This is a genomic window from Streptomyces kronopolitis (assembly GCF_014646275.1).
Taxonomy (GTDB): domain Bacteria; phylum Actinomycetota; class Actinomycetes; order Streptomycetales; family Streptomycetaceae; genus Streptomyces; species Streptomyces kronopolitis.
Genome location: NZ_BMND01000027.1, coordinates 1 through 57,671 on the forward strand (window position 1 = coordinate 1; position 57,671 = coordinate 57,671).

General features: G+C 71.8%; 39 protein-coding genes (1 of these 39 running past the window's edge). 22 read left to right on the forward strand and 17 right to left on the reverse strand.

The window, feature by feature from the left end; translation table 11 throughout:
• The first annotated feature begins 1,913 nt into the window (after positions 1 to 1,913).
• The 5 genes from IEY78_RS24925 (at position 1,914) to IEY78_RS24945 (ending at position 8,357) form a co-directional block, all read left to right on the forward strand.
• The gene (locus IEY78_RS24925) at positions 1,914 to 2,066 is read left to right on the forward strand and encodes a hypothetical protein (protein ID WP_189101868.1); all 153 of its coding nucleotides are present in this window, start codon (positions 1,914 to 1,916) and stop codon (positions 2,064 to 2,066) included.
• 310 nt (positions 2,067 to 2,376) lie between these two features.
• On the forward strand, positions 2,377 to 3,222 hold the full coding sequence (locus IEY78_RS24930; protein ID WP_189101870.1) for a TnsA-like heteromeric transposase endonuclease subunit: 846 nt from the start codon (positions 2,377 to 2,379) through the stop codon (positions 3,220 to 3,222).
• A complete protein-coding gene (locus tag IEY78_RS24935; RefSeq protein ID WP_229700156.1) occupies positions 3,215 to 5,254 on the forward strand; it encodes a transposase in 2,040 nt (679 codons plus the stop codon). Before IEY78_RS24930 ends, IEY78_RS24935 begins: the two co-directional genes overlap by 8 nt.
• Positions 5,251 to 6,507 (forward strand): TniB family NTP-binding protein, encoded by a 1,257-nt coding sequence (locus IEY78_RS24940; RefSeq protein WP_189101872.1) that lies wholly within the window; start codon positions 5,251 to 5,253, stop codon positions 6,505 to 6,507. Before IEY78_RS24935 ends, IEY78_RS24940 begins: the two co-directional genes overlap by 4 nt.
• Positions 6,504 to 8,357, forward strand: a complete 1,854-nt coding sequence (locus tag IEY78_RS24945) for a TniQ family protein (protein ID WP_189101874.1) — start codon at positions 6,504 to 6,506, stop codon at positions 8,355 to 8,357. Before IEY78_RS24940 ends, IEY78_RS24945 begins: the two co-directional genes overlap by 4 nt.
• A 47-nt stretch (positions 8,358 to 8,404) precedes the next feature.
• Here the strand turns inward: IEY78_RS24945 and tpg are convergent, their stop codons facing one another.
• From tpg to IEY78_RS24970, 5 genes are all read right to left on the reverse strand, one after another.
• Complete coding sequence (gene tpg / locus IEY78_RS24950) at positions 8,405 to 8,962, reverse strand: telomere-protecting terminal protein Tpg (protein ID WP_189101876.1); 558 nt, start codon at positions 8,960 to 8,962, stop codon at positions 8,405 to 8,407.
• 9 nt (positions 8,963 to 8,971) lie between these two features.
• On the reverse strand, positions 8,972 to 11,194 hold the full coding sequence (gene tap / locus IEY78_RS24955) for a telomere-associated protein Tap (RefSeq protein ID WP_189101878.1): 2,223 nt from the start codon (positions 11,192 to 11,194) through the stop codon (positions 8,972 to 8,974).
• A 203-nt stretch (positions 11,195 to 11,397) separates the two neighbouring features.
• Positions 11,398 to 12,216 (reverse strand): tyrosinase MelC2, encoded by an 819-nt coding sequence (gene melC2 / locus IEY78_RS24960; RefSeq protein WP_189101880.1) that lies wholly within the window; start codon positions 12,214 to 12,216, stop codon positions 11,398 to 11,400.
• Positions 12,217 to 12,255: 39 nt separating this feature from the next.
• Entirely contained in the window at positions 12,256 to 12,783 is a 528-nt protein-coding gene (gene melC1 / locus IEY78_RS24965; protein ID WP_189101882.1) for an apotyrosinase chaperone MelC1, read from the reverse strand.
• A 433-nt stretch (positions 12,784 to 13,216) separates the two neighbouring features.
• Positions 13,217 to 13,714 carry a hypothetical protein gene (locus IEY78_RS24970; RefSeq protein ID WP_189101884.1) on the reverse strand — a complete coding sequence of 166 codons (498 nt, stop codon included), beginning with the start codon at positions 13,712 to 13,714 and terminating at the stop codon, positions 13,217 to 13,219.
• 626 nt (positions 13,715 to 14,340) lie between these two features.
• Here IEY78_RS24970 and IEY78_RS24975 point away from each other — a divergent pair.
• The 4 genes from IEY78_RS24975 (at position 14,341) to IEY78_RS24990 (ending at position 20,219) form a co-directional block, all read left to right on the forward strand.
• Complete coding sequence (locus IEY78_RS24975) at positions 14,341 to 15,636, forward strand: AMP-binding protein (RefSeq protein WP_189101886.1); 1,296 nt, start codon at positions 14,341 to 14,343, stop codon at positions 15,634 to 15,636.
• A 55-nt stretch (positions 15,637 to 15,691) separates the two neighbouring features.
• Positions 15,692 to 17,281: an acyl-CoA carboxylase subunit beta gene (locus IEY78_RS24980; protein ID WP_189101944.1), complete on the forward strand. Its 1,590-nt coding sequence runs from the start codon at positions 15,692 to 15,694 to the stop codon at positions 17,279 to 17,281.
• Positions 17,282 to 17,813: 532 nt separating this feature from the next.
• On the forward strand, positions 17,814 to 19,031 hold the full coding sequence (locus IEY78_RS24985) for a cytochrome P450 (RefSeq protein ID WP_189101888.1): 1,218 nt from the start codon (positions 17,814 to 17,816) through the stop codon (positions 19,029 to 19,031).
• 108 nt (positions 19,032 to 19,139) lie between these two features.
• Positions 19,140 to 20,219 (forward strand): Gfo/Idh/MocA family protein, encoded by a 1,080-nt coding sequence (locus IEY78_RS24990; protein WP_229700157.1) that lies wholly within the window; start codon positions 19,140 to 19,142, stop codon positions 20,217 to 20,219.
• A gap of 143 nt (positions 20,220 to 20,362) precedes the next feature.
• Here IEY78_RS24990 and IEY78_RS24995 read toward each other — a convergent pair whose 3' ends face one another.
• The gene (locus tag IEY78_RS24995) at positions 20,363 to 20,809 is read right to left on the reverse strand and encodes an anthrone oxygenase family protein (protein WP_189101890.1); all 447 of its coding nucleotides are present in this window, start codon (positions 20,807 to 20,809) and stop codon (positions 20,363 to 20,365) included.
• A 94-nt stretch (positions 20,810 to 20,903) separates the two neighbouring features.
• On the opposite strand from IEY78_RS24995, the gene IEY78_RS25000 reads away from it, so the two are divergent.
• A complete protein-coding gene (locus tag IEY78_RS25000; protein WP_189101891.1) occupies positions 20,904 to 21,476 on the forward strand; it encodes a TetR/AcrR family transcriptional regulator in 573 nt (190 codons plus the stop codon).
• A 51-nt stretch (positions 21,477 to 21,527) separates the two neighbouring features.
• On the opposite strand, the gene IEY78_RS25005 is transcribed toward IEY78_RS25000, so the two are convergent.
• Positions 21,528 to 22,406 carry a 1,4-dihydroxy-6-naphtoate synthase gene (locus IEY78_RS25005; protein WP_189101893.1) on the reverse strand — a complete coding sequence of 293 codons (879 nt, stop codon included), beginning with the start codon at positions 22,404 to 22,406 and terminating at the stop codon, positions 21,528 to 21,530.
• A gap of 243 nt (positions 22,407 to 22,649) precedes the next feature.
• On the opposite strand from IEY78_RS25005, the gene IEY78_RS25010 reads away from it, so the two are divergent.
• The 3 genes from IEY78_RS25010 to IEY78_RS25020 all read left to right on the forward strand — a co-directional run bounded on the left by IEY78_RS25010 (position 22,650) and on the right by IEY78_RS25020 (position 25,327).
• Positions 22,650 to 23,732 carry an arylcarboxylate reductase gene (locus IEY78_RS25010; protein WP_189101895.1) on the forward strand — a complete coding sequence of 361 codons (1,083 nt, stop codon included), beginning with the start codon at positions 22,650 to 22,652 and terminating at the stop codon, positions 23,730 to 23,732.
• 65 nt (positions 23,733 to 23,797) lie between these two features.
• A complete protein-coding gene (gene mqnE / locus IEY78_RS25015; RefSeq protein ID WP_189101897.1) occupies positions 23,798 to 24,961 on the forward strand; it encodes an aminofutalosine synthase MqnE in 1,164 nt (387 codons plus the stop codon).
• Positions 24,962 to 25,021: 60 nt separating this feature from the next.
• The gene (locus IEY78_RS25020) at positions 25,022 to 25,327 is read left to right on the forward strand and encodes a ferredoxin (protein ID WP_189101899.1); all 306 of its coding nucleotides are present in this window, start codon (positions 25,022 to 25,024) and stop codon (positions 25,325 to 25,327) included.
• 257 nt (positions 25,328 to 25,584) lie between these two features.
• Here IEY78_RS25020 and mqnC read toward each other — a convergent pair whose 3' ends face one another.
• Genes mqnC through IEY78_RS25035 form a run of 3 tightly spaced genes read right to left on the reverse strand, consistent with a single transcriptional unit; the run spans position 25,585 to position 28,578 of the window.
• Positions 25,585 to 26,808: a cyclic dehypoxanthinyl futalosine synthase gene (gene mqnC / locus IEY78_RS25025; protein ID WP_189101948.1), complete on the reverse strand. Its 1,224-nt coding sequence runs from the start codon at positions 26,806 to 26,808 to the stop codon at positions 25,585 to 25,587.
• Between the two features lie 46 nt (positions 26,809 to 26,854).
• Positions 26,855 to 27,760, reverse strand: a complete 906-nt coding sequence (locus IEY78_RS25030) for a menaquinone biosynthetic enzyme MqnA/MqnD family protein (protein ID WP_189101901.1) — start codon at positions 27,758 to 27,760, stop codon at positions 26,855 to 26,857.
• Between the two features lie 47 nt (positions 27,761 to 27,807).
• On the reverse strand, positions 27,808 to 28,578 hold the full coding sequence (locus tag IEY78_RS25035) for a thioesterase II family protein (RefSeq protein WP_189101903.1): 771 nt from the start codon (positions 28,576 to 28,578) through the stop codon (positions 27,808 to 27,810).
• Positions 28,579 to 28,900: 322 nt separating this feature from the next.
• Between IEY78_RS25035 and IEY78_RS25040 the strand changes: the two genes are divergently transcribed.
• The 4 genes from IEY78_RS25040 (at position 28,901) to IEY78_RS25055 (ending at position 43,531) form a co-directional block, all read left to right on the forward strand.
• Positions 28,901 to 29,302, forward strand: coding sequence for a DUF6069 family protein (locus tag IEY78_RS25040; RefSeq protein ID WP_189101905.1), 402 nt, complete (start codon positions 28,901 to 28,903; stop codon positions 29,300 to 29,302).
• A complete protein-coding gene (locus IEY78_RS25045) occupies positions 29,299 to 30,282 on the forward strand; it encodes an ACP S-malonyltransferase (protein ID WP_189101907.1) in 984 nt (327 codons plus the stop codon). Before IEY78_RS25040 ends, IEY78_RS25045 begins: the two co-directional genes overlap by 4 nt.
• 425 nt (positions 30,283 to 30,707) lie before the next feature.
• Complete coding sequence (locus IEY78_RS25050) at positions 30,708 to 40,205, forward strand: Ig-like domain repeat protein (RefSeq protein ID WP_189101909.1); 9,498 nt, start codon at positions 30,708 to 30,710, stop codon at positions 40,203 to 40,205.
• A 203-nt stretch (positions 40,206 to 40,408) separates the two neighbouring features.
• Positions 40,409 to 43,531: a non-ribosomal peptide synthetase gene (locus IEY78_RS25055; RefSeq protein ID WP_189101911.1), complete on the forward strand. Its 3,123-nt coding sequence runs from the start codon at positions 40,409 to 40,411 to the stop codon at positions 43,529 to 43,531.
• Here IEY78_RS25055 and IEY78_RS25060 read toward each other — a convergent pair.
• The 4 genes from IEY78_RS25060 to IEY78_RS25075 all read right to left on the reverse strand — a co-directional run bounded on the left by IEY78_RS25060 (position 43,515) and on the right by IEY78_RS25075 (position 47,567).
• Entirely contained in the window at positions 43,515 to 44,561 is a 1,047-nt protein-coding gene (locus IEY78_RS25060; protein ID WP_189101913.1) for a S66 family peptidase, read from the reverse strand. The genes IEY78_RS25055 and IEY78_RS25060 overlap by 17 nt on opposite strands.
• A gap of 110 nt (positions 44,562 to 44,671) precedes the next feature.
• Positions 44,672 to 45,283, reverse strand: a complete 612-nt coding sequence (locus tag IEY78_RS25065) for an adenylyl-sulfate kinase (RefSeq protein WP_189101915.1) — start codon at positions 45,281 to 45,283, stop codon at positions 44,672 to 44,674.
• A gap of 1 nt (position 45,284) precedes the next feature.
• Entirely contained in the window at positions 45,285 to 46,481 is a 1,197-nt protein-coding gene (locus tag IEY78_RS25070; RefSeq protein ID WP_189101917.1) for a sulfotransferase family protein, read from the reverse strand.
• A 354-nt stretch (positions 46,482 to 46,835) separates the two neighbouring features.
• A complete protein-coding gene (locus tag IEY78_RS25075; RefSeq protein ID WP_189101918.1) occupies positions 46,836 to 47,567 on the reverse strand; it encodes a VC0807 family protein in 732 nt (243 codons plus the stop codon).
• A gap of 436 nt (positions 47,568 to 48,003) precedes the next feature.
• On the opposite strand from IEY78_RS25075, the gene IEY78_RS25080 reads away from it, so the two are divergent.
• The 5 genes from IEY78_RS25080 (at position 48,004) to IEY78_RS25100 (ending at position 52,979) form a co-directional block, all read left to right on the forward strand.
• Positions 48,004 to 49,236: a class I SAM-dependent methyltransferase gene (locus IEY78_RS25080; protein ID WP_189101920.1), complete on the forward strand. Its 1,233-nt coding sequence runs from the start codon at positions 48,004 to 48,006 to the stop codon at positions 49,234 to 49,236.
• A 304-nt stretch (positions 49,237 to 49,540) separates the two neighbouring features.
• Positions 49,541 to 50,161, forward strand: a complete 621-nt coding sequence (locus tag IEY78_RS25085; RefSeq protein WP_189101922.1) for a dTDP-4-dehydrorhamnose 3,5-epimerase family protein — start codon at positions 49,541 to 49,543, stop codon at positions 50,159 to 50,161.
• A gap of 13 nt (positions 50,162 to 50,174) precedes the next feature.
• On the forward strand, positions 50,175 to 51,134 hold the full coding sequence (locus IEY78_RS25090) for an NAD-dependent epimerase/dehydratase family protein (RefSeq protein WP_189101924.1): 960 nt from the start codon (positions 50,175 to 50,177) through the stop codon (positions 51,132 to 51,134).
• 184 nt (positions 51,135 to 51,318) lie between these two features.
• Positions 51,319 to 52,101 carry an ABC transporter ATP-binding protein gene (locus IEY78_RS25095; RefSeq protein ID WP_189101926.1) on the forward strand — a complete coding sequence of 261 codons (783 nt, stop codon included), beginning with the start codon at positions 51,319 to 51,321 and terminating at the stop codon, positions 52,099 to 52,101.
• 122 nt (positions 52,102 to 52,223) lie between these two features.
• Positions 52,224 to 52,979, forward strand: coding sequence for an ABC transporter permease (locus IEY78_RS25100; RefSeq protein WP_189101950.1), 756 nt, complete (start codon positions 52,224 to 52,226; stop codon positions 52,977 to 52,979).
• A 141-nt stretch (positions 52,980 to 53,120) separates the two neighbouring features.
• Here IEY78_RS25100 and IEY78_RS25105 read toward each other — a convergent pair whose 3' ends face one another.
• The 3 genes from IEY78_RS25105 to IEY78_RS25115 form a co-directional block, all read right to left on the reverse strand.
• The gene (locus IEY78_RS25105) at positions 53,121 to 53,558 is read right to left on the reverse strand and encodes a cold-shock protein (protein ID WP_189101927.1); all 438 of its coding nucleotides are present in this window, start codon (positions 53,556 to 53,558) and stop codon (positions 53,121 to 53,123) included.
• 189 nt (positions 53,559 to 53,747) lie between these two features.
• Positions 53,748 to 54,779, reverse strand: a complete 1,032-nt coding sequence (locus IEY78_RS25110) for a ketoacyl-ACP synthase III family protein (protein ID WP_229700158.1) — start codon at positions 54,777 to 54,779, stop codon at positions 53,748 to 53,750.
• Between the two features lie 34 nt (positions 54,780 to 54,813).
• Positions 54,814 to 57,671 carry the end of a type I polyketide synthase gene (locus IEY78_RS25115; RefSeq protein WP_189101951.1) on the reverse strand. The gene runs 4,339 nt beyond the window's last position, so only the last 2,858 of its 7,197 coding nucleotides appear in the window; the start codon falls outside the window, past its right edge; its stop codon occupies positions 54,814 to 54,816.

A 57,671-nucleotide genomic window follows, 5' to 3' on the forward strand; every position in this document is an offset into this window, starting at 1 on the left:
CCCGCGGAGCGGGTATCACATCGCTGCGCGATGTGCAAGCGAACACCCGCGCTGCGCGCGGGTGTTCGCGCGCCCGCTCCGCGGGCGCGCTGGCGGGTGGCTACGCCACCCGCACACCCTGCTTGCTGCGCAAGCAGGGTGACGGTCCGTCCGCTGCGCTCCCGGACCGGTGGGACCCTGTCCCACTAGCAGGCCTTCGCTTCGCTCCAGCCTGGCCGGCGGGTCCGCTGCGCTCCCCCGCCTCACGGTCCTTCCGGCTGCGCCTCCAGAACCGTTGGGCCCGCTGGCGCGGGCCGGGCTGGCTACGAGGGGGTGGAGGTTGTTCGTATGGTTCCAGTGTGGTGAGTGCATCAGATTGATGCAGCATGTTCAGTTGGCGGAAATGCGGGACATCCCCCAACCACCTGGGCGGGGAGCTCCTTTGATAGAGGGTCAGCTCCGGCATTCCACTAATCCCAGCGGAAAATGACGAATTGGGAAGCTGCGAACCCGAGCCGCAGGACGGGACATCAGAAAGTGTGAATTCCGGGGTGGGGAATTACCCAAGCTACCCGGTCGTCGGGGCCGGGTAGTGGAACTGACTGCCGGCGCCCTGCGTTTCGGCCTGGGGTTGAAGCCGCTGGTTGGTGGTCGACTCCTTGGCTGATGCCAAGTTGCCTCGAGTCGACTTCCCGTTTGGCAGGATGCCGCCGAGGGGGTGTCCATGGTCAAGGGGCCGTACAGCCATGGGAAGACGCGGGAGGAAGTGGCCCGGGAGGTAAGAGTCCATATGACTCGGATCAACCGGCGCCGCCAGCGTTTCCGATCTGCTGACCAGCATGCCTTGCGCGATGTGCGGAGGCGGGTTGCTGAGGCTGTTGCAGCAGGTGTCAGCTCAGAGGAAGCTGCGGCTGTGACCGGCTACAAGCTGCAGACGGTTGCGCGGTGGTTGGTCAAGAGGAGGAATCCGGTTCGAGCGGTGTCGGTCGAGAGGGCTCGTGAGCAGCTTGATCGGATACAAGAGCGGCGGCGCCGGACTGCTCGAGAGGAGCTGAAGATCTCCGCGAGGGCGAGGGGGCTCGTACGGAGAGCGATGGAAGTGGGCATCGAGGTCGAGGAGTTCGCCGAGATCACTGGTTACTCAGTTAAGACCGTTACAAGGTGGTTTGCCTCGGTTCGTCATTCTTTGGAGCAGGCTCAACGGCAGCGAGAGGTCGCGTCTGCTCGCCGAGGCAGGAGACGTCGGCCTCCTCAGCATCTGTCGCCTGCTGAGCGTGATCGGTGGCTCGCCGAAGCGGAGAGGAGGCGCATGTGGGTTTTGAAGAGGCACGGGTTGCGGTCGGGGCAGAGGCAGGGGGCGAAGGGCGGTCAGCGTCAGGTGCCTGCGACGTCTGCTCGTCGGCTGAAGAAGCCATCGATCGGCGGGGCCAATCAACGCCGGAAGCGCCGCCAGAAGTGATCCCCGCCACACGCGCGTACTCGCGCGCGTGGACGTGCGCACGCGTAGCGGAAAGACTATTTGCTACTGGCTGGTAAGTGGGCTGTTTTCCAGGCGCAAGTGACGGGTCGTACGGGACTACTGTCGATGCACTCCCGGGGGCTGAATGCCCGGATGGTCGTGTCAGTCGCCGGGAGGTTCGCCTGGCGAGCGTGACCTTGTCACGGCTTCGGTGGCGGAGCCGTTGCGAGACAGCAGTACACCCTCGGCACGACCGGCTGAGGAATGAGTCGGGGCCTGCCCGTCGGAATCTTTGGCGGATCGTGGCGAGCAGGCCCCCCAGAACCCGGAAGGGCCCATGTCCATGACGGTACACAGCGAAGGACAGCCCATGCCTGCCGCCGGCGGTGCGTTGGCGCACACTGCGAGCGCCTCAAGCCCCGCACCCCAGACTCAGGCCACGACGGTGAGGGTCCTTGCAGTACTACTGGCGGTGATGACGGGCCTTGCCGCGGCCCTGGCCGCCTACATCACCGGCGCCCACTTGACCAAGGACGCGGCCGAACCCATCGTCTGGGCAGCCACCACCTTCGTGGCGACCACCGGCCTGGTCATCCTCCTGGAAGAGAAGACCGGCCTCATCAGGTAGCTGCCCAGACATCCGGCGTCGCGGGCAAGAAGCTCTGTGCGGCGATCTGACGGCCGGACAGGCATGCCTTTGAGAAAAGGGTCCGCTTGCGGGATGAAAGTCCTTGAGAGCGCCGTACGGCGTACTCGGCGGCGACCCTGCGGCTGGCTGCGGGCATGGGCCATGCGGACACAGAAGCTCCTGGGCGGCAGCTGCTTGTGACTGAGCGTTTGATTTGGCGAGTTGAGCAGGGTACCGGTGCGGCCCTGCTGGCGAGGCAGGTTTGGGCCTTCTCGCGCGTACGGCTCGTGCCGTGCGGTGTGCTCTGGTCATGGGTGACGTACAGGTCGTCGATGTTCCGGTAGGTCCGGTGTGGTCGCACGCCTGCCGTTTGGAGGACCTCGCGCTGCCGTACGCGCTTCCCGAGCACGCCACCGAGTGCCTGGATCTTGGGCCGGGGTGGGCACGTAGGTGGACGGTGACGTGGAAGGTCGGGAAGTCCGACGTCATCGTCCCGGTGAAGGATCTGTCGGCCGGGCCGGCGATGGTGTCGGTGCCGGTGAGGCGGTTTTCCTGGCGGACTGGTCAGCGTCACCGGCCCGGGCTGGAGTGTCTGGTCTCGACGGGCCGGCAGCACGGTTTCGAGAGTCTGGCCGAGCGCTGGCTGCTGCTGGTCCTGGACTTCGTCGGCGGGTTCGACGAGGTGCTGTCGCAGCCGTTCCGTCTGCGGCTCTCCTCCGTGGAGGGGAAGGGCTCGCACATTCCGGACTTCCTCGTGCTCGCGGCGGGGGCCTCGTGGCTCGTGGACGTGCGTCCGGGGGGCTTGATCGGTGAGGAGGACGAGGTGCGGTTCGCGGCGGCCGCGCAGGTGGCAGCCGCCGCGGGCTGGCGCTACATGGTGGTGACCGGCTGGCGTCGGCAGGTGCTGGCGGCGATCGACGCGTTGTCGGTGCGGCGCCGTCCGATGGCTGACCCTCTGGGGCTCGAGCGGCAGCTGCTGGCTGCGGTCGGCCGGCGTCCGTGGCCGTTCGGGGAGCTCGTGGGCCAGACGCAGGTGGAGGCGGTGGCCCGCACGCACGCGGTTCGTCTGCTCTGGCTCCGGCGGATGGCCGTCGACCTGGCTCTGCCGTTCGGGGACGAGAGCTGGGTCTATCCAGCGGGAGGGTTCGATGGATGACAAGCGGCAGTCGGTGCGGTTCGAGGACCTGAAGGACGATGACCAGAAGCGGTTGCGGCTGCGGGTGGCTCACTTCCTGGAGGCCGAGAGCGGCTATCGCAGCGGCAGCCGGCACTGGGCCCAGGAGGATGAGCCCAGGCCCGAGTACGACCCGGAGCGGACCACGTTGACCGAGCGCCGGCTCGCCAAGGTGGCCGAGCTGAAGGCCCTGCACCCGGATGACGCCCACCAGCTCGGTCTGGGGCAGATCAGCGAGCGCACGCTGCAACGCTGGTCCGCCGCCTGGCCTGATCAGGGAGTCATGGGGCTGGCGGACGGCCGTCTCACCCCGGTACTGCGGGGGCACCGCAAGGTCACACCGCAGGTCGGGGAGGCGATCCACGCGGTCCACGCGGAGTGCCTGCACCGCTCCCGGGTCGGGATGAAGACCAAGGAACGGATGATCCACCAGTTCGTGCGGGAGAAGTTCGGCACGGAGGCGGAGACGAAGGTCCCGCACTACACGACGCTGTTGAAGGTCTGGAAAGAGTGGTTCGGGCCCGAGGGGGGACGCCAGCGCTACCTCCGCTCAGCTGCGGCGGTCGACACCGGCGGCTCCACGGTGACGATCACCCGTCCCGGCCAGGTGGTCGTGCTGGACACCACACCGTTCGCGGTGAAGCTGCGCGACGACGTGTTCGGTGAGCCGGTCTCTGTCGATCTCACCCTCGCACTGGACGCGTTCACGCACTCCCTGGTCGCCTTCCGGCTCACCCCGGAATCGGACTCCTCCATCGAGGTGGCCATGCTGCTGCGGGACGTGATGCTGCCACTGCCCATGCGGCCGGACTGGACACCGGACATGGAATGGCACTACCCCGGCGTTCCGTCCGCGCTGATCACCGAGTTCGCCGGCTATCCGGTCGCCGGACGGCCGTTCTTCGCCCCGGAGACGGTGACCAGCGATCACGGGAGCGTCTACAAGAACCACCACCTGGTGCAGGTTGCCCGCACGCTGGGGACGGTGGTGCTGCCGGCGAGGGTGATGCGAGCGCAGGACAAGGCGGCTTGCGAACGCGCGTTCTCAGGGATCCAGTCGCTGCTGCTGGAGCTGTTGCTGGGCTATCGCGGACGGGATGTCGCGGACCGGGGCGCCGATCCGGAGGAGGACGCGGTCTGGACCGTGAATGAGGCAGAACATCTGCTGGCCACCTGGATCGTGGGGATCTGGCAGAACCGCAGGCTGGACCAGTACGCGCCCGCCTGGGACCCCGGTGGGCGGCACAGCCCGAACACGCTGTTCGCGACGGCGGCCGCCCGCGACGGGATCGCTCTGCAGATCCCGGAAGCGAGCCTCTACCACCGCCTTCTGCCCGCTCACTTCGTGAAGGTCCACGGCCGTCGCGGGGTCAAGATCGGCGGACTTTGGTATGGCGGTGACCACCCCGTCCTGGCCGGGCTCGGCTCGCTTCCCTCTCCACGCAGCGGGCGGCACCGGGGCAAGTGGGTCGTGCACCGCGATCCCCGTGACTGCCGGCAGGTGTTCATCGAGCTCGCCGGAGAGTGGCATCCCCTGCCCTGGAACGGGCTGCCCAGGGGCGAGGACGTCCTCGCGTTCTCCGACGCGCGAGTGCAGCAGGTCCTGCGCGAGGCCGCCCGGGCCGGGCTGAAGCCCCGCGATGACACCGAACTCCTGCCCGTCCTACTCGACTTGATCGGCGCTCGCTCTCCGGTCGGATCCTGGCCGAGCCAGATGACCAAGACCGAGCGGAGCGAGCGGGCCCGGGAAGTCGCCCGCGCCCGGGCCGCCGAACGCGACCGGGAGGCCGCGGGTTTGACGTCGCTGCCCGTCGCGCCGCGGCCGGCCGAGCTCGTGCGCCAGAACCAGCAGGCTGTCGACGCGGAACGGCGCCGCCGGCGCGAAGCCGCGGTCGACGCCCCGCTCGCCCTACCGCCCCGGCTCGGCGACGGCCTGCGTCAGCGCTCGCTGTTCATGCTGCCCGACGCCGACGACGAGCCCGACTCCCCACCAGCGCAGGAAGGACCGAAGTGACCGGCGAGAAGGAGACGCTGCCGTTCGTCCTGACCGGCCCCGCGCCGGCCCGCGACACAGCGGCCGGCTGGCAGCACTGGTGCCGCACCCGAAAGCTGTTCGTCCCGGCGCCGGTGATGGACCGCGCGGCCTTCGGCCTGCTGAGCCGGCGCAAGAAGATGCTGCACAACCTGCACCGCACGGCCACCCACGCGAACCTGCAGCTGCTGGACACCCCGATGAGCCGGACGGTGGAGAAACTCCTCAACGGCCGCATCGAGACCAACGCGCTGAAGATCAAGCCCACCACCCGGGCCGGGGTGATGGTCTCCGGCGGCGGCTACCAGGGCAAGACCGAATGCGTCTGCGAGATCGCCGCCGCCTTCGAGGAGCGGTGGCTCGCCCTGCACGACTACCTCAACCCCGACGCCCGCCCGGGCAGCCGCGACCTGCACATCCCGGTCGCCTACGTCCAGACCCCGGTGACCGCGAAACCGAAGAGCACCTGCAAAGCGATCCTGAACTTCTTCGACGCGCCGATCGACACACGCCCGGACCTGCCCGACCTTATCCGCCAGGTCACAGCCTCCCTGCGGGACCACGGCACCAAGGTCCTGATCCTGGACGACATCACGAGGCTTCGCATGCACCGGGCCGACGACCAGGACACCCTCGACCTGATCCGCGCGTTCATGAGCATGAACGTCACCCTGGTCCTGGTCGGCGTCGACATCCCCGGCTCCGGTCTGCTGCGCGAAGGACGCCACGACCCCGCCACCGGACAGTGGCGCCTGCCCCCGCCCCGGCATGCCAAGGCTCATGGGCTGGAGGCCACCCAGACCGAACGGCGCTTCGACCTCATCGAACTGGACCGCTTCCACTACAGCACCGCACCGCAGATCTCCGCCTGGGTCCAGCACCTGAACGGACTCCAGAGCGGCCTGCGGCTCCTGGACGCGGGCCCAGGCATGCTCACCGAAGGCACGATGCCCGAGTACCTCTACCACCGCACCAACGGTGTCGTCGGACTCCTGGAACGGCTCATCGAAGACGGCTGCCGCGAGGCCATCGACTCCGGCCGCGAACACCTGGACGAAGAAATCCTGGAGCACATCGCCATCGACCTGCGCGACAGCGACCAACGCGACGCCGACGCCGGCGAAGTCCCCAACGTCCCCGAAAAGCCCGCCCCACGCCAGCGCTCCCGCCGCGGCCGCAACACCGTCTACGACGACCGCGGCCCCCTCGGCACAGCTCAGAAGGGCGCCCGGTGATCACACCTCTGCCCCGGAGCCTGGACCCGCTGGCCGGAGAACTCCTGGCCGGCTACGTGATGCGACTCGCCCACCGCCTCGACGTCGCCCCGGACACCGTCCTACGCCACACCGGCCTGGCCGACTTCCAGCCCAACACCCAAGCCATCACCCGCACCGCCCTCTCCCTCGAGCTGCCGGCCCAACGGATGAACGACTTCCGGACGGCCACCCGGCTCACCGAGGCCGAAGCCACGGCTCTGACCTTACTGCCGCTCGCACCCCGCTACCCGCCCATCGTCCACAGCCTCGACGTCGTCCGCACCGGCAAGCGCATCCCCGCACTGGACTGGCTCTTCCCCGCAGCCGCCCGCTACTGCCCCGACTGCCTCGCCGGCGACGGAACCTCCCTGCAAACGGACCACGGAGGCCCATGGAAGACCGACTGGAGACTGCCCGTCGTCTTCGCCTGTTCACACCATCGGCGCTTCCTCGAGCATGCCTGCCCTGACTGCCGGCAATCCATCGCCGGCCGACACGGAGTGCTGATTCCCCGGCCGACCATCGCCGGTCTGCACCCGGCCCAGTGCAGAGCGCCCCTCGCCCACGGATTGTCCCGAGCACGGCGGGCAGCCCAACTCTGCGGAGCCCGCCTGGACCGGCCGCAGTCCGAACCGGGTGGCCCCTTGCCCAACGAACTCGCCGCACTGCAGATGAAGATCACCGCCATGCTCAGCCCGGGCACTCCGGCGGCCACTGCCAGCGAGTACTTCACCGACCTCCAGATGGTCAGCGGGCTCGTCACGATCACCTGGCCGAAGGCCCGCCCATCCGCACCGGGCGTCGACACCCACCGCACCGATCTGGTGCTGGCGGGCCGCCAGGACCCTTCGCACTCTCTCCACGCCAGTGCACCGCCCCAGGATGCCCGCGCTTGCGCAAGCATCCTCCTCGCTGCCGATGCCATCCTGGCGGCCGCCGACCTGCGAACCGCGCTGGCTCCCCTCGCGCCGGTCGAGAACCGCACCCGCAGCGGCATCGAACCCAAGCGTCATCGGAGCTGGGACACCACATTCCGCCGCTACCAGGACGAGTGCTCCCAGAGATTCCGAGACGCCGCTGAATACCTGGTCTCCACCCACCGCAGAAGCGGCAGGGGCGGAAGCCGACTGCCCCAGCGCGGTCTCGGCTACGCACCCCAGCACGTTCCGGCGTTCCTCCCCCTGGAGTGGGCCGAACGCCACCTCGGCGCCTTCACCGTCGCCTTCAGCATGCCGGTCCTGCGGCGCACAACCTCAGCCTTCCTCGTCCGACGAGCCCTCGGAAAGACCATCGTCGACGCCGCTGAATTCCTCGGACTCGGCATCGACGGAAAGGGCCTGGGCTCCCCCATCACCAGTTGGACCCGCCGCCAGGGCACCCCGGAAGCATACGAGCGGGCACTGGACGCCATCGCCGCAGAGCTCACCTCCGCTCCGCTGATCAACTACCGGCATCGCCGCGAACACCTCGCAGACTGGACACTGCCACCCGACTCATGGCACCAGATCGCGGCCCGACTGGAGCGCCGACGCAGTCCCCGCTACGTCGCCGACGACCGAGCCCGCCTCGCCGTGACGGCCTACATCTGGACCCGAGTCACCCACGGCGAGACCCAATTCGCCCCATGCCCTCCGGAAGCTCGGCACGACCCCAAGCATGAAGCGGCATGGAGCCGGGACCGCTACGACATCGCCCACTGGCTCAAGCAGAACAAGCAGCCCTACTACCAGCAGATGAAGCCCTTCCTCGACGCTTACGCGGACCAGCTCATCCACGCCATCGACACCGAGCACTCCGGTCGCCAACTCACGTGCCCACTCGCCAAATGAAGCGCTCAGTCACAGGTCCCGTTGCGCCCGCCCGTCCGGCGGAGTGGCTAATAGTCGAGTTCCACATAGTCGATGTCGGTGAACTCGACCTGGAGGCCGTCGGCGCGGCGGCCCCGGTCCTTGAAGTAGATCTCCTGGAGGCCCTCGGCGGCGATGTTCTGGAGGTCCTGCTCGGCGGCGCCGGCGGCCTGGGCGTCGAAGAGCCGGGCCGCGTAGGCGGGGGGCAGGGCCTGGGTGATGAGGCGGATGCGGCCGTCGTCGGTGGAGCCGGGGGCGGCGGTGAAGCCGAAGCGGGCCCGGGTCTCGATGACGATGCCGTCGGTGGTCGCCGCCCGCTTCTTCGCCCGTTCGCGGACCCGCGGCTGCCAGCGCTTGCGGACCTCCCGTTCCATGCGTGCGGCGAGGTCGCTGCGGGGGCGCTTGAGCTGCGCCTTGACGTAGCGCTCGACGGTGCGCTGCGAGATGCCGAGCAGCTCGGCGACGGCCCTCGTGGAGCCCTTCTCCGCCTTGACCAGGAACCGCATCTGCGCTGGTCCCGACTTCGGGATGGGGCGGGTGGTGGTGTGTTCCGCTGCCTTGTCGAGGCTGTCCTGGATGATGCCCATGGCGCTGGTCTACTCCCCGTCGGCGGCGGCGTCGGTGCCCTTGATGTGCCGGGCGGGATTGAGCTGCTCGTCCTCGATCATCGACGCCAGCCACAGGAAGTCCTGGGTGCCCTCGTGCTTGACCATGCCGGGCGACACCCCGAGGCGGAACCCGCCCGGCACCGGCTTGCCCTCCGGGGTGTACGGCAGGAAGTCGAGCGGCGACGGGCCGTGGGAGAGGTACACGGCGCAGTCGGACAGCACCGCCACGGGGAACAGGCCGAAGGCGGCGAGCCTGGTCATCTTGCGGTGCATGTTGGTGCGGGCCTTGCCGATCAACTCCGCCCGGATGTGCGGGCTCCACGTCGGGCGTTCCAGGGCCGGCCAGCGCTCGCCGTGCTTGTGCCGCGCGCTCTGCGGGCGTTCGCGGAGCTTGCCGATGCCGCCCTTGACGCTGGACTTGATGGCGGAGAGGACCGCGGCCCGACCCGGATCGACGCGCTTGTGGTGTGCCATGGCGGCGAGGAAGTCCTCGTCGGTCATGCCGGTGGTGACGCCGAGGTCGGCCATGGTGGCCATGTAGGCGTCGCGCAGCCTGGTGTACCAGGGGTCGAGGTAGGCGCCGCTGTCGTGGCGGACGTAGGCCTCCGTCGGCTGTACGCGGGCGCCGAGTTCCACGGCGTAGGCAACGGTGGAGGTCGAGTACCAGGCCGGTCCGTCCGGGCGGACGCCCTTGGGGGTGAAAGGGGACGGGAGGCGGGGGTCGAGGTCGACGTGGGAGAGGTCCACGAGCCACGAGCCGGGCAGCTTCGGGTCGAAGTCGGGGTGCTTCTCCTGGGTGGCGGGGCCGAGGCCGACGAGGAGGCGGTTGGCGGCCGCGGCGAACGCCATGTTGACGTCGAGGCCGACCGCGTGGGTGTAGCCCGCGGTGCACTCCTCGTCGGTGAGGGGGCGGAACCAGTCGTAGGCCTCTTCGTCGACGACCTGGTCGGGGGTGCGCTCGTGGAAACGGGGGTAGCGGGCGGCGACGACGGGGTGTTCCATCGGGGCCTCGGGCGGCGCCGGATCCACCGCTTCCGTGAGCGAGCCCGGTACCGGGCCGGACACCCAGGATCCGGACTCGTCCCGGACGGCGCGGGTCGGCGGGCGCAGCGCGGTCATCAGCTCCAGGCCGCACACCGCGGTCGAACCGCGCGGTGTGATGACGCGCTGGGCGTAGGAACCGAGTACGGCGGCGACGTCGGCCGGCGGCAGCTGCCCCGTGGCACCCCAGGAACGCTCGTCGAGCGCGCCCCAGGGCAGGACGGCCAGCTGCACGCACTGGCGCCTGCCGCCCTCCGCGGGACGGTAGATGCGTGCCCAGGGACCGAAGCCGCGCCGGGTCAACTGCCAGTCCTCATGCGCCAGTTGCTTGATCACCGGGTGATCGTCGGGCAGGCGCAGTCCGCGCCGGTCCTCCAGCTCCGCCGGCAGGCCGAGGAGTTCGGCGGACGCGGCGGTCAGCACGAGCAGCGGGTCGGCATCCTTGCCGGAGCGGTGCAGCCGCGGCGCGCCGAGCTTCGCCTCGGTCAGCGTCCAGGCGACCAGCTCCGGGAGGGTCTTGGCCGGGCAGTCGAGAACCAGACCGCCGACGCAGTACAGCGACCCGTCGTCGTCGAGCACTCCCAGCGGCCCGTGGGCGAAGCGGGGGTCGGTCTCGGACGGGGCGTCGGCCGGCTTCCTCGACGCGGCCTGCTTCGTGGCTTGCTTCGTGACCTGCTTCGGTGCGAGGTTCTTCGGCTCGGGGTGCTTCGGCGGAGAGCTTTTCGGCGGCGAAGTTTGTGGGTGCGCGTTCGTCGGGGTGGCCGGGGATGCCGGGGGCGGCACCTGCGCCGGGGTGGCGTGGACCGTCATCGGTACGCCGGGGGTGGCGGTCTGCGGCGCGGTCGGTGCGGAGGCGTCCGGCGACGTCGGTGCGGGGAGGTCGGCCGTCCCCCGGGCCTCAGTGGGCTCTGCGGGGTAGCGGTCGGCCAGGCCCTCCAACAGCCGGGCGTACGCGGCGCGTTTGGGCGGCCGCGGCTCGGTCCGGCCGGCCTCCCAGCTCGTCACGGTCTCCCGGCGCACCGACAACGCACGCGCCACCTGATCCTGGCTCAGACCGCCCGCCTCACGCAGCCGCCGCCGCTCCGCCGGCTCCGGCAGCGCGTCCTGGTCCGCCACGTGGTCCAGCAGCGCGTCGACCGAGGCGAACAGCTTGTCCTGCTCGTTGGCCACAGGATCACCTCCGGCACACACCCTAGCCGAAACACACCCGGCGTCGCGGTGAAGCGCACGTGGGACGTTGAGTGGCGCACCGGCACCGGCATGGCCACCACGCAGCGCGTTGCGTGGTGGCCATGCCGTGCCCGCAGGGGCCGGGCCGCGGTCAGAAGCCCGCGAGGGGATCGGATGCAGCCGACTCGGATGTCATGGACCTGTCATGCATAAGTGTAGAACTTGGTGTGGTCCAGCAGGTCGGCCGGCGTGATGTCGTTCCACGGCTTCATCGTGTCGTGGAGGTCGACGACGTCGGGTGTGTCTCCGTTCGGCACATAGGGCGAGGTGGGGTGCATCCGCCGCCAGTCGGCCCAGAGCTTGTCGATGAAGCAGTGGTGCAGCCAGAAGACCGGGTCGTTGGGTGAGGCGCCGGTGGTCATCTGACCGCCGACCCAGACGTGCACCCGGTTGTGCAGGTTCGGGCCGCGCCAGCCCTCGATGTTGTTGCGGAAGCCGTCGGAGGAGCTGTTCCAGGGGGCGGCGTCGTAGACGCTCATGGCGAGCACCCGGTCGACCTCGGCCCGGGTCGGCAGATCGCGGACTCCGGTGCCGAGGGAGCGGCGCAGGAACGTCCGGCCGTCCACCCGTATGTTCATCGGCCACTTCCCGCTGCCGAAGGCGAACGGTCCCGAGGTCACCCGGCCGTCGCCGGTGCGCCCGTCGCCGCCGAGGAAGTCGTCGGCCCACAGGGAGCTGCGGGGTGAGCGGTCCACGGTCCAGTCCCAGTAGGGGAGCATGACCGATGGCGTGACGCTCTGCAGGGCCTGCTCGAACTGGAGCAGGAACCGCCGGTGCCAGGGCAGGAACGACGGCGAACGGTGGCCGGTGCGCTCACCTTCGTCGGTGTCACCGATGATGAAGGCGTTGTGGGTGCTGATGAACTCGTCGTAGCGGCCGCTGCGCTTGAGCTCCAGCACCGCGTCGACGAAGTTCCGCTTTTCGGTGGCGGTGAGGTCCGCCTGATTCTTCCGGACTGCCATGTCGAGGACTCCTCGGTGGGGGGACGGTCTGGTCGGGCCTCAGCCGGTGATGACGGGCACCAGGTCAGCGCCCTGGAGTTCACGGACGGCGGCGCGCGCCAGGGCTTGCGGCGTGCTGAACGTCTGGTAGTGGTTCACCAGGCTGATCCAGGTGCCGTCCGCGTTCCGCATCACATGGAGGTCGTCGTTGTCGATGCGGACGACGAAGTCCATGCCGTCGTGCATGCCGCCGTGGTCGGCGGAGTGCTCCGCGTGGGCTCCGCCGCTCCCGTGACGTGCGTGTGCCTTGCGTGACTTGGCCTTCTGCGCGCTGCCCTTCCGTATGCCTTCTTCGTCGGCCGGCCAGCCCTCTATGTGGCGGCCCTGGTACATCTCGTCGAAGGGCTCCGGCATGTCGTGGCCGGAGTGCCCGTCAGGCGCCGGGTGGCCGTCTTCCGCCGGGTGGCCGTGGCCCTCGGCGGGACGGGCAGCGGCGGTGCCGGCGAGGGCGATCGGTGCGGTGAGTGCGGCGCCGGTCAGGGCCGCGGCGCTGCCGTACAGCACCTGGCGCCGGGTGGGACGCGACATGGTCCACTCCTCTGTTCGTCTCGGCTCCCCCTCCGGGGCCGGGCCGCGGAGGGCTGGAGCGGCGGGCCGAAGGTCGGCCCGCGCCGCCACATGCTGGCAGGGACGAACGGATCATCAAGTCGCACCGGCGAATCAAGCCAGGAACGAGACAACACCTGCATGGAGGTGCAGGATTCAACGGCGGTGATCGTACTCATGCCCCGGCGCACTTCTCCGCGGAACCGGATATTCCGCGATGAGGGCAGTCCTCGGCCGCAGATCCTTTTCCGACGTGGCCGGAATCGTGAGCCCCCGCACGGCCGGAACTCGGCGTGAATGCACGGGGCTGTGGAGGCACCGGGTTTGAAGCGGAATCCGGCGCCGACGCCGGTTTCGTGGAGCCCGTCCGAGGCCCCCTACCTCACCGCAAGGTGGACTTTTGCGACGACGGCCCCTAGGGAGCCCAGCGTGTGCACCGGGTGACACCGCCGTGGTGGCCGCAGGCGCGGAACTGGCGGTAGCTGCTGCCGTTCTGTACGTACGCGGCCGCCACGGTGTGCTGGTCGGAACCGGAGTGGACGGTGGCGGAGCACCGGTGCCGGCGGCCGCCCGGGCCGGGGTCCGACCAGTCGAGGCGCACGGTGTCGCCGCGGCGTGCACCGGTGATCCGGGCCCAGAGGTAGAGGTGGCCGCCGCGCCGGCCGTCGCGCAGGGACACCGTGGCGCGGCCGATGCGGGTGGAGGTGATGGTCTCGGGGTGGGTGAGGGCGTTGGGGTTGACGTCGGTCCCGCAGGTGAGGGCGGCCGTCGCGGGTGCGTACGCGCCGACCGGCGCACCGGACGCGGGGGTCGCTGGCGCAAAGGGGGCCGGGCTCAGCAACAGCAGTGTGCCGACCGCGGCTCCTGCCGTGATACGCCCGAGCGTCGTCGTCCTGAGCATGAGTGAGGTCACCGCGTCCTCCCGTACCGCTTCGTCAAGTGCCCGATGCAGCAGGCTAGTTGAGCTTGGGCAGATGCTCTACGGCGTGCGGGTGGGCTGCCGGGGCGTTCGGGCCACGCCCCGGGCGTGCGGCTCCGGACGGGTCGCGTCGAGCTGCGGTCCGTCCGCCTCCCGTGCGAGGTGGGCGCGGGCCGCGTGCGGCGGTGGGACAGGAAGGCGTCGAGCCGGTCCATGAGGTCGGCGGGCGTCCGCAGGAGCCCTCGCGGCGGTCGGCGTCATCGGTCCGGCGGCCGCCCGTCGCTCTCTCGCTTACCACCTCCGGACAACCAGCAATTCTCCTAGTTCCCCGCACATGGCCTTGTCCGCACGCAAAACGTACGGCGAAGCTGTCGATCGGCCGATGGTTCGCCTGGTGGGAGTGGCCGCCGCTGAGGTAGCGCCGCTGCCGCGAGGTGCGGAAGGGCGGTGTGGCCGGGGCTGCGCCGGCCCGTCCGGTGGTGCCGCGGCCGATAAAGCTCCTTTCCCGGCCTGGGCTGTGCGGGCAGGGCGCCGGTTCGAGCCACGACTGCGCACCGGGCATGCGGCGCGCACGTCACTCGGACGTTCTTTTGTGGTCGCCGGCACGAAAGGGGGACGAAGTGGTCGCTCAGCAGACACTGTCCGACGGCGGCAGGCTCGGGCAGATGGAGCACCGGCCCTACCGGCGGCGGCTGCCGCAGACCCTGCCGCTGACCCTGGACGGCATGTTCAGCAGCATCGCCCGCAGGTTCCCGATGGCCAGGGCCGTCCAGGAGGGGCAGCACCACCTGTCCTACGGGGAGGCCGAGGCGCGGGCCGGGCAGCTGGCGTCGGAGCTGGTGCGCGGCGGGGTGCAGCTGGGCGACCCGGTGGTCGTCCACTGCGACGACCACCGGCAGGCGGTCGTGGGCCAGCTCGCGGTGCTGAAGGCCGGCGGGGTGTGCGTTCCCGTTCCCGCGGCCTCCCGTGGTGCGCGGCTCGACCGGATCACCGCGGTCAGCGGGGCCCGGGCGGTGCTGTGCAGCACCTCGACGCGGCCGGTGTGGAGCTACCGCTGCATGTCGTGGGTGCTGGACGATCCGGCCACCTGGACGAAGATCGCCGCCCAGCCGCCGGACCCCGCGCTGCCGCGCTCCGGGCACACCGAGGCCGCCTATCTGCTGGTCTCCGACCGGGACTGCCAGGGGGTCGGCGGCTATCTGACCGACCACCGCGCCTGGCAGCTGGCGCTGTCCGCCAGGATCCGGCGGGCCGGCAGCGCGCACGACGGGGTGATCGTGCACCATCCGCCCGTCCGCCCGACGACGCTGCCCGCGATGTGGTGGGCGTTCGCCTGCGGGGGCACGCTGCATGCGCCGGCCCGCTTCGGCGGTTTCACCTGCTCGCCGGCGCCCAGGCGCAGGGCCGCCGCGGTCTTCGGCCCAGAGGAGTACGCGCGGCTGCTGCAGCCGCTCTCGCTGGCCTCCCATCCGGTGTCCCCGCGGCTGACGGTGCTGATCGGCGGCGCCTGTCCGCGCACCGTGATCGACCGGCATTTCGAGGTGCTGCCGCGGGCGCCGCTGTGGGTGGAGTTCGCCGCGGCGGACGGCACCCTGCCGTGGACGGTCCGGGAGTTCAGCCCCGACAACCCCTGGCCGGAGCATCCGGGGGCCAGTCGCCCGGTGCCCGGCGTCCATGTGCAGGTGGTGGACCCGGCCGGCAGCCCCGTGCCGAACGGGCAGACCGGTGAAGTCCACGCCACGGGGCCCGCGTTGCCCTACGGCAGCATCCGCAGCTCCGACGGGGCCTGCCTGGCGGAGGACACCGCGCCGGTGCTGGCGTCGGGCCGGCTCGGCCGCTGGAGACGGGACGGCACGCTGGAGTTCCGCGGCCCGGCCTCGGTGCCGCCACCCGCCGCAGCGCCGCGGAACCCGTAGCCGCGTCCGGGGACATGCGGGCAAGCGCCGATGTGGAGAGGTGGATTCGCTGCCGATGACCTACCGCGAGAAGAGCCCCGCCGAGCATGCGCCGCACGATGCCCGGGGGCGGGTGGCCGAACTCCACGCCCTGCACGAGCAGGCCCGGAGCGGGCCCGGCGAGCGTGCGACGCGGGTGCAGCACGACAAGGGCAAGCTGACCGCCCGGGAGCGGATCGCGCTGTTGCTGGACGAGGGTTCCTTCACCGAGGTCGAGCCGCTGCGCCGGCACCGTGCCAGCGGGTTCGGTCTGGAGGCCCGCCGGCCGTACACCGACGGGGTCGTCACCGGGTGGGGGCGGGTGCACGGGCGGACGGTGTTCGTCTACGCGCACGACTTCCGGATCTTCGGCGGCGCGCTGGGTGAGTCCCATGCCGCCAAGATCCACAAGATCATGGACATGGCGCTGGCGGCCGGTGCCCCGCTGGTCTCGCTCAACGACGGCGCCGGCGCCCGTATCCAGGAGGGTGTCGTGGCGCTGGCCGGCTACGGCGGCATCTTCCACCGCAACACCCGCGCCTCGGGCGTCATCCCGCAGATCTCGGTGATGCTGGGCCCGTGCGCGGGAGGCGCCGCCTACTCCCCCGCGCTCACCGACTTCGTCTTCATGGTCCGGGACACCTCGCAGATGTTCATCACCGGTCCCGATGTGGTCCGGGCGGTGACCGGCGAGAAGATCACCCAGAACGGGCTCGGCGGCGCCGATGTGCACTCCGAGATCTCCGGTGTCGCCCACTTCGCGTACGACGACGAGCCCAGCTGCCTGGACGACGTGCGCTATCTGCTGTCGCTGCTGCCCGGCAACAACCGGGAGCGACCGCCCGCCGAGCCCACCACCGACCCGGCCGACCGCCGCTGCGACCGCCTGCTGGACATCGTGCCGACGGACGGCAGGAAGCCGTACGACGTGTGCGAGGTCATCGAGGAGATCGCCGACGACGGCGAGTTCCTGGAGGTCCAGGAGCGCTGGGCGACGAATGTGGTGTGTGCGCTGGCCCGGCTCGGCGGGGAGGTCGTCGGCGTCGTCGCGAACCAGCCGCGGTCGCTCGCCGGTGTGCTGGACGTGCATGCCTCGGAAAAGGCGGCCCGCTTCGTCCAGCACTGCGACGCGTTCAACATTCCGCTGCTGACGCTGCTGGATGTGCCCGGTTTCCTGCCCGGCGTCGGCCAGGAGCACGGCGGCATCATCCGGCACGGCGCCAAGCTGCTGTACGCGTACTGCAACGCCACCGTTCCCCGTATCCAGCTCATTCTGCGGAAGGCCTACGGCGGCGCGTACATCGTCATGGACTCCCGCTCGGTGGGGGCGGATCTGTCCTTCGCCTGGCCGACGAACGAGATCGCGGTGATGGGTGCCGAGGGGGCCGCCAATGTCATCTTCCGCAAGGAGATCGCGGAGGCCGACGATCCCGAGGCGATGCGCTCGCGGATGGTCAAGGAGTACAAGTCCGAGCTGATGCACCCGTATTACGCCGCCGAGCGCGGGCTGGTCGACGATGTCATCGACCCGGCCGAGACGCGGGCGGTGCTGATCCGCTCCTTCGCGATGCTGCAGACCAAGCAGGCCGAGCTGCCGCCGCGCAAGCACGGGAATCCTCCGCAGTAGGGCCGGTGGGGCTTTCGCGCGCGGGACGGCGGGACCGGGGTCGTACGGCACCTCGTGGTGGCCCTGCGGCGCCTCGTCACGGCTGTGCGGTCCCCCGCCGGGAGGTCCTCGTCCGGGCTGCCGGCACCCGCCCGCCGAACCCGCCCGGAGGGCGCTCGCACGGTGCCCTCGCGCGCGCCGTCCCTGACTGGCAATTCCCTAGAGTTCCCCCACCGGACTGGCTCCCTGTGACCGGTCCGTGCTGGGCTGTGGCTGTCATCGGGCTCGGGCCACACCGAAAGGGGAGTCGCCATGGGATCCACCACGGCCCCGGGGCGCCGCCCGCGCACCGTGTAGTGCGGACCTGCCCTCGACCGCACGCTCGACCGGCCGCCGCCCGCCCCGTGGTGCACGGCAGCGAGCTGTCCCGCTTCCCGAACCGGACCACTGTCTTCGGTCTGCGACGGCCGCCCGTCGTACCCGGTGCGGCCGCACGCCGCACACGGGCTCCGAACGCGGCGCCCCAGTGGCCACCAACAGCAACGGAGGAGTCATGGTTTACGAGCCGAAAGAGCCGGTGATCCCGTACAAGCGCACCTGCCCTTTCGATCCGGCAGCCGAGTACGCGCAGCTGCGCGAGGAGGACCCGATCAGCCCGGTGGCCTTCGAGCTGTCGCCGCGCGAGAAGGACGGCTGGCTGATCACCCGGCATGACCACATCCGCCAGATCATGACCGACGCCCGCTTCAGCCACCGCAGCGAGCTGCTGGCGCTGGTGCACTCGCCGCCGTTCCCCGTCGAGGAGTACGCCCCCGAGCCGTCCGCGCCGGGCAACTTCGTGCGGATGGACGCCCCGGAGCACACCCGCTACCGGCGGCTGCTGACCGGGTTCTTCACCGTGCGCAAGATCCAGCAGTACGAGCCCACGCTGGAGCGGATCATCGACGGCGTGCTCGACGAGATGGCCGAGATGGAGCCTCCGGTGGACCTGGTGAAGGTCTTCGCGGAGAAGATCCCCGCCAGGTCGACCTGCTCCATCATGGGGGTCTCCGAGAGCGATCTGATTGCCCTGGCGGAGCACTTCTCGGTCATCATGCGGATCGACTACACGCTTGAGGAGTTCATCCACCACAACACCGAGCTGAACGCGACGCTCGAGCGGATGATGGCCGAGCGTTTCGCGGGCGAGCCGGGGGACGACCTGCTCGGCCAGCTCATCGCGACCGGCGAGCTGACCGAACAGGAGATGTTCAACATCGCCTGGATCGCGATCGGCGGGGCGCTCGACACCACTCCCAACATGTTCGCGCTGGGCACCTTCGCGCTGCTGGAGCACCCCGAGCAGCTGGCGAAGGTGCGCGAGCGGCCGGAGCTGATGGAGAACACCGTCGAGGAGTTGCTGCGCTATCTGACGATCTCTCACTTCGGAGCGAGCCGGGTGGCGCTGGAGGACGTCGAGGTCGGCGGCCGGACCATCAAGGCCGGGCAGACGGTGGTGCTCTCGCTGCCGTCGGCCAACCGTGATCCGCGGTACTTCGAGAACGCCGACGAGTTCGACATCGACCGCCCCTCGCGCCGGCATCTGGCGTTCGGCTTCGGGATCCACCAGTGCCTCGGCCAGCACCTCGCGCGGGCGTCGCTGCGCATCGGCTTCCAGAAGCTGTTCGACCGCTTCCCGGACCTGCGGCTCGCGGTGCCCGCGGAGCAGGTGCCGCTGCGGGAGACCGCGATGCACTACGGCGTGTTCGAACTGCCGGTGACCTGGGGCTGACCCCCCGCTGCCCGGCCGCCGCGGCAGGCCCGGCACTCCGTGGCCGATGGGCCGCCCCCTGCTCACCGGGGTGGGCAGACGTCCCGCCTCCGCCCCCGAGGACCTCTCTTGGATGACTCCGTGCCAGCTCAGCGCACCACTCCCCCACAGCAGCTGTCCGCGCCCGCCGGGCCGGCCCCCGACTCCGGCGGCGCGGGGCCGGTGCGCTTCGGCGCACTGGGTACCTCGTCCTTCGGAGGGCGGCGGGTGCTCCCGGCGATGGCCGACTGCCCGCAGACCTCGCTTGTCGCGGTGGCCGGCCGCAGTCCGGAGCGGGCCCGGCGGTTCGCCGACCGGTTCGGCTGCGACGCGGCCACCATGGAAGGGCTCCTGGAGCGCGCGGACATCGACGCCGTCTACATCTCCCTGCCGCCATCGCTGCACGGCGAGTGGGCGGCCCGGGCGCTGCACGCGGGCAAGCACGTCCTGGTCGAGAAGCCGATCGCCACGACCGCGGCCGAGGCCCGCACCGTCGTGGAGCTGGCGGCGGACCGTGACCTGGTGCTGCGGGAGAACTTCATGTTCCTGCACCATCCGCAGCACGAGGCGGTCGCGGCGATGATCGCCCAGGGGCGGCTCGGGGAGCTGCGCGCGTTCCGCGGCGCGTTCTGCTTCCCGCCGCTGCCCGAGCAGGACATCCGGTACGTGCCCGAACTCGGCGGCGGTGCGCTGCTGGACGCGGGGGTGTATCCGCTGCGGGCCGCCGCGATGCTGCTGGGTCCCGGGCTGCGGGTGGCGGGCGCCACGGCGCGGGTGCGGCGGTCCGACGGGCTGGACCTGTCGGGCCAGGCGCTGCTGGTGTCGCCGTCCGGGGTGCTGGCGAGCGTCGAGTTCGGCTTCGAGCACACCTACGGGTCGTCCTACTCCCTGTGGGGCGCGGGGGCGCGGGTCACCGTGGACCGGGCGTTCACCCCGCCGGCCGGCTACCGCCCTGAGGTGGTGCTGGAGGAACAGGACCACGTCGAGAAGTTCACGCTCCCGGCGGCCGATCAGCTGGACCGGTCCCTGACGGGGTTCGCGCAGGCCGTGGCCGCCGGCGGCGCCGCGGCCTCCCCCGGGGAGACCCGGTGGCGGCAGGACGCGGTCGCCATGATGGAACTGGTCGACGCGGTCCGCACCCAGGCCGTCCGGGTCACCGTCGACGGATAGCGGCACGCAAGGGTGGGAGGCGGTCCCGTACCGGCAGGGCCAGGGCCGACGGTACGGGACCGCGCCCCAGCTCCCGAAGCGTCGGCCCTGGAAGCGTTGACCCTCGAAGCCGTTGATCCTCGATGCGTTGGCCCTCGACGCGTTCAGACGAGTGCGACGGTGAACAGCGCGAAGGCGCACACGATGATGCCCACGCGCACGTAGTGGAGCCGGTCCCACCGCCCCACCTGCTGCTTCCAGTCCGCGGGCACGCCCTCCTGCGACCAGGTCGCCACCCGCTTGTTGATCGGTACCAGCAGCAGGACCGACATCACCACGCTCAGGACGAGCAGCGCCGTTCCCGCGGCGACGAGCGGGGCACCGGCGCCGCCCCGGCTCACCGCGGCCCAGACCGACCCGAGCACGACGGAACCGATGTACCAGAACGGCATGATCCGGCCGAGGACGCGCGCGCCGTCACTGCGGGCCTGGACTCCCCCGTCGTTCGGCAGCCGGTCGAGGATCGGGTTGACGAACACCGCCACCGCGAACTCCACGCCCACCATCAGCCCGACCACGACGACCGCGATGACTCCCAGTGCGTTGTGCATGTGCCCTCCCAAGGACCGGACCTAGCGTCGCTAGGTATTGAGTCAATGCTAGGCATGCCATCGCTCGATTGTCTAGCGGTGCTAGGATTGCCGCATGTCGGTACGTGAACGCAAGGAACGCGAGCGGGCCAACCGCCACCAGCTGATCGTCTGCACCGCCCGCGAACTCGCCGAGAGCGACGGCTGGGACGCGGTCACCACCCGCCGGCTGGCCGAACGGATCGAGTACAGCCAGCCCGTGCTGTACAGCCACTTCCGGGGGAAGAGGGAGATCCTGGGAGCGGTCGCGCTGGAAGGGTTCGCCGAGCTGACGGGCGCGCTGCGCGCCGCGGCGAAGGGGCCCGCCGGCCGTGGGACGGTGGCCGCGCTGGCGCGCACCTACATCGGCTTCGCCACGGACAATCCCGCGCTGTACGACGCGATGTTCAGCCTCGACAACGGCCTCCCCTTCGCCGAGGAGAGCACGCCGGCGCCGCTGCAGGAGGCGTTCGGGGTGCTGCGGGACCATCTCGCCGACTATGCGCACCCCGATGAACCCGGGCTGTTCGTCGAGGCGTTCTGGGCGGCGCTGCACGGCCTGGTCACCCTCACCCGCGCCGGCCGGCTGCCCGCCGAGCGACTGCCCGACCGCCTCACCCTCCTGGTGGACCGCTTCGTTTCCCGCTAGGCGGGCGGCCCTTGCCCCCGTATCGATCCTGACGGGGGCATGGCTCCGCGACTACGGCGTCTGGCCGGCGCCCGGGAAGTCCAGCGCGCCGGGCGCCACGGGCGGGACGAGGCCCTCGGTGGCGGCGCGGTCGAGCAGTTCCCGTACGGCCGCGTAGCCGTCCGTGCCGAGGGCTTCGGTGTAGTCGTTCACATACAGCCCGATGTGCTGCTCGATCACGTCCGGGGCCATCTCCTGGGCGTGTTCCAGGACGTAGGGGCGGGACGCGGTGGGGTCCTGCCAGGCGAGGCGGACGGAGTCGGCGGCGGCGCGGGCCACCGCTCGCAGCTGCTCCTCCCCCAGGTCCCGACGGGCGACGATCGCCCCGAGCGGGATCGGGCGGCCGCTGTCGGCCTCCCACTCCTCGCCCATGTCGGCGAGGCGGTGCAGCCCGTAGCGCTGGTAGGTGAAGCGGGCCTCGTGGATGACCAGGCCCGCGTCGACCACGCCGTCCCGGACCGCGGGCATGATCTCGTGGAAGGGCATCACCACGATGTCGCCCACGCCGCCCGGCACGGCCCGCGCCGCCCACAGGCGGAACAGCAGATACGCGGTCGAGCGCACGCCGGGCACCGCGACGCGGCGGCCGGCCAGCCGCTCCGGTCCGGCCGGGCCGTCCTCGGGCCGGGTGAGCACCAGCGGCCCGCACCCGTGGCCCAGCGCGCCGCCGCAGGGCAGCAGCGCGTACTCGTCGAGCACGTACGGCAGGGCCGCGTAGGAGATCTTCAGCAGGTCCCCGGCGCCGCGTTCGGCGAGGCCGTTGGTGACGTCGATGTCCGCGAGGGTCACCGTGAGTCCGGGCGCCCCCGGAAGCAGGCCGTGCGACCAGGCATGGAAGGTGAAGGTGTCATTCGGGCACGGTGAGTGGGCGAGCGTCAGCCGCTGGGCCATGGGTCCCCTCCGCCGGGGTTCGTTCGGGCTGCCGGCCCGGAGCTCCGGCGCCGTCCCTCCCAGGAAAGCCGCTGTGGGTATGGGGAATTCCCCAGAGTGGCCTCGGCGAGTATGAGAGGGGCCGCCGGTGTTGCCGCACCGGACCGCCACCCGGTGCCGGTCCGGCCGCACGGCGCGGGCGGCAGCCCGGCTCCCGCACGATCCGCGCGCGACTGCGGCCTTCCCGGCAGGAAAGGAACGGCGATGCTGCCGACCACCGCACCACTGGACACCTCCGCCATGGGGCGCTGGCTGTCCATGGATCTCGACGCGTGGACCCGGCATGTCGTACGCCGCCACTTCGCTCCGGAGACCGGGAGCCCCTACTGGCTCAAGCGCCGTGACACGCTGCCCTTTGACCCGTTCGACATCACGCGCTACGCGGAGCTGTCGGCGTTCGGCCACTTCACCCTGGCCGAGCTGCGGGACCTCGACCCGGTCGACCTGGTCCCGCAGGCCGTGCCGCGCCCGCTGTCGGGCCGGGTCTTCGACTCGGGCGGCACCACCGGCCGGCCGTGCCATGTCTTCTACACCGGGCCGATGCTCGACCACCATTCCCTCTGGCGCCGGTTCGGCCTGGTCACGGCCGGTTTCCAGCCGGGCCGCAGCTGGGTGTACGCCACTCCCGGCGGGCCGCACGTCGTGGGCGAGGGCGCCGCGCAGATCGCCCATCTGTACGCGTCGGTGGTCTACGGCGTCGACCTCGACCCGCGCTGGATCAAGCAGCTCATCCGGGGCTGCCGGCTGGCCGAGGTCAACCACTATGTCGACCATGTCGTCGACCAGATCACGGACCTCATGAGCAGCCGCCGGATCGACTACCTGGAGACGACGCCCGCGTTGTTCCAGGCGCTGGTGCGACGGCATCCGGAACTGGTCGGGCGGCTCGACGGCGTCGGACTCGGCGGCACACAGATCGTGCCGGCGATGTACCGGGAGTTCGCCGGGGCGCTGGGCGGCGGCCGGATCGGGACGGCCTACGGCAACACCTTCGGGTGCGCCATGGGCCTGCCCGCGGAGCAGAACGGCGACGTCCTTCCGTACGTCCCGCACTACCCGCAGGTCACCATGGCCGTCGTCGACAGGAACGACCCGGCGCGGACGGTGGGCTACGGGGAGGTGGGCCAGGTCAGACTCACCGTGCTGCACGAGGATCTCTTCCTGCCCCACATCCTCGAACGCGACCAGGCCGTGCGGTACCGCACCTCGGCCGACTGGCCCTGCGACGGGGTGGCGAACGTCCAGCCGCTGCAGGTCTCCCGAGCCGCACCCGAAGGGATCTACTGACGGCGATGCCCGCATCGACCACGCGCACTCTTTGCCAAGTCAAGCACTCAGGAAGGTAGTTGGGGATGGACGCAGGACTCAAGCGTGAGCTGGAGGAGAAGGTCTATGCGGGAGAGCGGCTGTCCCGCGAGGACGGGATCGCGCTCTACGGGTGTGACGACCTGGCCTGGCTGGGCGGACTGGCCCACGAGGTGCGCACGCGCAAGAACGGCGATGTCGTCCACTTCAATGTGAACCGCCATCTGAACATGACGAATGTGTGCACCGCCTCGTGCGCCTACTGCTCCTTCCAGCGCAAGCCGGGTGAACAGGACGCGTACACGATGCGGATCGAGGAGGCCGTCCGCCTCGCCAAGGCGATGGAGCGTGAGAACCTGACCGAGCTGCACATCGTCAACGGTCTGCACCCCACGCTGCCGTGGCGCTACTACCCGCGGTCGCTCAAGGCTCTCAAGGAAGCCCTCCCGCAGGTCTCCCTCAAAGCCTTCACCGCCACCGAGATCCACCACTTCGAGACCATCTCGGGGCTGAGCGCCTCGGAGATCCTCGACGAGCTGATCGAGGCCGGCCTGGAGTCGCTGACCGGCGGCGGCGCGGAGATCTTCGACTGGGAGGTGCGACAGCACATCGTCGACCACCGCACCCACTGGGAGGACTGGTCGCGCATCCACCGCCTCGCCCACGAGAAGGGCCTGAAGACCCCGTCGACGATGCTCTACGGGCACATCGAGGAACCCCGCCACCGCGTCGACCACGTGCTGCGGCTGCGTGAGCTCCAGGACGAGACCGGCGGCTTCCAGGTCTTCATCCCGCTGCGCTACCAGCACGACTTCGTCGACATGCAGGACGGCAAGGTCCGCAACAAGCTCCAGGCCAGGACCACCATGGCGTCGGGCGCGGAGGCCCTGAAGACCTTCGCGGTCTCCCGCCTGCTGTTCGACAACGTCCCGCACGTCAAGGTCTTCTGGGTCATGCACGGGGTCTCGACCGCGCAACTGGCCCTGAACCACGGCGCGGACGACATGGACGGCTCGGTCGTCGAGTACAAGATCACGCACGACGCGGACAACTACGGCACACCGGACAAGCTGACCCGTGAGGACATCCTCGACCTGATCCGGGACGCGGGCTTCCGCCCCGTCGAGCGCAACACCCGGTATGAGACGATCCGCGAGTACCCCGGACCGGACCCCGAGCGCCGTGAGGCGCCGCAGCCCATGCGGGTCTGAGGCCAGCCGGCCCGAGCGCCCGAAACCACAGACCAAGACCACGATCGGCAGGCAGGCGGTATGTCCACCAACGTGAACGTGAACGACGACGAACTCGAGGTCTGGATCGACCAGGACCTGTGCACCGGAGACGGCATCTGCGTGGAGTACGCGCCGGAGGTCTTCGAGCTGGACATCGACGGCCTCGCCTATGTGAAGGGTGAGGACGACGAGCTGCGCCAGGCGCCCCGGGCGACCGTGCCGCTGCCGCTGGATCTGATCCGGGATGTCGCGGACTCGGCCAAGGAGTGCCCCGGCGAGTGCATCCACGTGCGGCGCGTCAAGGACGCGGTGGAGGTCTACGGGCCGGAGGCCGAGTCGGCCTGACCCGGGTCTACGGGCCGCGGCAGACGCAGCGCACGGGCCGGTTCCCGAGGATCTCTCCTCGGGAACCGGCCCGTCGGCGTGCGCCGGTCCGCAGTCCCGGCGGGCGGGTCCGCCGGGACGGCCCCGCGGTCACTCCCCCGCGCCGTGCGCCCGGCCCGGCACAGCACAACACAGCACAGCGCAGCACAACGGTGACCGGATCAGCACTCTGATCCGGTCACCGTGCGGGAAGGGCCGCGGCCCGCGTCAGGGGGTCGTCAGCTCGCCCCGATCACCTTCAGCTCGGGGTGGCTGCGCGCCTGGTCCGGGCCGTCGAGGGCGGTGGAGGACAGATGGGAGACGACATGGTCGTCGACCGGGTCGTTGGCCGGGTCGTCGTGCACGAGGAGGTGCTCGTAGGTCGTGGCGCGCTGGGCCGGCACCCGGTCGGCCGACCGGATCAGCTGGAGCAGTTCCATGCGGTTGGAGCGGTGCTTGGCACCGGCCGAGGAGACCACGTTCTCCTCCAGCATCACCGAGCCGAGGTCGTCCGCGCCGTAGTGCAGCGAGAGCTGGCCGGCCTCCTTGCCGGTGGTCAGCCACGAGCCCTGGATGTGCGGCACGTTGTCCAGGAAGATCCGGGCGATGGCGAGCATCCGCAGGTACTCGAAGACCGTCGCCTGCGTCTGGCCCTTCAGCTTGTTGTTCTCGGGCTGGTAGGTGTACGGGATGAAGGCGCGGAAGCCGCCCGTACGGTCCTGGACATCGCGGATCATCCGGATGTGCTCGATGCGCTCGGCGTTGGTCTCGCCGGTGCCCATCAGCATCGTCGAGGTCGACTCCACACCGAGTCCGTGCGCGACCTCCATGATCTCCAGCCAGCGCTCGCCGGACTCCTTCAGCGGCGCGATGGCCTTGCGGGCCCTGGCCGGCAGCAGCTCGGCGCCGGCACCCGCGAAGGAGTCGAGCCCCGCGGCGTGGATGCGCGAGATCGCCTCCTCGACGGACACCTGGGAGATCCGGGCCATGTGCTCGACCTCGGAGGCCCCCAGCGAGTGGATGACCAGCTCGGGGAACGCCTTCTTGATCGCCGAGAAGTGCTCTTCGTAGTACTCGACGCCGTAGTCCGGGTGGTGGCCGCCCTGGAACATGATCTGGGTGCCGCCGAGTTCGACGGTCTCCGCGCAGCGGCGCAGGATGTCGTCGAGATCGCGGGTCCAGCCCTTGTCAGTGTCCTTCGGCGCGGCGTAGAACGCGCAGAACTTGCACGCCGTGACGCACACGTTGGTGTAGTTGATGTTGCGCTCGATGATGTACGTGGCAATGTGCTCGGTGCCCGCGTAGCGACGGCGGCGGATGGTGTCGGCCGCCGAGCCCAGCGCGTGCAGCGGGGCGTGGCGGTAGAGGTCCAGCGCCTCTTCGGGGGTCACCCTGCCGCCCTCGGCGGCACGGTCCAGTACGGACTGGAGGCCACGGTCGGTGGCTTCGGACGGTCGGGGCATGTCGACGGCCTTTCCGGGGGTGTTTTCGGGCTCGTTGCCGGTCATGTCACGTGCTGATCGCTTCGGTGCCCAGGAGCTGGACGTGGACGTCCGGCGGGAAGCCGGCCTGTCCGCCGCCGACCCGGCGGGCGAATTCCGCGATTCCGGCGAGCTGGCGCTCACCGAGGCTGAAGTCGAGGGCGGTGGTGTAGTAGTGCTCCAGCGTCCGGGCGTCGAAGGCCTCCCACCGGGCGGCCTGTTCGCAGACCTCCTTGACCTCGGCGAGGGACAGATCGCGGGACGCCAGCAGGTCGGAGTGGACGCGGCGCACGGTCTCGGGCTCCCTGGCGAGGAAGTCCTTGCGGGCGGCGAAGACGGCGAAGACGAAGGGCAGTCCGGTCCAGTCGCGCCACATCTGCCCCAGGTCGTGCACCTGGAGGCCGAGCCGGGGCGCGTCGTGCAGGGAGGCGCGCAGCGCGGCGTCGCCGATGACCACGGCCGCCCGTGCCCGCTGCATCATCGCCGTGAGGTCGGGCGGGCAGACGAAGTACTCGGGCCGGACCCCGACCGATTCGGCGAGCAGCAGCTCGGCGAGGCGGACCGAGGTCCGGCTGGTGGAGCCGAGGGCGACGGGTTCGCCGTCCAGCTCCGCCAGCGGGACCTGGCTGACGATCAGGCAGGACTCCACGGGGCCGTCGCTGCCCACGGCGATGCCCGGCAGCGCCACCAGCTCATCGGCGTGCTTGAGGAACTCCAGGAGGCTGATCGGGCCCATGTCCAGGGCGCCGGCGACGAGGGCGTCGTTCAGTCCGTCCGGGCTGTCCTTGCGCAGGTCCATGTCGAGCAGGCTGCCGCTCCTGGCCAGCCCCCAGAACAGCGGCAGGCAGTTGAGGAAGTCGATGTGACCGACCCTGGGCCGTCGCCCGGTGCGCGGTGCGGGCGTGGCCGACGCGGTGAGTAGGGGTTCAGGCATGGCTGTCAGGGCTCCAGGGGGGCTCGGTCGGGGCAGCGGGGCGGCACCTACGCATGGTGGGGAAGGGCGGTGGAGGTGAAGTGGTCGCTGAGCACGTCCATCACCTCGCGCGGTCGGTCGGCGAGGTAGAAGTGCCCGCCGGGGAAGACCTGGAGGTCGCAGGCACCGGCGGTGTGCGCGTCCCAGGACCGGGCCTCGGCGAGGGACGTCTTGGGGTCGTCGTCGCCGACGAGCACGGTGACGGGGCAGCGCACGACGGCCCCGGGCTCGCTGCGGTAGGTCTCGACGGCCTTGTAGTCGCTGCGCAGCGCGGGCAGCACCATCCGCAGCATCTCCTCGTCGTCGAGGACCCGGGAGTCGGTGCCGCTCAGCGCCCGCAGCTCGGCGACGATGCCGTCGTCGTCCCGCCGGTGGACCTGCTCGTCGCGGTACGCGGACGGCGCCCGGCGGCCCGAGGCGAACAGCCGCACGGGGCCGTCCCCGTCGCGCTCCAGCCGCCGTGCCACCTCGAAGGCCACCAGCGCGCCCATGCTGTGGCCGAAGAAGGTCAGCGGCCGGTCGTTCCAGGCCCCCAGCGCCTCGGCGATCCGGTCCGCGAGGAGGCCGATGTCGTCGACGGCCGGTTCGTGGCGGCGGTCCTGCCGTCCCGGGTACTGCACGGCGAGCACGTCCACGCCGGGGCTGAGCGCGGCCGAGACGGGGTGGTAGAAGCTCGCGGAACCGCCGGCGTGCGGGAAGCACACCAGGCGCCGGCCCGCGTCCGGGGCCGGGTGGAACCGCCGGCACCACAGGCCGTCGTCCGCAAGGGGGGAACTCATCGTGGTGATCCGTCCTTTCCTGTGGACCGGCCCGGCCGCGCCGCGGCCGGCACCCTCGTCCCGAGCGGATCGGGAAGCAGTTACTGCCGCCACTATCCAGTGGGCCCGGACCACCAGCACAAGGCCTACCGGCCCGTTACGGCGGAAGTCTGGGCGTTTCCCCGGTTCTCGGGGGCCAGGGAACCGGACCGGTGGCGCGGCACGGCGCCGCGGGCCTAGCCTCACGGTGCGGCGTGCGCCGCCCGAGGAACGACAGCGGTTCGGCACCCGTTGCGCCGCCGTGCCAGGTCTTGTACGTCCGCCTTCAGGAGGTTGGTTCATCATGACCGCGAGATCACCACGGTCCGCCCGGGTTCTGGCCGTCCTCGGGACCGCCGCCGCCACGCTCGTGGTGTGGGCGATCGCCGCGGTGCTGCTGGACGTGCGGCTCGATGTGCGGATGAAGCCCGGTGCCGCCCTCCAGCACATCGGACCGGCCACGGTCATTCTCGCCAGCCTCGTCGCCGGTTTCGCCGCCTGGGCGCTGCTCGCCCTGCTGGAGCGCCTGACCCCGCGGGCGCGCCGGGTGTGGACGGTCATCGCGGTCGTGGTGCTGGCCCTGTCGCTGATCGCTCCGCTGCAGAGCGGGGTGACGACCGGTGTCAAGGTGACGCTGCTGTGCATGCATCTGGTCGCGGGCGCGGTCCTGGTGCCGGCGCTGGCCCGCACGGCCGTGCGGCGATGACGCACGCCCCTCTCGCGTTCCTCTGCGGTACCGATCTCGATGCCTACGACCCGGCCGGGCTGGCCGCGTTCCACGACAGCTCTCCGGTGCTGCGCCGCCGGTATCGCAAGGTCGCCGAGTGGACGGGCGTGGACGCCGGGCGGCTGCTCGGCCAAGGCCGTTCCCGGGCCGGGCCGCACGAGCGTGCCCTGATCGGCCGGCTGGCGCTGGCGACGGCGATGCTCGGGATCCATGACGTGCTCGCGGTGCACAAGATCCGGCCCGGTGTGCTGGGCGGTCTGGGCGTCGGGACGATGGTCGCCGCCGCGCTGGCGGGCGCGCTGCCGCGCGAGGCACTGATCCGGACGCTGGCCGGCACCGGCGGCGCCGAGGGCCCGGACCGTGCGGGGGCTCTCGCGCTGGCCTTTCTGCCGTCCGGCGCGGACCCCGAGTGGTACCGCGGCGCGGTGGGCGGTGCCGTCCGGTGCGGCGGTTTCCTGGGCCGGGACACGAGTGGGACGTACCGGGTGGTGCTGCTGACCGGGGACGGCGCGGCGCTGGCGCGGCTCGCCGCCGAGGCCCCGCCCGGTGCCGTCCGGATCAGCGGGAGCAGCCGCGTCACGGTGCACAGTCCGCTCGGCGGGCCGGCGCACGCCGAGATGCGGCGGCTGGTGCGCGGGCTGCCGTTCACCGCCCCGGCCGTGCCGCTGTGCTCCGCGCTGGAGGCGCGGACCCTGCGGACGGCGGACGAGGTCGGCGAGCTGTTCGTACACAACGTGGTCCGGCCCGCCGAACTGGGCGCCCTCACCCGGGAGATGGCCGCGCACGGCACCCGGCTCGGGCTCGTCCTGGGACCGTCGCTGCCCAGGAACCTGCTCCGCTTCCCGTTCCCGGTCGTCCCGGTGGAGTCCCCGGACGACATCGCCCCGGCGATCTCGGCGATCGTCGAATGCGGAGTGGAGATGTCGCCCGCGGGGCGTGCCGTGCCGCACTGGGTGTAGGCCTCCGCCGCGGCGGGCGCCGTCCCAAGGGTCGTGAAGTGGCGCCGAGTTCCCGCTCGGCCTTTCGGGTGAGCCGGGTTCCGGAACGTTGCCTCGGCCTCACCGCGATGGGTTACTGAGACCGTCCGATTCCGGTGGGCCGCCCATGCTTCCCGGGGGAGCGGAAGGCGTGTTGCCCGTTTCGGATCCTCAGCGTGCTGACGCTGCGTCCGAGCGCTCCTTCGTGGAGGACGAGCAGGTACCGGCCCCCTCAACACGCCTGCGTCCGCGGCGTGTTGCGGCAGGCGCGCGAGCTGGTCTGGAGCCGTTATGCATGCTGTCCGTCCCGTCAGCCCTGTGTACGTCCCCCCACCGCCGGTGCCGTGCGCGGGAACTTCCCCCGCCGGTACGATCGTTGGGCGCTCCGCAGGAAGTGGGGCGGGTTCATGCTGACCCCGTACGGCCCGGGCGGGCTGCTCCTCGTCACCGACCGCGACGGGCACTGCGTCGCCGTCATCGACCCGGTGACCGGTCAGAGCGTCCGCGTTCCCGGCCGGTCGCGCTCCCTCGCCGCAGCCGTGCCGGGGGCCCGCACCGCCCGTGGCGCGACCGATTCCCTCAACCGGTTCTCCGGGGTGTTCCCGAACCAGGGGTCCTACGCGGGCGGCACCCTGGTGACGATCATCGGCACCCACTTCAGCTATGCCACCGCCGTGTACTTCGGTCCCCGCCCGGCCGCGAGCTTCGCCGTCGTCGACGACCAGACGATCGTGGCGGTGACCCCCTCGGGCAGCGGGTCGGCTCCGGTCACGGTCACCACTCCCGGGGGCACCGCCCGCGTCGGCTACTTCTTCTACCAGTACTGGCCCAGCCTGTCGGGAGTGATCCCGGCCGCGGGGCCGGTCGGCGGCGGCAATGTGGTCACGCTCCGCGGCGCCAATCTGAGCACCGCGCTGCTGGTGCACTTCGGCGACGCCGTCGCGTTCCCCCTGGTGGTCTCCGACGCGCAGCTGCTGGTGACCGCTCCCCCGGTCACGGGGCCGGGCAGCGTCCCGGTCTACGTCTCCGGTATCGGCGGGGTGAGCAACCGCCTGCTCTACACCTATGCGGCCGCCCCGTCGGTCGCGGGTGTGAGTCCGGCCGCCGGGCCGATCTCAGGCGGCAGCACCCTCGTGGTGACCGGCACCGGTCTGGCGGGCGTCACCGGCGTCACCCTCGGCGGGCTGCCCGCGACGTCCTTCCGCGCGTACTCCGACACCCTCCTCGTGGTGGTGACGCCCGCGGGGGCGCCCGGTCCTGCCGCGCTCACCGTCACCACGCCGGGTGGCAGTGTGACGGTGCCCGCCGCGTTCGACTACATGGCTCCCTCGGCGACGGAGGTCACCTCCGATCCCGACCCCTCGTTCGTCGGCCAGCCGGTCACCTTCACCGCCGCCGTGACGGCCGTCCCCCCGACCACGGGCACCCCGACCGGCACCGTCACCTTCGACTTCGGCGACGGCACCGCACCCGTGACGACGGCCGTCACGGACGGCACGGCCACGGTCAGCCACGCCTACACCGCGCCGTCGACCACGCCCTACGCCGTCACCGCCGCCTACAGCGGCGACCTCTTCTTCACCTCGTCCACGGGCACGGACACCCAGGTCGTGGCGGCGTCGCCGACCACCACCACGGTGGCCGCCAGCCCCGACCCGTCGCTGGCCGGGCAGCCGGTCACCTTTGTCGCGCGGGTCGCTCCCGCCCCTCCGGGCGCGGGTGTGCCGACCGGCACGGTGACCTTCGACTTCGGCGACGGCACGCCCCCGGTCACGCTGCCGGTGTCGGGCGGCGCGGCGTCGGTGACCCATGCCTACGCGACCGCTGCCGGGAGCCCGTACCCGGTCACCGCCACGTACGACGGCGACGACAACTTCACCGCGTCCACGGGCACCGGCTCCCAGACCGTCCAACAGGCTTCCACCGCTACGTCGGTGGGCATTTCGCCGTCCTCCTCCGTGGCCGGGCAGCCGGTCACCGTCACCGCGTCGGTCACCTCCCTCCCGCCCGGCGCGGGCACCCCGACCGGCACCGTCACCTTCGACTTCGGCGACGGCACCGCACCCGTCACGCTCCCCCTCACCGACGGCACCGCCGACGCCACCCATGCCTTCGGCACCGCCGGCAGCCCGTACACGATCACCGCCACCTACAACGGCGACGACAGCTTCAGCGCCTCCACGGGCACGGGCAGCCAGACCGTGGGGCAGGCGTCCTCGGCCCTCGCGGTGACCTCCACCCCCGCCTCCTCCACCGTCGGTCAGGAGGTCACCTTCACCGCCACGGTCAGCACGCTCCCGCCCGGCGCGGGCACCCCGACCGGCACGGTCACCTTCGACTTCGGCGACGGCACCGCACCCGTCACGGTCCCCCTCACCGACGGCACCGCCGACGCCACCCACACCTACACCGACGCCGCCGCCACCCCCTACACCGTCACCGTCGCCTACAGCGGCGACGCCGACATCAGCGCGTCCGCGAGCACCACCGTCCAGACCGTGGGGCAGGCCTCCTCCGCCACCGCCGTAACCTCCGACCCCGACCCCTCCACCGTCGGCCAGCAGGTCACGTTCACCGCCGCGGTCAGCACCCTCGCGCCCGGATCGGGCACCCCCACCGGCACCGTCACCTTCGACTTCGGCGACGGGAGCCCCACCACCACCGCGCTCCTCACCGACGGCGGCACCGCCACCACCCACACCTATACCGACACCGCCGGCAGCCCCTACACCGTCACCGCCACCTACAACGGCGACAGCAACGTCACTCCGTCCACGGGCACCGACGACCAGACCGTCCAGCCGGCCGACACCGCCCTCAGCCTGAACTCGGCGCCCGACCCGTCCACGGTCGGGCAGTCGACGACCTTCCTCGCGAAGATCACCCCGGAGGCGCCGGCGGCCGGTGCCCCGACGGGGACGGTGACCTTCGAGTTCGGCGACGGCAGCCCGCCGGTCACGGCACCGGTCGAGGGCGGCACGGCGACGGTCACCCACACCAACCCCGAGGTGGCGGACAGCCCGTACCCGGTCGCCGCCACCTACAGCGGCGACGGCAACTTCAACCCATCGGCGGGGTCGGACACCCAGGTGGTCACCCAGGCCGTGTCGAGCACGGCGCTGAGCGCCACGCCCTCCCCCTCGGTGACCGGCCAGGCGGTGGCCTTCTCCGCGGTGGTCTCGGCCGTCCCGCCCGGCGCGGGCACCCCGACCGGCACGGTCACCTTCGACTTCGGCGACGGCACCCAGCCCGTCACGGTCCCCCTGACCGACGGCGGCGGCGCCACCACCCACGCCTACGCCAGTGCGGCGGCCAGCCCCTACGCGGTCACCCTCACCTACAGCGGGGACGCCAACTTCCTCGCCTCCTCGGGCACCGACCTGCACAGCGTCGAGCCGGCCACGACCACCACCACGGTCACCGCGGCGCCCGATCCGTCCGTGACGGGCGAAGCGGTGACGGTCACCGTGGCCCCCCAGGCACCGGGGGCGGGCGTCCCCACGGGGCAGGCCGTCTTCGACTTCGGCGACGGTTCCCCGGTCCTCACCGCGCAGTTGGAGAACGGCACGGCCACCATCGTCCACGCCTACACCAGCGCGGCCGGCAGCCCGTACACCATCACGGCGCACTACAGCGGGGACGCCGACTTCGCACCGTCCGACGACACCATCTCCCACGTCGTCGCGCCGGCCGCGACCACCACCGTGGTGACGTCGTCGGCGGAGCCCGCCGCGGTGGGCCAGAGCGTGACGCTGATCGCGCGGGTGCGGCCGGTGCCCCCGGGCGCCGGCGCCCCGACCGGCACGGTCACCTTCGACTTCGGCGACGGCACCGCGACGGTCACCGCACCGGTCTCCAACGGCCTGGCCACGGCGGTGCACGCGTACTCCAGCACCGCGGGCAGCCCCTACACCGTGACCGCCGCATACAGCGGGGACCCCGACTTCGCGGCCTCCTCGGGGACGGCCGCCCAGCGCGTCGAAAGCAGCGTGTCGACCACGTCGACGACGGTGAGTTCGGCGCCCGACCCGTCCACCGTGGGCGAGTCGGTGGCCTTCAGCGCGGTGGTCGTGGCCGTCCCGCCCGCCTCGGGCACCCCGACCGGCACCGTCACCTTCGACTTCGGCGACGGCTCCGCGCCCGCCACCGCCCCGCTGGTGGCAGGCACGGCGACGACGGCCCACACCTACACCACCGCGGCGAACCCCGCCTCGGTCACCGCCGTTTACCACGGCGACACCAACTTCGCGGGTTCGGCCGGCCTCGACACCCAGACGGTCTCCCAGGCCGCCTCGTCGACGACCCTGACCTCGTCACCCGACCCCTCCGTGACGGGCGAACCGGTCACCTTCACCGCGACCGCCGCCGCGGTCGACGCGGGCGCCGGCACCCCGACGGGGTCGGTCACCATCGACTTCGGCGACGGCAGCCCGACCGTCCGGGCACCCCTCACCGGCGGGATCGCGACCGCCGTCCACGCCTACACCGGCCCGTCCGGCAGCCCGTACACCGCCACCGCCACCTACGACGGCGACGCCGCCTTCACCGGTTCGACCGACACCGACACCCAGACCGTCAACCCGGCGGCGACCACCACCGCCGTCTTCTCCTCGCCGGACCCGTCCACGGCCGGGCAGCCGGTGACCATCACCGCGTCCCTCGCGGCCGTTTCTCCGGGGACGGGTACGCCGACCGGCACGGTCACCTTCGACTTCGGGGACGGCACCCCGACCGTCACCACCCCCGCCGTGGCCGGCCTGGCGACGGTCACCCATGCCTACACCACCACGGTGAACAGCCCCTTCACCCTCACGGCCGACTACAGCGGCGACCCGAACTTCGCCGCCTCGACGGGCACCACCACCCAGACCGTGCTGCAGTCCGCGGTCACCCTCGCGGTGAGCACCGGCCCCAACCCCGCGGTGGCGGGCGAGCCGGTGACCTTCACCGCGACGGCCACCCCGGTGCCGCCGGGCGCCGGAGTGCCCACCGGCACGGTCACCGTCGACTTCGGCGACGGCACGGCTCCCGTGACGGATTCCCTGGCCGGCGGGGCGATCCATCTGACGCACACCTACGCCTCCGTCGCCGGCAGCCCGTACACGATCACCGCCACCTACAACGGCAGCGACGACTTCTCCTCCGCGGTGGTCACCGCCACCGAGACGGTCCTCCAGGACGCCACGACCACCACGGTGGCCGCCGCGCCGATCCCCTCCGTCGTGGGCCAGCCGGTCACCTTCACCGCGACGGTGAAACCGGTGGCGGGCGGCGGTTCGCCGACCGGGACGGTGACCTTCGACTTCGGCGACGGGACGGTGCCGGTCGCGATGCCCGTCGTCGCCGGGGTCGCCACCGTGCAGCACGCCTTCACCGGCACGTCCGGCAGCCCGTACGCGGTGACCGCCGCCTACAGCGGGGACACCGACTTCACCGCGTCCGGCGGCGGCGTCACCCAGACCGTCGGCCAGGCCCCGTCCACCGCGGCGGTCGCCTGCTCGCCCGATCCGTCGGTGACGGGCCAGCCGGTGACCGTGACCGCGACGGTCTCGGCGGCGGCGCCCGGGGGCGGAAACCCCACCGGCACCGTCACGTTCGACTTCGGCGACGGCAGCGCGCCCGTCACCGCAGCGGTCTCGGGCGGCGTGGCGACGGCGGCCCACACCTGGACCGGCACGTCCGGCAGCCCCTACACCCTCACCGCCGCCTACAGCGGGGACGCCGACTTCACTCCCGCGACCGGGACCGGCACCCACACCGTCGCCGCGGCCGCGACCACCACCGTCGTCGTCTTCTCGCCCGATCCGTCGGTGTCGGGCCAGCCGGTCACCGTCACGGCCGGCGTCTTCGCCAACGCGCCCGGGGACGGCGTCCCCACGGGCACCGTCACCTTCGACTTCGGCGACGGCAGCCCCGCGGTCACCGCACCCGTCACGGGCGGCACGGCGAGCACCACCCACGCCTGGCCGGGCACCTCCGGCAGCCCTTACACCGTCACGGCCACCTACGGCGGCGACGGCGACTTCGCCCCCTCCACCGGCAGCGGGAGCCAGAGCGTCACCCCGGCCACCACCGCCCTCACCGTCAACGGGCTCCCGGAGCCGTCGGTGACCGGGCAGACGGTGACGTTCTTCGCGCGGGTGGCACCGGACGGCGGCGGGGACGGCACCCCGACCGGGACGGTGACCTTCGACTTCGGCGACGGCACCGCACCGGTCGTGGCTCCCGTGACGGACGGTGAGGCGACCGCCGTGCACGCCTACCCGCCCTCGACGGGCAGCCCGTTCACCGTGACCGCCACCTACAGCGGCGACGCCGACTTCCTCGCCTCGGTGGCGGCGGTCGTCCACACCGTGCAGCCCGCGGTGTCGACGACGGTGATCAGCTTCTCGCCGGACCCCTCGGTGTCCGGCCAGCCGGTGACCGTCACCGCGACGGTCACGGCGGAGGCGCCGGGAGCCGGCACCCCCACCGGCACCGTCACCTTCGACTTCGGCGACGGCACCACCCCCGTCACCGCACCCGTCACGGACGGCACGGCGAGCACCACCCACGCCTGGTCGAGCACCTCCGGCAGCCCCTACAACCTCACCGCCGCCTACAGCGGCGACGCGGGATTCACGCCCTCCAAGGCCACCGGCACCAAGACCGTCACCGCGGCCGCGACCACCACCGCGGTGGCCTCCTCCCCCGACCCGTCGGTGCCGGGCCAGTCGGTGACGCTCACCGCGACCGTGGCCCCCGCCGCCCCCGGAGCCGGCAACCCCACCGGCACCGTCACCTTCACCTTCGGCGACGGCACCCCCGCCGTCACCGCCGCGGTCTCGGCGGGCACCGCCACCGTCACGCACGCCTGGGCCGGGACCGCCGGCAGCCCGTACCCGATCACCGCCGACTACAGCGGCGACCCCGACTTCAACCCGTCGACCGGCACCGATACCCAGACCGTCGGCCAGGGCGCCACCGGACTGAGCCTGGTCTCCTCCCCGGACCCGTCGGTAGCCGGGCAGGAGGTCACCTTCACCGCGAGGGTCACCGCCGTGCCGCCGGGCGCGGGCGCCCCCACCGGGACCGTCACCTTCGACTTCGGCGACGGCACCGCGCCGGTGACCGCGCCGGTCTCCGCCGGAGTCGCGGCCATCGCCCACACCTACGCGTCCGCGTCCGCCACCCCCTACGCCGTCACCGCGGCCTACAGCGGGGACCCCGACTTCGCGCCCGCCACCGCCACCGCGCCCCACACGGTGTCGGCCGGCGCCGCCACCACCTCGACCACCGTGAACTCCGCCCCCGACCCCACGGTGACGGGCCAGGCGGTGACCTTCACCGCGACCGTGACCCCCACCCCGCCCGGCGCCGGAGTGCCCACCGGCACGGTGGCGTTCGACTTCGGCGACGGCACGGCCACCATCACCGCTCCGGTCTCCGGCGGCGTGGCGACCGTCACGCACACCTATGTGAGTGCCGCGGGCAGCCCCTACACGGTCAGCGCGCACTACAGCGGGGACTCCAACTTCAGCTCCTCCTCGGGCACCGACCAGCAGACCGTCGCCCCGGCGTCGACCCTCACGACGGTGACCAGCGCGCCGGACCCGTCGGTGACCGGCCAGCCGGTGACCCTCACCGCGACCGTGGCGGCGCTGGCGCCGGGAGCCGGGGTGCCGACAGGTACCGTCACCTTCGACTTCGGCGACGGCACGGCGACCACGTCGGCGCCCGTGTCCGGCGGCGTGGCCAGGGTCACCCACACCTATACGAGCGCCAGCGGGCCGCTCACCGTGACCGCGCTCTACGACGGGGACGTGAGCTTCCTGTCGTCGAGCGGGACGGACACCCAGACCGTCAACAAGGCCGCCACCACCACCGCCGTGGTCTCCTCCCCCGACCCCACGGTCGTCGGCCAGCCCATGACGATCACCGCCTCGGTGGCGTCCGCCGCGCCGGGCTCGGGTACCCCGGCGGGCACGGTCACCTTCGACTTCGGCGACGGTACGGCCCCGGTCACGGCTCCCGTGGCCGGCGGTCTGGCCACCGTCGCCCACACCTACACCGACACCGCCGGCAGCCCCTACCCGCTCACCGCCACCTACAACGGCGACGCCAACTACACACCGTCGAGCGGGACGGACACCCAGACCGTCAACAAGGCCGCCACCACCACCGCCGTGGTCTCCTCCCCCGACCCCACGGTGGTCGGGCAGGCGACGACGGTGACCGCCGCGGTGGCGTCCGTCGCACCGGGGACCGGCACCCCGACCGGCACCGTCACCTTCGCCTTCGGTGACGGCTCGCCCTCCGTCACCGCGCCGCTGGCCGGCGGCCAGGCCACCGTCACGCACACCAGCACCGCCAGCGGCCCCTCCACCCTCACCGCCACCTACAACGGCGATGCCAACTACACGCCGTCCAACGGCTCGAACACCCAGACTGTCAACAAGGCGACCACCACGACGGCCCTGGTCTCCTCCCCCGATCCCACGGTCGCCGGCCAGTCCGTCACCCTCACCGCGACCGTGGCTCCCGTCGCCCCCGGCGCCGGCACCCCCACCGGCACCGTCACCTTCTCCTTCGGCGACGGCACCGGCTCCACCACCGCCACCCTCTCCGGCGGCATCGCCACCGTCACCCACACCTACACCACCACGTCGGCCACCCCCTATGCCCTCACCGCCACCTACAACGGGGACGCCAACTACACGTCGTCCAGCGGCTCGGACACCCAGACGGTCAACAAGGCGGCCACCAGCACGGCCCTGGTCTCCTCCCCCGACCCCAGTGTCGCCGGCCAGCCGGTCACCCTCACCGCGACCGTGGCCGCCGTCGCCCCCGGAGCAGGCACCCCCACCGGCACCGTCACCTTCAGCTTCGGCGACGGCACCAGCTCCACCACCGCCACCCTCACCGGCGGCATCGCCACCGTCACCCACACCTACGCCGCCGCCTCCGCGACCGCCTATCCCCTCACCGCGACCTACAACGGGGGGACCAACTTCACCACCTCCAGCGGGAGCGACACCCAGACCGTCAACAAGGCGGCGACGGCCACCGCCGTGAGCTCCACACCCGACCCGTCGGCGGCCGGCCAGTCGGTCACCGTCACCGCGGCCGTCTCCGCGCTCGCGCCGGGGGCCGGCACTCCCACCGGCACGGTCACCTTCACCTTCGGCGACGGCACCAGCTCCGCCACCGCCACCCTCGCCGGCGGCATCGCCACCGTCACCCACACCTACACCACCAAGACGGGCAGCCCGTTCCCCCTCACCGCCACGTACAACGGCGACGCCAGCTTCACCACGTCCAACGGCGCCGCCACCCACACCGTCAACCAGAACCTGACGACCACCACGGTGACGTCGTCCCCGGACCCCTCGGTGGCCGGCCAGTCGGTCACGCTCCGGGCGACCGTCTCGTCCGTGGGCGGCGTCCCGAACGGCAAGGTCACCTTCAGCTTCGGCGACGGCACCAGCTCGGTCGCGGCGTCCCTCTCCGGCGGTGTCGCCACGGTCACCCACACCTACACCACCACCACGGGGAGCCCGTTCACGGTCACGGCCACCTACGGCGGGGAGGTCAGCTACACCGCGTCGAGCGGCACGGACACCCAGACCGTCAACAAGGCCGCCACGCTCACGACCGTGGTCGCCGCGCCGAACCCCGCGACGACGGGCGACCGGGTCACGGTCACCGCGACCGTGACCCCCGTCGCCCCCGGAGCGGGAACGCCCAGCGGAACCGTCACCCTCGCCGTCCCGGGGCGCACCCCGCAGACCGTGGCCCTGGTCAACGGAAAGGCCTCGGCGACCTTCAGTCCGCTGCCCAAGGGGATCTACACCGTCACCGGCAACTACAACGGCGACGTCAGCTTCGCGGGCTCCACGGGGCTCACCCTGCTGACGGTGGCGTGAGGCGGGGGCCGACGGGCGTGTGGGGCAGGGGTCTGGCGGTCGTAGGGCAGGGTCCGAGGGCCTCCGTAGTTGCCGGGTTTTGCGGGCCCCCGGTTCCATAGTTCCCCGATTCGGGGAACACTAAGGTCCCCCCTAGTCACCGGCGGCGGATGATGTGCGACGTACCGGCAGGACAGAGCCGGCTCTCTCCGCGGAGGCCAGGAATGCGTCACCCTTCCGAGCGTCGGCCCTACACCAGACCCCTGTCGGCCGAGGAATGGCTGTACGTGGGCATGGGCGGCCGGAACACCATTCAGCACGTCATCGAGGGCGACGGGACGCTGGATGCCGAGGCGCTCGGCGCGGCGGTGGCGGTCGCCTCGGAGGCGTGCCCGGGCACCCGGCTCCGGCGGCACGGGCGCGAGTGGGTGGACAGCGGGACCGCCCCCTTGGTGCACGTCCTGCCCGGCCCGTTCGACGGGCGGCTCCTGGACTCCCCGGCGCTGCGCAAGCCGCTGAGCCCGTCCGGGCCGACCTGCGAAGTGCTGTTCGTTCCCGGCGAGCCGGCCACCGTGATCTTCCGGGCCTGCCATGCCGTGACCGATGCCCGGGGCCTGCTGCCCTGGGCCGTCGACGTGTTCCGGGTGCTGCGCGGTGAGCAGCCGCTGGGCGCGCCCGACCGGCTGAACAGCGACGAGTTTCTGCAGCAGCTCGACCTTCCGGACGGGCTGCCGCCGATCCCGCAGGGCGTGGGGAAGCTGGCATGGCCCTCTCCACTGGGCCAACTGCCCCGAAGACGGGGCGGGTTGCTGTGGCGGCGCCGGACCGTCGACGGCAGCCACCCGGCGATCACGGCCAAGGTGACCAGCGCGCTGGCCGCGGCCTACGGACCGGGCGGCCGGGGTCAGTTCTTCGTGCCGGTCGATCTGCGCCGCCATGACGCGACGGTCCGGTCCACGGCCTGGCTGTCCCAGGCGCTGGTGCTGGACGTCGGCCCCGGGGACGGGTGGGAGGAGACGCATCACCGGATGCTCACCGCGCTGTCCGCGAAGGAGGAGCTGGCGCTGCGCACCGAACCCCGCCTGCTGCAGGCGCCGTTGCCGGTGCTGCGCCTGATGTCGGCGGCGGTCGACCGGGCGGCCGTCCGCAAGGGCCGGTTCTCCGCGCTCGGCTTTGTGACACATCTGGGCGCCTTCGGCCTGCAGGACTTCAGCACCGCCGGCTTCCGGGCCAGGACGCTGTACACGCTGGGCGGCACCGGTCCGGGCAGCCCGCCGTCCATCGAGATGATGGAGAGCGAGGGCCGTACCGAGATCACCTTGGCGTGGCAGGACGGCCCCGGCGTCGCGGAACGCGCCGAGGCGCTGCTCGACCGGGTGGCGGAGGCCCTGTCGCCGCGCGCCCACCGCCACTGGACGGGCAACGACACCGCGCGGGCGCTGCCGACGGACGGTTCGGTGGTCCGGCTGTTCCGTGAGCAGGTCCGGCGGACCCCCGACCGGGTGGCGCTCAGCGGGCCGGAGGGGCCGGTCACCTATGCCGAGCTGAGCCGGCGCGCGGATGCCGTGGCCGCCGAGCTGGTGCGGCGCGGCGCCGGCCGGGGCAGCGTCGTCGCCCTGCTCGCCGACCGGTCGGTGGCGGGTGTGGCGGGGCTGTGGGGGGTGCTGCGGGCCGGGGCCTGCTACCTGCCGGTGGACGCCCAGCATCCCGACGTCCGTCTGGCCAGTCTGCTCACGGACGCGGGGGCCGCCTTCTGCCTGGTGGAGCGGCCGTACGAGCAGCGCGAGTGCCTGCCGGAGGGGTGTGTGCCGCTGGTGCTGGACGAGCTGATGGCCGCGGCGGACGGCACGTCCGGCGACGGCGGCTTCACGGACGCCGAGGTGGCGCCGGACGACCTGGCGTACATCATCTACACCTCGGGCTCGACGGGCCGCCCCAAGGGCGTGCAGATCGAGCACCGCAACCTCCAGCACTACGTCCACTGGGCGACCCGGGAATTCGGGGTGGATGCCGAAACCCGCCTGCCGCTCCTCACCTCGCCGTCCTTCGACGTCTCGGGCACGTCCGTGTTCCTGCCCCTGCTGGCGGGCGGCGAGGTGATCCTCCTGCGCGACGAGCCCCATCACCTCTCGCTGCGCCGCCTGCTGGAGCACTCGGGCGCCAATACGCTGAACCTCACCCCCTCCCATCTCGACCTGATCGGGCAGCTGGACATGCACCCGGCCGGGTTCCGCACCATCATCGTGATCGGTGAGCAGCTGCGGGTGGAGGTCGCGGCGCGGGCTCAGGAGATGTTCGGGGCCGACTGCCGGATCGTCAACGAGTACGGGCCGACCGAGGCGACCATCGGGTGCACGGCGTACACCTTCCGGCCGGCGGAGGACCGCGGCCGGGCCGTGGTGCCGATCGGGATGCCGGCCGACAACACCCAGGTGTTCCTGCTCGATGCGCAACGGCGGTTCGTCGCGCCCGGTGAGGTGGGCGAGATGTATCTCGGCGGGGTGCAGCTGGCCCGCGGCTACCGCGGCCGCCCGGACCTGGACCGGGAGCGCTTCCCGGTACTGGCGGACGGCACCCGGGTCTACCGCACGGGTGATCTGGCCCGGATCCTTCCCTCGGGTGGGCTGGAGTTCATCGGACGCATCGACAACCAGGTCAAGGTGCGGGGCCACCGGGTGGAGCCGGCGGAGGTGGCGCAGTGCCTGGAGGGCCACCCGGCGGCCGACCGGGTCGTGGTGGTGGCACGGAGCAGGCCCGGCCGGCCCGGCAAGTCGCTGTTCGCGTATGTGCTGTCCCGCGCGGAGGTGACGCCGAAGGAGTTGACCGCCTACGCCGCCGAACGGCTCCCCCGTTTCATGGTGCCCGCCGCGGTCGTCCTGGTGACCGAGCTGCCGTACACGGTCAGCGGCAAGGTCGACGAGAAGGCGCTGCCGGACCCGTTCGCCGAGGAGCACGGGGCCGGGGCACCGGTCCGCGGGGGTGCGGCCGCGCCGGTGGATCCGGTGGAGGAGGCGGTGGCCCGGGTCTGGGCACGCACCCTGGGTGTGGAGCGCTCCCGCCTCGACGGTCAGGCCGACTTCCACCGGATGGGCGGTGATTCGCTGTCGCTGCTCGCGATGGTCGCCGGTGTCTGCCGCGAGGTGCTGGAGTCCGGCCGGGAAGAGGTGTTCATGGCCCAGCTCGCCACGATCATCAGCGATCCGACGCTCGACCGGGTGGTGGCCCTCTCCCGCGCGGCGGCCGCCGGGGACCGCGGCCCCGGCCCCGAGGGCCCACCGGCACCCGCCGTTCCGGACGCCGCCGAGCCGACGGCGTCCGAAGCCGGAGGGGTCAGTACGTCACCGTGATCCGACGGGCCGGCCCGTCCACCCGCACCGTGCCGCCGTAGGGGATCACCACCTGCGGATCGGTGTGGCCGAGGTCCACGTCGAAGACCGCCATCGTCTGCGGGGCGTACGCCGCCAACGCGCGCAGGACCGCCTCGCGCTGCTCGACGACGTAACGGCGCTTGGCCTCCGGGCCGTTCGGCCGGTCGAAGGACCAGGCCTTGGCGCGCCCCATCAGCAGGGCGGGGAAGCGGGCGAGCAGCCCGCGCTCGCCCATGCTGCGCAGGATGTGGAAGACGTCCTCCGCCGCGGGCAGCGCCTCCGAGGTCTCCAGGAACAGGACGCCGCCGTCGTACGCGGCCGGGTCGCGGTCGATCTCGCGGTCGGCCATCAGCAGCCAGGACAGGATTTCGATGTTGCCGCCCCAGGAGGGGCCCTCGACGACCCGCTCGGGCCGGTGCCAGATCCACCCGTCGGCGGGCTCCGAGTCCCGCTCGACGCGGAAGGTCTCGGGGTCCGCCCAGTCGCGGTCCGTGTCCCCGAAGCGCTCGGCGGCCCGGAGTTCGTAGGGGCCGGACGTGAACAGGGCCGCGCGCATCGAATCCGCGGACATCGGGTGGAGGGCGTAAGGGCGGCCGAGTTCGGTCATCAGGCAGGCTCCGTGATAGCCGACCATGCCGAGATTGCGCAGGAACATCAGCAGATTGGTGTTGTCGCTGGTCCCGAAGAACGGCTTGGGGTGGGCGCGGATCAACTCCCGGTCCAGCAGCGGCAGCACGGTGATCTGATCGCTACCGCCGATGCTGGCCATCACCGCCTTGACGGTCGGATCGGCGAACGCCGCGTGGATGTCGTCGGCCCGCTCCTGAGGCGTGGACCCCATCCGCCGGGTGGCCGGATACTCCACGGGTTCCAGCCCGAATTCCTCCCGCAGCCGCCGGAGCCCCAGCTCGTAGGGAAGCGGTAGAACTCCCGGCAGCCCGGACGACGGCGAGATCACCGCGATCCGGTCACCGGGCACGGGCTTGGGCGGATACACAGACGTCTTCATACAGAGCAGATTAAGGCGCCAACTTCGCTTCCCTCACCTGCATTTCGCCACGTCGTGCCGAATAGGGAGCCGACGTACCGCTCCGCCGTGCGCCCCTCGCGGAGTGACGGCTAAGACCCGTGACCGGCGAGGGGATCGGGATCAGATGTGTGCCCGTCGGTGGGGCCGGGGCAGCGGGAGCGGATCACGCCCTTGTCGGCCAGTAGGGCGTATACGGCGGCCGCGGTCTGGGTGATCGACATGTGGTGGGTGGTCAGGCGCAGGTCGGGGTCGGGCGGTGGCTCGTACGCCACGTCGGGCGGCGGTGTGGGGGCGGCGGGGCCGGTTTCTTCCCCGGTGGGGCGGCGCTGGGCGCAGACGGACCGCGGGGCGTCCAGGTGGATTTCCACGTAGGGGGTGCCGGATGCCTCATGGCGCCGGCGGACGGCGGCGCGGCCGGCCGCGCCGGGGGCGGTGGCGGAGACCAGGGTGAGGAAGCCGTTGCGGGCCAGGACCTCGGCGGCGAGGCCGGTGCGCTCCGTGTGCCGGTGGGGGTCGTCCCGTGCGGGTCCGGTGGGGAGCGTCGCGTACCGGGGGTCGCCGTCGAGGATCTCCACCCGGTGGCGCCGTTCGCGCAGGGCGTCGGCGAGGGCCTGCGCGATGGTGGTCTTGCCGGAGCCGGGCAGTCCGGTGAACCAGACCGTCGCGCCGGCGCATCCGCACCTGAGACCGTCGTCGTTCATGTCAGCGCTTCTCCCGCGGTACGTCGAAGCGGTCGTAGTAGAAGGCGAAGCGTTCCCTGAGTTCGGGGACGTTCAGGGCGAAGTCCTCGGCGGCGTAGCGGTGCCGGCCGCTGCGGTGCTTCTCGGCCGTGGCGTACGCGCGCATCGCCTGCTCGGTGGCGTCGTCCAGTTCGCGGCCGGCCACCTCGTACACCCGGCGTACCTCGCGGATCGGGTCCTCGACGAGCAGGCGGAAGAACACGTCCACGACCTGGTGCTCACGGCCCGCGCGGTCCCGCAGCGAGGCGCGAAGGGACCGCTCGATGATGTCGGCGGCGAACTTGCCGATGAGGTGGGGGTTGGGGTGGGCGAAGTAGACCCGGGAGCCGTAGGCGACCATGTTGCTGAAGGAGATGACCGAGGTCACCGGGTCCCGGTGGGTCTGCACCACGGTGGCGTCGTCGAAGGCGCCGAACAGCGGGAGCAGCATTTCGGCGTGGCCGGGGGACTTCAGCACCCAGCGGTCACCGGCCGGGCGGCTCCATTGCAGGAACTGCAGGATCCGTTTGAAGTAGCGGTAGCCCTCGGTGTGGTCGGTGGTGGTGTACCACCGGGTGTAGGCGGGGACCAGCCCGATGTCCTCGTACATGGGTGAGCAGTGGCTCAAGGACAGCAGCAGGTTGTCCTCTTCGGCCTCGTCGTGCACGAGCTCGTGCATCGCGGCCTGTTCGGGCAGGATCCGGTTCGTCATCCCGACCTCGACCCGGCTGGCCTGGATGCGGGGGTCGGGGTCCTTGCGGGCGGCGGTCAGGTCGCCGTCGGGCAGGGGGTGGCTCGACTCCCACAGCGGGAGGGAGCGGGAGAGCGGGTCCCGGGCGATGAGGCGTTGCAGGAAGGTCGTGCCGGTGCGCGGTGCGCCGGTGATGAACAGCGGTGCGGCCACCGGCGCTTCGAAGACCTCCGGGCGGCGTGCGGCCAGTTCGGCCAGGCGCAGCCGGGTCGAGAGGTTCTTGACCAGCTGGCTGTGCAGCATGAACCGGCCGTTCGCACTGAGCTGGACCTCCTCGGTGAGCGAGTGGCACAGCAGGGCCAGCGGCTCCTCGAAGGCGCTGCCCGCGGCGGCGGCCGGCACCTTGGCCTTGCGGGCCGCCTTGCGCTTGAGCGCATCGGGGTCGAGCGGCCACAGTCGCGGCGCCAGCGGCCCGAGCAGCCCGTTCATCGCTCTGAGCGGCCACGGGAGACGCGGGTACGCCAGAAAGGTGCCGCGTGCGGTGAGTTCTTGACGTTGCGGAAGCGGCACGTGGGTCAGCATCAACTTCTCCCATGGGGGTGAACCGATCGCCGGTATTCTGGTCACGCACCGTGCACACCCGGCAAGGCTCTACCGGAATAACTAGGAGTTCTTCTGGGCTTCCGGGGCTCGCCGCGACGGCCACCTCGGGAGACCCGTCGGGCGGCCCGCGAGGCGCCGCGGAAGGCGGTGTGACCAGCCCGGCAGCCGGGTGGGCGCGCACGCGTCGTTCCGCTGCGTGCGCGCCCACCCGGCTGCCGGGAGCCGTGTCCGCGGCTCCGCTCAGGCCGTCCCGTCGTCCTTCGACTCCGCCGAGGCCCGGGATCTGCCCGGCCGCCTCCCCCGGCCGGGGAAGAGCAGCTGGAACACCCCGGTCCGGTGCAGGATGATGTGCGTGATCACCTGGAGCACGAGGTAGGTCACGAAATACAGCGCGCCGTCGAGCGCCGGCACCGTGTCGACGGACAGGGTGTACGCCATGATCACGCGCAGCGCCGCGTCGACGAGCAGCCCGCAGCCCCACAGCACGGTCAGGCCGCGCCAGATGCGCCGGAATTGCGGGTCGGTGCGCCAATACCCTTCCAGGGCCTCCGACTTGCCCGGGAGCAGCGTCTTCAGCGCGCGGTAGGTGAAGGGGCGGGAGGTGAACAGCGAGCCGAGGATCCACAGTGCGATCAGCCCGGTGAACCAGCCGCCTCTGGCCAGGGCCAGGCGGGGGCTGCCGGAGATGAGGGAGCCGAGGCCGGCGAGCACGAGGATGGCGATGACGAAGAGGCCGACGCTGTCGACCTTGCGCTGTTTGACGATGGAGTAGCCGGTGCTGAGAGCCGGCGCGGCGGCGCTGATCAGCAGCGACACCAGCTCGCTGCAGCCCGCGCTGCGCAGCGCGTAGTAGAGCCCCACGGGAAGGACGACATCACAGAGCAGGGTCACCGCGAACTGGCGGCGGGCTGCGGTCTGCTCGCGTTGATTGCTGTCTTGTGCCAACTCGGTCTCGTCACGCAGTGCAGCCATCGCTGCTCCTTGAGTCGTCTGTTGCCGCCCGTCCGTGGGGGATCGGACCGCTCTCCGAAGAGTCTGCGCCACCGGAGCCCGATCGGCCCCGAGACCCACGACCCGGCATCCACGGCGAGCACCCCACGGCGAGTTGCATAGCTAAGCAAAAACTAGCACACGCAAGCAGGCGCGGCGACCCCTCGCCGCGGTGGAGCGGCGCCGAGGCCGGGCACCGGCCCGGACCGCAGAGCCTGCCACCGGCAGGTCCCGGAGGTGGCCCCGGTCTGAGGGTTCTGGAGCATTTTCCAGAATGCGTCCCGGAACCACGCCGACCCGGGATTCCGGCATTAGGGTCACCGGCAGTTACCTGGCGGGGCTCGCCGCGCGTGGCGTGGGATCACGACGCCGGTTCCGATCCGGTCCAGCCGATGGTGGAACGCGACCTGGAGAATCCATGATCATCGAAGACTGCCGTATCTGCGGCAACCGCAACCTGCTGCCCGTCCTCGACCTGGGCCCGCAGGCGCTCACCGGCGTCTTTCCCCAGACCCGGGACGAGGACGTCCCGGCGGTCCCCCTCGAACTCCTCAAGTGCTCCCCGGACGGCTGCGGCCTCGTCCAGCTCCGCCACACCGCCGACTTCGGGCTGATGTACAACGAGAACTACGGCTACCGCTCCGGGATACGCCCGTTCATGGTCCAGCATCTGCACCGCAAGGTCGCGGCGATCACCGACCTGGTCGACCTGGGCCCGGACGACCTGGTCCTGGACATCGGCAGCAATGACTCCACCCTGCTGCGCGGCTACCCCACCCCCGGCCCGACCCTGGTCGGCATCGACCCGACCGGCCCGAAGTTCCGCGAGCACTACCCGCCGGGCGCCGAGCTGATCCCCGACTTCTTCTCGCGCGACCTGTTCTCCGACCGGTTCGGCGCGCGCCGCGCCAAGGTGGTCACCTCCATCGCGATGTTCTACGACCTGCCGCGGCCGATGGCGTTCATGCAGGACGTGTACGACGTCCTCGAAGACGACGGTGTCTGGGTGATGGAGCAGAGCTATCTGCCGGCGATGATCGAGGGCACCGCCTACGACGTGGTGTGCCACGAGCACCTGGAGTACTACGCGCTGAGCCAGATCGAGTGGATGGCCGAGCGCGTCGGCTTCACGGTCCTCAAGGCCGAACTCACCGAGGTCTACGGCGGCAGCCTGTGCGTGACCCTCGCCAAGCGGCCCGGCCGCTACCCCGTGGACGAGGCCGGACTGGCCGCCGTCCGTGCCCGGGAGACCGCGCTCGGGCTGGACACCATGGCCCCGTTCGAGGCGTTCGCCGAGCGCGTGCACGGCTACCGCGACCGCCTGCGTGACTTCCTCGATGAGTCGCGCAAGGCGGGCAGGGTGACCCTCGGGTACGGCGCCTCGACCAAGGGCAATGTCATCCTGCAGTTCTGCGGGCTCACCGAGGACGACCTGCCGTGCATCGGCGAGCCCAACGCGGAGAAGTCCGGCTGCTTCACCCCCGGCACGAAGATCCCCATCGTGTCCGAGGAGGAGGCCAAGTCCCGCCGTCCCGACCAGCTGCTGGTACTGCCCTGGATCTACCGGGACGGCTTCATCGAGCGGGAGAGCGACTTCCTGGCCGGCGGCGGCAAGCTGGTCTTCCCGCTGCCCGACCTCTCCGTCGTCTGACCGTGCCGCTTCGCCCGGCAGGGACCGTCCGGATCCGGCACTAGGGAATCTTCCACATGGGCCCCGCCCATACTGAGGCAGCCACAGCCGGGTCCGGCCCGTCCCTCCGGCCGGAACAACGGACCGTGCGCGGTGCCGCGACGAGCCGCACCCGCCTGCGCAAGGCACAGACCAGTTTCCGAACGTGGTGGGAGCGCGAAAACGTGAGTGACATGAGGCGCAGCACCGAACCGAGCCGGCCGCGGCGGCCCCGGGCGTGCCCCGCGGCACCGCCCGCACACGACGCGACGGGCAGGTGACCGTGATGCATACCCGAAAGCTCGCTGTCGCCGGCGGATTCGAGTTCACCCCCGACATCCACACGGACCAGCGCGGGCTGTTCGTCTCGCCGCTGCAGGACGAGGCGTTCCTCGCGGCGGTCGGCCACCGGTTCCCCGTGGCACAGACCAACCACAGCCGGTCGGCCCGGGGCGTGCTGCGCGGTCTGCACTTCACGGCCACTCCCCCGGGCCAGGCCAAGTACGTCTACTGCGCGCGGGGCCAGGCCCTGGACGCCGTCGTGGACATCAGGGTGGGCTCCCCCACGTTCGGCCGGTGGGACCTCGTCCGGATGGACTCGGAGTCCTTCCGGGCCGTGTACATCCCCGACGGACTCGCCCATGCCTTTCTGGCACTTGAGGACGACACGGTCATGTCGTACCTGGTGAGCAGCGCCTACGACGCCGAGCTGGAGCACGCGATCGATCCGCTCGACCCCGCGATCGGGCTGCCCTGGCCGCCCGAGGTGAAGTTCCTGCTGTCCGCGCGCGACACCGTGGCGCCCACTCTGGCCGAGGCCGAGGCCATGGGCATGCTCCCGCAGTACGCCGACTGCCTGCCGGCCGTGCCGGCCGCCGACCCGGGAGGAATCCGGGTCGGTGAGTGAGGAGAGGGGTGCCGTGGCACCGTCCAGGCCGTCCCCCGGTCCCGCGCGGGTGGCGGTGCTGGGGGCGACCGGTTGTGTGGGCCGGCATCTGTGTGCCGCCTTCGCGGCCGAGGGCAGCGAGGTCGTCGCGATCGCTCGGCGGTATGTGCCGCAGGTCGCGGCCCACCGGTTCCTGCCCCTCGATGTCGCGGGCAGCACCGTCGGGGAACTCGCCCGCGTACTGGCCCGCGAACGGGTCGATGTCGTGGTCAACGCGACCCTCGGCTGGGGGGAGGAACTGCACTACACCAACGTGCAGTTGGTGGAGCGGCTGATCGGCGCGCTGGCGCGGCTGCCGTCCCCTCCGCGGCTGGTCCACCTCGGCACCATCCACGAATACGGCCCCGTCCCCTCCGGGACGTCCCTATCCGAGGACACGGAGCCCGCTCCGGAGAACCCCTACCCGAAGGCGAAGCTCATCGCCTCCCGGAAGGTGCTCGACGCCGTCCGCGACGGCGCGCTCGACGCGGTGGTCCTGCGGGTGGCCAACACCCTGGGGCCGCACCCCGCCCTGGAGAGCTTCTTCGGCTCCCTGGCGGTCCGGCTCCGCGGCACCGACCCGGCCACCGGAATCGAGCTGACCATCGCCGACGCCCGGCGTGACTATGTCGACGTCCGGGACGCGGTGGACGCCGTGGTCAAGGCGGCCCGGACCACCCGCGCCGACCCCTTGGTCAACATCGGCTCCGGCCGGGCGAGGGGCGTACGGGAGCTGGTGGACGAGCTCGTCGCCGCCGCCGGGCTGCCCCCGGAGACGGTGCGCGAGCGGCGCGGGGAGGTGCACAGCAGGGGCGCCGACTGGATCCAGGTCGACATCGCGCGCGCCCGAGGCCTCCTCGGCTGGCACCCCCGGTACACCGTCGGGGAGTCCATGCGGGCGATGTGGGAGACCGTGTGCGCGGACCAGCCGCTCCCGGCCCGGCAACCGGGCTGAACCACGTCCTCCGCGCCGCTTCCCACGCGAGGCAAACGCTAGGGATTTGCCGGGTAGTTCGTGCTCGGCGCGACAGGACTCGAAGTGTTTGCTCAGCCATGTCAGAATATGCTCACGCGAGCAAACCATTCGAGTGCGCGGTGGACGACGGACGAGATTCGCATCCGCGAGGCAGGAGGCCGCCATGACCGCCCCGATCATCAGCGCCAAGGGGCTCGCCCGCACGTACACGACCAAGAAGGGCCCGGTCGAGGCGGTGCGGGGCATCGACCTCACCGTGGCGCCCGGGGAGATCCTCGGATTCCTCGGCCCCAACGGCGCCGGCAAGACCACCACGATGCGCATGCTCACCACGCTGCTGCCCCCCACCGGGGGAAGCGCCACCGTCGCCGGACACGACCTCGCCGGCGACCCGGCCGGGGTGCGCCGGCGCATCGGCTATGTCGCTCAGGTCAGCGGGGTCGACCCGGCCATCAGCGTGCGCGAGGAACTGGTCACCCAGGGCCGGCTGTACCGGCTCGGCAAGACCCAGGCCAAGAACCGTGCACACCAGCTCGCCGAGGACCTCGACCTGGCCGATCTCCTCGACCGGCCCACCCGCGCCCTCTCCGGAGGCCAGCGCCGCCGCCTCGACATCGCCCTGGGCCTGACCCACCGGCCCGAGCTGCTGTTCCTCGACGAGCCGACGACCGGACTCGACCCCGGCAGCCGCTCCGACGTATGGGATCTGGTGCACCGCATCCGCGCCGAGGGCACCACGGTCTTCCTGACCACGCACTACCTCGACGAGGCGGACGTCCTCTCCGACCGGCTCGTCGTCGTCGACGACGGCCTGGTCGCCGCCGAGGGCACCCCGCAGGAGCTGAAGCTGCGCTACACCGGCTCGGAAACGGCCAGCCTGCGCGAGGCCTTCCTCGCCATCACCGGCCACCACACTCCCGCCCCCGAAGCTCCCGTCGCCGTCTGACCGCGCGCTCCCCCACGGAGGTTGACTTGTCGCACTCGCCCCCCGCCGCGCCCTCGGCGCCGGCCGGATCCGAGCCCGCGGAGGTACCGTCCCGGCGCCATGCGGCCAGGAGGAGTTCCGGCCTGGCCGACCTGGCCGCCGACACCCGCCTGATCCTCGGGCGCTATCTGCGGCAGACGCTGCGCGCCAAGATCGGCCTGGTGGTGGGCGTCCTGATGCCGCTGCTCGTGCTGTTCTTCTTCGGCCCTCTGCTGACGCACCTACAGCTCGGCACCGGCGGTGACGCCTGGCAGACGCTGGTGCCGGGGCTGCTGGTGCAACTCGGCATGTTCAGCGCCGCCTTCGCCGGCATCGGCATTCTCATCGAGAAGCAGCACGGTGTGATCGAGCGGATGCAGGTCACCCCGGTCAGCCGGCTCGCGCTGCTCATGGGCCGGGTCCTGCGCGATGTCGTGCAGATGCTGGCCCAGTCGCTGCTGCTCGTGCTGGCGGGGATGGCGATGGGGTTGCGCGCCCCGGTGCTCGGCGTCCTCATCGGCTTCCTGTTCGTCGCCGTGCTCACGGTGGCGCTGGCCTCGCTGTCCTACGCCCTGGCCATGCGGCTGAACTCCCCGGAGGAGTTCGCCCCCGTGGTCAACACCATCAACCTGCCGGTCATGCTGCTCTCCGGCATCCTGCTGCCGATGGCACTCGCGCCCGGGTGGCTCGACCTGGTGTCGAAATTCGTGCCGCTGCGCTACCTGGTGGAGGCGGTCCGGGAGGCGTTCCTCGGCCACTACACCAGCACCGCGATGATCCGGGGCGCCCTGGTCGCGGCGGTGCTCGCCGCCATCGCGATCTTCCTCGGCGCCCGGATCTTCCGCAAGGCGGGGGCTTAGACCAGCGGTCCGCATGACGGGAGGCGGTCAGGTCAGGGGCTGTGGATGCCCTGACCTGACCGCCTCGTCGTGCGGCGCCTTCGCCCCGCCGGACGCCGTGCCCGGCGGCCCGGCCGCGGGTGGTCCGTGCGGGGCGGTGGGTCAGGCGTCGATCCAGTGGTGCGTCTGGGCGAGTTCCATGACGCGCTTGCGGACCTGTACGAGTTGCGCCGCGGTCAGGGTCGGTGCCGCGTCGAGCAGCGCCTCGGTGAGTTCACCGCGGAATTCGGCGGCGGTCAGGACCTCGCACACCAGCTCCTCGTCCGACTCGGCGGCCGCGGACCGCTCGGGGGTCACCGCGCCGGGAGCCGGCCGCCGCACGGTGGCCGTGCGCGCCGGTTCGAGCAGCTGCACCTCGCCGGCCTTGAGGCCGCGGTCCCCCACCTCGGTGAGGTACTCGACCCGCAGTCCACTGCGGAACAGATGCTTCTCGTCGCACAAGTCGTTGGCGTGCACGAAGACATCCTCACCACCGGCGTCCGGGGCGATGAAGCCATAACCTCGCACGTCGTCGAACCGCACAACCGTACCCGTAGCCACCTCGGGCTCCCCTCTACTCCACCATCATCAGCACGCACACCGCACACGTCTCCGCAGGGCTGCCCTGCGGCATCACACACCAGACCTGCCCCGGCTCGGGCCGGCGCCTTCGGCGGCCTGCCCGGCTCCGGACGGTCCGCCGTCCCGTTCCACCGCGCGGCCGGTCGACACCGGCCGCCGAGCCCGGTGTCAGACGGACCACGGGGGCAGATCCAGGATGGTCACCACACTCGCCGTGCAGATCCACCCCGGCCCCTGGGACACCAGCAGGACGTTATCACCGGCGGTCACTTCGCCGGTGCGCACCAGGTGTTCCAGGGAGATGAAGACATCCGCCCCGCCCACGTGCCCGACCGACCGACCGTAGTCGAAGCTCGAGCGCGACATGGGGAGGCCGAGCGGCATCATGGTGGCGAATTCGACCATGCGGCCGTCCATGTTGATCGGTATGACCTTGGCGAGGTCGGAGGCGTTCAGATCCGCGTCGACCAGGGACCGGTGAATGATGTCGAGGTTGAACAGCGTGATCTTCTCAAGGGCCTCGGACAGCGGCATTTCGGTCTCGTTGAACTGCTCGGCGCGCTCCGGCATCGTGGGGACCGGCTCGTCGCGCTCCAGCATTCCGCCGTTGCCGCGGTGCCACTTCTCCAGTGCGTGCAGCACCCCCGCGTTGAGGGAGCGCACCTGGGCGAATCCCTCGTCGGCGCTGAGCAGGACCGCCATACCGCCGTCGGAGAAGAAGTAGGACTGGCCGAAGCCGTCGTTCCAGCGGTCGGCTCCCGGGGCGGTGAAATTCTCGGCCGAGGTCAGCAGGACGGCCTCGGCCTCCGCGGCGCCGGTCATCTGGCCGATGGCCACCTCCAGCGCCCCCAGCATGCCGTTGCAGCCCTGCTGGAGGTTTTGCGCGGGGACGTTCTCGAGGCCCAGCTCACGCATGATGTAGCCGGGCGGATAACAGCCCACGGGGCCCTGGTAATTGACGGAGCTGTGGATGTGCGAGCTGATCGTCTCGATGTCCAGCTTCGAACGCTCAAGGGCCGTCCGGGCGGCGGAGACTGCCATGTCCATCGCCGGAATGTCCCCGCCGACATGGGCGCCGGTCAGCCCGTTGCTCTGCGGAATCTCCGCGTCCAGGATGCCGTCGGCGACCGCCTGCTCCGCGCTCGCCCATTCCGGAAGGAATGCTCCCAGCGAGTCGATGTAGACGTCTTCCACCTTCATGAACATTCTCCTCTGTGCGTGCTGGCGGGCCCGATCAGCATTCGAGAAGCTCTCGTTTGAGGTACTGGGCCAGGGCGCCGGGGTCGGCGAAGTCGAATATCACCGCGGGCGGCAGGGTGAGCTTTGTCGCCGCGTTCAACTCGTTGCGGACGGTCAGCGCCGTCAGGGAGTCGAAGCCGAGATCCTTGAATTCCTGCCGCGTCCCGATCGCGTCGGCGGAGGTGTGCCCCAGTCCCGTGGCCACCAGTCGGCGCACGAGGTCGAGGAGGGTCGCGTCCCGTTCGGCGTCGGTCATCGCGGCGAGGCGGTGCTTGAGCTCGGAGGCTTCCGCGGGCGCGTTCCGCGCGGCCGGCCGGGACGGCTGGTGCACCAGGGCGCGCAGCGTCGACGGCAGGGTCCCGGACGCGGCCTGGCGGCGGAGTTCCGCGGTGTCCAGTCGCGCCGCGACCGGGTTGGCGTGGTCCAGCCCGCAGAGCGCGTCGAACAGTTCCAGGCCCTCGGCGAGCGGGAGCGGGTGCACCGGCAGCCGCGAGGTGCCGGTGGTCGTGAGGTCCCGGCCGGCCCACAGGCCCCAGGCGAGGGAGGCCGCCGGGAGGCCCTGCGCGCGGCGGTGGCGGGCGAGGGCGTCGAGGAAGACGTTGGCCGCGGCGTAGTTGCCCTGGCCGGCGCCGCCCAGGATCCCCGCGACGGAGGAGAACAGCACGAACGCGGAGAGGTCCAGGTGCTTGGTCGCGTCGTGGAGGGCGAGCGCGGCGTCGGCCTTGGGCCGCAGTACGGCGGCCAGCCGCTCCGGGGTCAGGGACAGCACGATGCCGTCGTCCGTCACCACCGCGGTGTGCACCACGGCCTTGAGGGGACGGTCGGCGGGCACCGCCGCCAGCAGCTCCCCGAGCGCCTCGCGGTCGGCCACGTCGCAGGCCGCGATGGTCACCCGGGCACCCAGTGCGGCCAGTTCGGCCTCGAGTCCGGCCGCGCCGGGGGCGTCGGGGCCCCGGCGGCTGGTGAGCAGGAGGTCGCGTACGCCGTGTTCGGTGACGAGATGGCGGGCGAGCGCGGCACCGAGCAGGCCGGTGCCGCCGGTGAGGAGAACGGTGCCGTGCGGGTCGGTGAGCAGCGGGGCACTACGGTCCGGAGCGGCCAGCCGGGTCAGCTGCGGGATGCGCAACGCGCGTTTGCGCAGGGCCAGTTGCGGCACCTCGGAGCCGGCGACCTTGAGCAGGGTGCGCCAGGCGGGCTTGCCGGCGTCGGTGTCGACGAGGGTGAAGCGTCCGGGGTTCTCGGTCTGTGCGGACCGGATCAGTCCCCAGACGGCCGCCGTCGCCAGGTCCGGTGCGGTGGTGTCGTCCCAGGCGGCCACGGCCCCCCGGGTGAGCAGGATCAGCTTCGAGGAGGCGAAGGCGGGGCTGGTCAGCCAGGTCTGGGCCCAGGCCAGCGCCTGCCGGGTGCCGCGGTGGACGGCGTCGGCCGGTTCGGCGGTGGTGGCCGGGTCCGCGGCGGGGGCGGCGGTCATCACCACGCGGTCCGGCACGGCGGCGCCGCCCTCGATCTCCTTGGCGAGGGTGTCCAGATCCGGGTAGGTCTCGGCGTACTGCCCGGCGCCCATGAGGCCGGACCGCGCGCGCAGCGGGTCCTGGCCGACGACGGCCCAGGCCGCCGGGGTGTCCGCGGCGACCGATGCGGCCGGTATCTCGGTCCACTCCACCTGGAACAGGCTGTCCTGCTGGGCCGCGGCGCCGCCCCGCACGGTGCGTGCGGACAGCGGCCGGGTGTCGAGGGACTCGACGCTCAGCACGGGCCGGCCGGTCGCATCGGCCGCGGCGATCGTCAGGCCCTCGGAGGCCGTGCGGGTGAGGCGTACCCGCAGCAGCGCGGCGCCGCCGGCGTGCAGGGTCACGCCCTGCCACCGGGCGGGCTGCCGTGCCTGCTCCCCGTCGTCGGCGAGTCCGCCCGCCCACACGGGGTGCAACGCGCAGTCCAGCAGGGCGGGATGGAGGCCGAACTCCGCGGCCTGCGCGGTGCGCTCCTCGGGCAGGGCGACCTCCGCGAAGATGTCGTCACCGCGCCGCCATACGGCCCGTACGCACCGGAAGGAGGGGCCGTGGTGGTATCCGGCATCGGCCAGGGCGGTGTACACCTCGTCCGTCGCCGCGGGGGTCGCCTCCGCCGGCGGCCACACCTCCAGGTCCCAGGTGGGCGTGGCCCCGTCCGCCGTCAGGGTGCCGGTGGCGTGGTGGGTCCACGGCCTGCCGGTGCCCTCGTCGTCGCGCCGCGAGTGGACCGTGAGGGGCCGCCGGCCGGTGTCGTCCGGAGCGCTGACGGTGACCCTGAGCTGGACGGCACCCTGCGCGGGCACCACCAGCGGTGCGTGCAGGGACAGCTCCGCCAGCCGGTCGCAGCCCACCTCGTCTCCGGCGCGCAGTGCCAGCTCGACGAAGGCCGAGCCGGGCACCACGGCGCTGCCCGCCACGCGGTGGTCGGCGAGCCACTCGTGGGTGCGGGCCGACAGCCGGCCGGTGAAGAGCAGCGCCCCGGATTCCGGCAGTTCCACGGCGGCGCCCAGCAGCGGGTGCTCGGCCTCCGCCAGCCCCAGGGCGGAGACATCGCCCGCGCCGTCGGCGGGCGTCAGCCAGAACCTCTCGCGCTGGAACGCGTAGGTCGGCAGGTCGGTGCGGGGAGCCGCGGCGGCGGGGAACGCCGGCCGCCAGTCCACCGTCGCGCCGTGCACCCACGCCTCGCCCAGCGACAGCAGGAAGCGGTCCCAGCCGCCGTCGTCGGCCCGCAGCGACGGCACGGCCACGGCGGCGGACGCGGCGGACTGGAACGTCTCCTGCAGGCCGACCGCCAGTACGGGGTGGGCGCTGGCCTCCACGAAGATCTCGTACCCGTCGGCCA

What these genes read in the sequence shown, in the direction of transcription:
- melC1 (WP_189101882.1), bottom strand. Translation starts at nt 12,783, where the DNA reads ATGTCGCGTCCCACCCGGCGCCAGGTGCTGTACGGCAGCGCCGCGGCC.
- IEY78_RS25060 (WP_189101913.1), bottom strand. Translation starts at nt 44,561, where the DNA reads ATGAAGACGTCTGTGTATCCGCCCAAGCCCGTGCCCGGTGACCGGATC.
- mqnC (WP_189101948.1), bottom strand. Translation starts at nt 26,808, where the DNA reads ATGCCCCGACCGTCCGAAGCCACCGACCGTGGCCTCCAGTCCGTACTG.
- tpg (WP_189101876.1), bottom strand. Translation starts at nt 8,962, where the DNA reads ATGGGCATCATCCAGGACAGCCTCGACAAGGCAGCGGAACACACCACC.
- IEY78_RS25000 (WP_189101891.1), top strand. Translation starts at nt 20,904, where the DNA reads ATGTCGGTACGTGAACGCAAGGAACGCGAGCGGGCCAACCGCCACCAG.
- IEY78_RS24980 (WP_189101944.1), top strand. Translation starts at nt 15,692, where the DNA reads ATGACCTACCGCGAGAAGAGCCCCGCCGAGCATGCGCCGCACGATGCC.
- IEY78_RS25065 (WP_189101915.1), bottom strand. Translation starts at nt 45,283, where the DNA reads ATGAACGACGACGGTCTCAGGTGCGGATGCGCCGGCGCGACGGTCTGG.
- IEY78_RS25110 (WP_229700158.1), bottom strand. Translation starts at nt 54,779, where the DNA reads ATGAAGGTGGAAGACGTCTACATCGACTCGCTGGGAGCATTCCTTCCG.
- IEY78_RS24935 (WP_229700156.1), top strand. Translation starts at nt 3,215, where the DNA reads ATGGATGACAAGCGGCAGTCGGTGCGGTTCGAGGACCTGAAGGACGAT.
- IEY78_RS25035 (WP_189101903.1), bottom strand. Translation starts at nt 28,578, where the DNA reads ATGAGTTCCCCCCTTGCGGACGACGGCCTGTGGTGCCGGCGGTTCCAC.
- IEY78_RS25055 (WP_189101911.1), top strand. Translation starts at nt 40,409, where the DNA reads ATGCGTCACCCTTCCGAGCGTCGGCCCTACACCAGACCCCTGTCGGCC.
- IEY78_RS25050 (WP_189101909.1), top strand. Translation starts at nt 30,708, where the DNA reads ATGCTGACCCCGTACGGCCCGGGCGGGCTGCTCCTCGTCACCGACCGC.
- IEY78_RS24930 (WP_189101870.1), top strand. Translation starts at nt 2,377, where the DNA reads ATGGGTGACGTACAGGTCGTCGATGTTCCGGTAGGTCCGGTGTGGTCG.
- IEY78_RS25070 (WP_189101917.1), bottom strand. Translation starts at nt 46,481, where the DNA reads ATGAACGGGCTGCTCGGGCCGCTGGCGCCGCGACTGTGGCCGCTCGAC.
- IEY78_RS24985 (WP_189101888.1), top strand. Translation starts at nt 17,814, where the DNA reads ATGGTTTACGAGCCGAAAGAGCCGGTGATCCCGTACAAGCGCACCTGC.
- IEY78_RS25045 (WP_189101907.1), top strand. Translation starts at nt 29,299, where the DNA reads ATGACGCACGCCCCTCTCGCGTTCCTCTGCGGTACCGATCTCGATGCC.
- IEY78_RS24995 (WP_189101890.1), bottom strand. Translation starts at nt 20,809, where the DNA reads ATGCACAACGCACTGGGAGTCATCGCGGTCGTCGTGGTCGGGCTGATG.
- IEY78_RS25040 (WP_189101905.1), top strand. Translation starts at nt 28,901, where the DNA reads ATGACCGCGAGATCACCACGGTCCGCCCGGGTTCTGGCCGTCCTCGGG.
- IEY78_RS25080 (WP_189101920.1), top strand. Translation starts at nt 48,004, where the DNA reads ATGATCATCGAAGACTGCCGTATCTGCGGCAACCGCAACCTGCTGCCC.
- IEY78_RS25075 (WP_189101918.1), bottom strand. Translation starts at nt 47,567, where the DNA reads ATGGCTGCACTGCGTGACGAGACCGAGTTGGCACAAGACAGCAATCAA.
- IEY78_RS25095 (WP_189101926.1), top strand. Translation starts at nt 51,319, where the DNA reads ATGACCGCCCCGATCATCAGCGCCAAGGGGCTCGCCCGCACGTACACG.
- mqnE (WP_189101897.1), top strand. Translation starts at nt 23,798, where the DNA reads ATGGACGCAGGACTCAAGCGTGAGCTGGAGGAGAAGGTCTATGCGGGA.
- IEY78_RS24925 (WP_189101868.1), top strand. Translation starts at nt 1,914, where the DNA reads ATGACGGGCCTTGCCGCGGCCCTGGCCGCCTACATCACCGGCGCCCAC.
- IEY78_RS25030 (WP_189101901.1), bottom strand. Translation starts at nt 27,760, where the DNA reads ATGCCTGAACCCCTACTCACCGCGTCGGCCACGCCCGCACCGCGCACC.
- IEY78_RS25010 (WP_189101895.1), top strand. Translation starts at nt 22,650, where the DNA reads ATGCTGCCGACCACCGCACCACTGGACACCTCCGCCATGGGGCGCTGG.
- melC2 (WP_189101880.1), bottom strand. Translation starts at nt 12,216, where the DNA reads ATGGCAGTCCGGAAGAATCAGGCGGACCTCACCGCCACCGAAAAGCGG.
- IEY78_RS25005 (WP_189101893.1), bottom strand. Translation starts at nt 22,406, where the DNA reads ATGGCCCAGCGGCTGACGCTCGCCCACTCACCGTGCCCGAATGACACC.
- IEY78_RS25020 (WP_189101899.1), top strand. Translation starts at nt 25,022, where the DNA reads ATGTCCACCAACGTGAACGTGAACGACGACGAACTCGAGGTCTGGATC.
- IEY78_RS25085 (WP_189101922.1), top strand. Translation starts at nt 49,541, where the DNA reads ATGCATACCCGAAAGCTCGCTGTCGCCGGCGGATTCGAGTTCACCCCC.